The organism is Curtobacterium sp. HSID17257, from assembly GCF_003989515.1.
Taxonomy (GTDB): domain Bacteria; phylum Actinomycetota; class Actinomycetes; order Actinomycetales; family Microbacteriaceae; genus Curtobacterium.
Map to the genome: position 1 here is coordinate 1 of NZ_RBLU01000015.1, position 48,505 is coordinate 48,505.

Sequence of the window (48,505 nt, forward strand, 5' to 3'; positions counted from 1 at the left end):
TCCTCGGCGCGAGCGGGCGAGACCATCACCGTCGGCGTCGGCTCGGCGCTCGCCGGGCAGCGCGTCTCGGTGTGGCTGTACTCCGACCCGGTGCTCCTCGGCACGGCGGTCGTCGCCGCGGACGGCACCGTGCGCGTGACGATCCCGCCGAGCACGACGACGGGTCAGCACCGCCTCGCCGTCACGGCTGCCGACGGATCGCTCATCGGGTGGACCGACATCCGGATCGACCCGGCGACCGGCGAACTCGCGTTCACCGGCGCCGAGCTCACCGGCGGCCTCGTCGCCGCACTGCTCCTGCTCACGGCCGGTACCGGCCTGGTCGTGGCACGTCGTCGCCGGGCGGCGCGCACGGACTGACCGCGCCGGCACCCGATCCGCGACATCGCACCCGTCGACCGACGGGTGCGATGTCGCGTCCCGCGCGGTGATCCGGACCACGGACGGACCGGAGGCACATGGCGGTGCCGCCCCGCGCCTCCCGTCCGGCACGGCCCGCGTTCGACAAGGTGCGCCGCGTCGGGTAGGCTCTCACCTTGGTCTGTGCGCCCCGTGCGCCGGACAGTCAGATGAGCCCTCCACCGGGCAGTTCCACGAGCATCGCCCGCGGAACACCCACCGGAGCGGGATTCACGGACTCCTCACCTCGACACGAAAGCAGCACTCCTGTGACTCGTACGTTCTCCCCGAAGCCGGCAGACGTCCAGCACGACTGGATCGTCATCGACGCGACCGACGTCGTCCTCGGCCGTCTCGCCACCCACGCCGCGGCGCTCCTGCGCGGCAAGCACAAGGCCACCTTCGCCCAGCACATGGACATGGGTGACTACGTCATCATCATCAACGCGGACAAGGTCGCCCTCACCGGCTCCAAGCTCGCCAAGAAGGTCTACTACCGTCACTCGGGCTACCCGGGCGGCCTCACGGCGACCTCCTACCCGGAGATGCTCGAGAAGCACCCGACCCGCGCCGTCGAGAAGGCGATCCGCGGCATGCTGCCGAAGAACACCCTCGGCCGTGAGCAGCTCAAGAAGCTGAAGGTCTACGCCGGCGCGGAGCACCCGCACGCCGCGCAGCAGCCCAAGGCGTACACCTTCGACCAGGTCGCGCAGTAACGACGGCCACGACGACTTCAAGGACTGATAACACTCATGGCTCAGATCGCTGACTCCCTCGACCAGACCCCGGAGAGCTTCACCACCGAGAGCGCCCCGGCGTCCTCGGAGGCCGCTCCCCGCCAGATCCTCAACGTCTCGGGCGGTGCCGTCGGGCGCCGCAAGGAGGCCATCGCCCGCGTGCGCCTCGTCCCCGGTGGCGGCGCGTTCACGGTCAACGGCCGCACGCTCGAGGACTACTTCCCGAACAAGCTGCACCAGCAGCTGATCAACGACCCGTTCAAGGTGCTCGAGCTCCTCGGCGCCTACGACGTCGTCGCACGCATCACGGGCGGTGGCCCCTCGGGTCAGGCCGGTGCGCTCCGCCTCGCGATCGCCCGTGCGCTGAACGAGATCGACCGCGAGAACAACCGCGCCACCCTCAAGAAGGCCGGCTTCCTCACCCGTGACGCCCGCGTCATCGAGCGCAAGAAGGCCGGTCTCAAGAAGGCCCGCAAGGCGTCGCAGTTCTCGAAGCGCTAGTCGCTCGACGAACCCGATCGCAATGCCGCGTCTGTTCGGTACCGACGGTGTTCGTGGACTCGCCAACGGCGAGCTGACGGCCGCGCTGGCACTGGGTCTCGCCCAGGCCAGCGCGGCCGTGCTCACGCACGGACACCATGCGGACGCCCGCCGGGCGTCCGGTCGACCGCGCCCCCGCGCGGTCCTGGCGCGCGACCCGCGCGTATCCGGTGAGTTCCTGGGTGCCGCGGTCGCGGCCGGGCTCGCCTCCGCCGGCGTCGACGTGCTCGACGCCGGGGTCATCCCCACCCCCGCTGCGGCGTTCCTCGTGGCGGACATCGACGCCGACTTCGGCGTGATGATCTCCGCGTCGCACAACCCGGCGCCCGACAACGGGATCAAGTTCTTCGCCACCGGTGGTCGCAAGCTCCCCGACGAGGTCGAGGACCGCATCGAAGCGGCCATGCACGACCAGTCCGCGCCGACCCCGACCGGCGGTGACGTCGGCCGCATAACGCGCTTCGCCGACGCCGAGGACCGCTACGTCGTGCACCTGCTCGGCACGTTGCCGCACCGGCTCGACGGCCTGCACGTCGTGCTCGACTGTGCGAACGGTGCCGCCGCCGGTGTCTCACCCGAGGTGTTCGTCAACGCCGGCGCGAAGGTCACCCTGATCGGGGCCGACCCGGACGGCATGAACATCAACGACGGCGTGGGCTCGACCCACATCGACAACCTGGCCCGTGCCGTCCTCGAACACGGTGCCGACGTCGGCATCGCGCACGACGGCGACGCGGACCGCTGCCTCGCGGTGGACGCCGCGGGCAACGCGATCGACGGCGACCAGATCATGGCGATCCTCGCGCTGTCGCTGCAGGAACGCGGGCAGCTGGCCTCCGACACCCTGGTGGCCACCGTCATGTCGAACCTCGGCCTGAAGCGTGCCATGGCGGACGCGGGCATCACCGTGCTCGAGACCGGCGTGGGCGACCGCTACGTGCTCGAGAAGATGAACGAGGGCGGGTTCTCGCTCGGTGGCGAGCAGTCCGGCCACATCATCTTCAACGACTACGCGACCACGGGCGACGGGGTCCTGACGGGCCTCCACCTGGTGGCCGAGATGGCGCGCACGGGCAAGACCCTGCAGGAGCTCGCGTCGTGCATGACCGTCTTCCCGCAGGTGCTCCTCAACGTGCGTGGTGTCGACCGGCACGGGCTGTCCGACCAGGGCGTCCAGGACGCGATCGCCGCGGCGACCGAGGCGCTGGGCGACTCCGGCCGCGTGCTGCTGCGTCCGTCTGGCACCGAGCCGGTCGTCCGTGTCATGGTCGAGGCCGCCTCGCAGGAGGACGCCCAGCGCGTCGCCGAGGAGCTCGCCGACGTCGTGCGCGACCGGCTGGCGATCGACGCCGCCGCGTAGGGCACTCCAGGCCCCGCAAGACGCAACGAGGGCGGTTCCTCGCAGCGGAGTACCGCTGCGAGGAACCGCCCTCGTTGCGTTTCGCGGGCTGTCTCCTCGGCCGCGTCAGATCTTGCGGAGCAGCACCGAGTTCACCTTGTGGTTCGCGCCCTTCTTGAGCACGAGCGTGGCCCGGGAGCGCGTCGGCAGCACGTTCTCGAGCAGGTTCGGCTCGTTGATCGCCCGCCACACGTCGGTCGCGGTGCGGACCGCGTCCTCCCGGGACAGCGACGCGAACCGGTGGAAGAACGAGTCCGGGCTCGAGAACGCCTCCTCCTGCAGGGCCAGGAAGCGGTCGACGTACCAGGACTCGATGTCCTTCGTCTTCGCGTCGACGTAGATCGTGAAGTCGAACAGGTCGGACAGCGCGAGCCGCCCGTGCACCGGCGGCGCGAGCACGTTGAGGCCCTCGACGATGAGGACGTCCGGCTGCCGCACCACGATCTCGGCGTCCGGGACGATGTCGTAGACCAGGTGCGAGTAGTACGGCGCGCGGACCTCGGCCGCCCCGCTCTTCACCTGGCTGACGAACCGCAGCAGCGCGCGTCGGTCGTACGACTCCGGGAAGCCCTTGCGGTCCATGATCCCGCGGCGCTCGAGCTCCGCGTTCGGGTACAGGAACCCGTCGGTCGTCACGAGCTCCACCCGCGGGGTGTCCGGCCAGCGCTTCGTCAGCTCCCGCAGCAGGCGCGCGACGGTCGACTTGCCGACCGCCACCGACCCGGCGACACCGATCACGAAGGGCGTCCGGCCGGCCCGCTCGCCGAGGAACCGGCTCGTCTCGGCGTGCAGGTCCCTGGCGCCGGCCGCGTACAGCGTCAGCAGGCGGGAGAGGGGCAGGTAGACCTCCTGCACCTCCTGCATGTCGAGCCGGTCACCGAGACCGCGCAGCTGCACGATCTCGGTCTCGGTGAGCGACAGGTGCTCCTTCGGCGCGAGCTGGGACCACTCGTCGCGCGGGATCTCCACGAACGGGGTCGGGTGCGCGACGGCGGCTTCCGTGATCGGCATGGGCACGAGCGTACAGACGGGAGGCACGACCGACGTGGGCGGACCGGCCCGCCGGCACCGTGCCTCCCGTCCGGAGCCCGGTGCCTGTCCGCGCGACGCGACCGCCGGGCCGCGACTCCGCCGGTCAGGCGGGCAGGGCCGCCGGTCAGCCGGGCCGCTCCGCCGGTCAGGCGGGCAGGGCCGCCTCGATGGCGGCGACGACCTCGGGGGCGTCCGGCTTCGTGGTCGGACGGAAGCGCGTGACGGTGCCGTCGGGGGCGACGAGGAACTTCTCGAAGTTCCAGCTGACCCGACCGGCCTTGCCGGATGCGTCCGGCGTCTCCTTGAGGGCCTGGTAGAGCGGGTGGGCGCCCTTGCCGTTCACCTTGACCTTCTCGGACATCGGGAACGTGACGCCCCACGTGGTGGAGCAGTACTCGTCGATGGCCTCGGAGGAGCCGAGCTCCTGCAGGAACTGGTTGCTCGGGAACCCGAGGACCGTGAAGCCGCGGTCGCCGTAGGTCTTCTGCAGTGCCTCGAGCTGCTCGTACTGGGGCGCGAGCCCGCAGCGCGACGCGACGTTCACGACGAGGACGGCCCGGTCGGAGAACCGCCCGAAGGTGGTGTGCTCCCCGTGCAGCGTGGTGATCTCGATGTCGTCGAAGCGTCCCATGGCCCAAACGTTATCCCCACCCCCATCACGTCGCAGGGTCGACGGTCAGCCAGGCCGTAGGATCGAACGCATGTGTGGAATCGTGGGCTACGTCGGCAGCAAGAGCAGCCAGGAGGTCCTCCTCGGTGGGCTCCGTCGTCTCGAGTACCGCGGCTACGACTCGGCGGGCGTAGCGGTCGTCGACCGGCCGGGTGACCTCGTCTCGGCGAAGAAGGCGGGCAAGCTGCAGGCACTGATCGAGGAGCTCGAGTCGCACCCGATCGCGGACGGCGGCACCGGCATCGGGCACACCCGCTGGGCGACCCACGGCGGCCCGACCGACGGCAACGCCCACCCGCACCTGGCGGACGGCGGCAAGCTCGCGCTCATCCACAACGGCATCATCGAGAACTTCTCCGAGCTCAAGCGGGAGCTCCTCGCCGAGGGCGTCGAGTTCGCCAGCGAGACCGACTCCGAGGTCGCCGCGCACCTGGTCGGTCGTGCGTTCCGTGCCACCGGGGACCTCACCGCCGCGATGCAGCAGGTCGTGCAGCGGCTCGAGGGCGCGTTCACGCTCCTCGTCGTGCACGCCGACCAGCCGGGCGTCGTCGTCGGTGCCCGTCGCAACTCCCCGCTCGTGGTCGGCCTCGGTGACGGCGAGAACTTCATGGGCTCCGACGTCGCCGCGTTCGTCGCGTACACGCAGCGCGCCCTCGCGATCGGCCAGGACGAGATCGCCACGATCCGTCCCGACGGTGTCGAGGTCGTCCACTTCGACGGCTCCCCGGCGACCCCGGAGGAGTTCGAGGTCAGCTGGGACGCCTCCGCCGCCGACAAGGGTGGCTGGAGCTCCTTCATGGCCAAGGAGATCAGCGAGGAGCCCGAGGCCGTCGCCAAGACCATCCTCGGTCGCGTGCACGACGGTGCCGTGACGCTGACCGACCTCGACCCGATCGCCGACCGGCTGCAGCAGGTCGACCGTGTCATCGTCATCGCCTGCGGCACCGCTGCCTACGCCGGCATCCTCGGCAAGTACGCCATCGAGCAGTGGGCACGCGTCCCCGTCGAGGTCGAGCTCGCCCACGAGTTCCGCTACCGGGACCCGGTGCTGGACGACCGGACGCTGGTCGTCTCGATCAGCCAGTCCGGCGAGACCATGGACACGCTCATGGCCGTCAAGTACGCCCGCGAGCAGGGTGCGCAGGTGCTCTCCATCTGCAACACCCAGGGCGCGACGATCCCCCGCGAGTCCGACGCGGTGATCTACACGCACGCCGGTCCCGAGGTCGCGGTGGCGTCCACGAAGGCCTTCATCGCCCAGGGCGTCGCGCTGTACCTGCTCGGGCTCCACCTGGCGACGCTCAGGGGCACGCTGACCGCCGAGCAGATCGCCGAGCAGGTCGCCGAGCTCGAGGGCCTCGCGCCGAAGCTGCAGCAGACCATCGACGACGCGTCCGGCGTCGCCGAGCTCGCACGCTGGATGGCCGACACCCGGAGCGTGCTGTTCCTCGGTCGCCACGTCGGGTACCCGATCGCGCTCGAGGGTGCCCTCAAGCTCAAGGAGCTCGCGTACATCCACGCCGAGGGCTTCGCCGCCGGTGAGCTCAAGCACGGCCCGATCGCGCTCATCGAGCCGGGGCAGATCGTCTTCGTCATCGTGCCGTCGCCGCGTGACGCCCGGTCGCTGCACCCGAAGGTCGTCTCGAACATCCAGGAGATCCGCGCCCGCGGTGCCCGGGTGATCGCCATCGCCGAAGAGGGCGACGCCGCCGTGCTGCCCTTCGCGGACGAGGTCCTGCGGATCCCGCTCGCGACGCCGCTGTTCGAGCCGCTGCTGGCCGTCGCGCCGCTGCACATGTTCGGCATGGAGCTCGCCGCCGCCAAGGGCCTCGACGTCGACCAGCCGCGCAACCTGGCGAAGTCGGTCACCGTCGAGTAGCACCCGACGTGATCATCGGCATCGGGGTCGACGTCGTCGACACGGAGCGGTTCCGGGGTGTGCTCGAGCGCACCCCGGCGCTCCGCACGAGGCTGTTCACGCCGGCCGAGCAGCTGCGCGACGGTGCACCCCGGCCGGTGACGTCACTCGCGGCCCGGTTCGCTGCGAAGGAAGCGCTCATCAAGGCGTTCGGCTCGAGCGCCGGGCTGAGCTGGCAGGAGCTCGAGGTCGTCGCGGACGACCAGCGGAACCCGTCGCTCACCCTGCACGAGGGCGCTCGACGGGTGGCTGCGGACCGCGGTGTCACGAACGTCCACCTGTCGCTGTCGCACGACGGCGGCATCGCGACGGCGTTCGTCGTCATCGAAGGAGGGGGCGCATGAGCGCGTTCACGGGGATCACGGTCGACCGCGAGGCCCTCATCGCGAACTACGCGACGGTGTCCGAGCGCGTGGCACCGGCCGGCGTCATCGCGGTCGTCAAGGCGAACGCGTACGGCCACGGGGCGATCGACGCCGCACGGGCGTTCGTCGACGCCGGCGCCGAGTGGCTCGGGGTCGCCGATGTCGACGAGGGCATCGCGCTCCGCCGCGCCGGCATCGACGAGGGCGTCCGGATCCTCGCGTGGCTGCACGCCCCCGACGAGGACTTCCGCCGCGCCGCGCAGTACGACGTCACCCCGGCGGTGTCGAGCGTCTCGCAGCTCGCCGCCGCCGCCGACTCCGAGGTGCCCGCGGTGCACGTCTGCGTCGACACCGGGCTGAGCCGGAACGGCGCCGTCGAGTCCGAGTGGGCCGAACTCTTCGCGACCGCCGGACGGATCGCGCGCTCCGGCGGTCGCACACGCGTCGAGGGGCTCATGTCGCACCTGTCGAACGCGTCCCGCGCGGACGACCTCGACCAGGACGCGGCACTCCAGCGGGCGCTCGACGGCCTGGCGGCGAACGGCATCGTGCCCGACGTGGTGCACCTCGCCGCGAGTGCCGGCAGCATCGCCGTCCCGGAGACCCGGCACGACGCGGCACGGGTCGGTCTCGCGCTCTACGGCCTCAGCCCCTTCGCCGACCGCACCGCGGCCGACCTGGGTCTGCGCCCGGCGATGCGCGTCACCGCCGCGGTGCTCCGGACCGTCCCGGTCGCGGCGGGTGAGGGCGTCAGCTACGGCTACACCTGGCGCGCGACGACGGACACGCGGCTCGCGGTGATCGGGCTCGGGTACGCGGACGGCTTCGACCGCGACCTCGGCAACCGGGTGTCGGTGCGCATCGGCGACCGGATGTTCCCCGTCGTCGGCCGCGTCGCGATGAACGCGATGCACATCGACATCGGCGACGCCGACGTCCGGGTCGGTGACGAGGTCGTGCTCTGGGGCGACCCGGCGGACGGCGACCCCGCGGTCGAGGACTGGGCGGCGGCCATCGACACCATCAACTACGAGGTGGTCGCCAGGGTCGGCCGCAGCGTGGAACGGAGGACGACGTGAACGCGCCGCTGCGCCGGGCCCGGATCGACCTCGACGCCTACCGGTCGAACCTCGACCTCGTTCGGGAGTGGATGCACCCCGTCGAGGTCATGGCGATCATGAAGGCCGACGCCTACGGGCACGGCCTCGAGCCGATCGCGCTCGCCGCCGTCGACGCGGGGGTCCGCTGGATCGGTGTGCTGACCGTGCCCGCCGCGCTGCGCCTCCGGGCGATCGGGGTCGGCGAGGACGTCCACCTGTTCACCTGGCAGCACGACCCGGCGCTCGACTTCCGCGACGCGATCGACTCCGCGATCGACCTCGGCGTCTCGAACGTCGCCGAGCTGCAGCGCGTCGTCGACGCCGTCGACCAGCGTGCCGCACGCGTGCACCTCGGGGTGGACTCGGGGCTGCACCGCGACGGCGCCACCCCCGACGTCTGGCCCGAGCTGGTGTCGCTCGCGGTCGACGCCCAGCGCGCCGGACGCATCGAGGTCGTCGCGGCCTACACGCACCTCGCCGAGTCCTCCGACGACGACGACAGCGCCGCCGTCGCCGCGTTCGACAGAGCCGTCGAGACCGCGGAGGACCTCGGGCTCGACCTGCCGACGGAGCACGTCGCCGCGTCCCTCGCGGGTCTCGAGCGCAAGGAGTTCCGCAAGGACATGGTCCGCATGGGCGCGAACCTGTTCGGCATCCCGGGCGCCGACGGGGTCTCCGCCGCCGACCTCGGCCTCGAGCCGGTGATGACGCTCACCGCCTCGGTCGCGAAGACGAAGCGCGTGCCGGTCGACACCGGCGTCTCCTACGACTACACGTACCGCACCGCGTCGGAGACGACCCTCGCGCTCGTGCCCGTCGGGTACGCGGACGGGGTCCCGCGTCGTGCGCAGGGCCGCGTCGAGGTGACCATCGGTGGCAAGCGGTACCCGATCGCCGGCCGCGTCGCGATGGACCAGTTGCTGGTCGACGTCGGCGACGACGACGTCCGCGTCGGCGACCAGGTCGTCCTGTTCGGCACGGGGGAGCACGGCGAGATGACGGTGCTCGAGTGGGGCGAGGCGCTCGGCACCATCGGGGAAGAGGTGACGTGCCGGATCGGCGCCCGGGTGACGCGCGAGGTCGTCGGGCACCAGGTCGAGGGCCGGGTCGGCGACTACCTGCGGGAACAGCCGTGACCGACGCGCGGGTGCTGCTCGACACGTCGGTGTCGACGACCGACGAGATGGGCGCGCTCGGCGCCCGACTCGCGGCGGTCCTGCGCGCCGGGGACCTCGTCGTGCTGACCGGCCCGCTCGGCGCCGGCAAGACCACCCTCACCCGCGGCCTCGGCGCCGCACTCGGCGCACGGGGTCAGGTGTCGAGCCCGACGTTCGTCCTGGCCCGGACGCACCCGACCACGGCCGGACCGGACCTGGTGCACGTCGACGCCTACCGGCTGAGCGACCCGGTGGAGCTCGACGACCTCGACCTCGACTGGGACACCTCGATCGTGGTCGTCGAGTGGGGGCGCGGGTTCGTGGACGGCATCTCGGACGACGTGCTCGACGTCGAGATCGTCCGCGCGACCGGAGCCGGTGCGCCCGACTCCGGAGCCGACGAGCTCGATCCCGACGACGTGCCGGACGAGCCCCGACGGGTGGTCGTCACCGGCACCGGCGACCGCTGGGCCGGCGTCACCCTCTGACCGGGACCGCGGTCACCTGCTCGGCCGTCAGGCCAGCGGATCGATGAAGAAGTCGGCGCCGGCCGGGTCGTCGACGGGCAGCCGGTCCGTCGTCCCGTTCGCGCCTACGATGGACGGGTGCTCCTCGCCATCGACACGTCCGCCGGTACCTCCGTCGCCGTCGTCGACCCGGCCACCGGCCGCGCCGTCGCCGAGCGCAGCACCGACGACTCCCGCCGTCACGCAGAGGTGGTCGGCCCGTTCCTCGCCGACGTCCTCGCCGAGGCCGGGATCACCGGCACCGGCGTCACCGGGGTCGTCGCCGGCATGGGCCCCGGCCCCTTCACCGGTCTGCGCGTCGGCATCGCCGCCGCGCGCACCTTCGCCGCCGCACGCGGCGTCCCGTTCCTGCCGCTCGTCAGCCACGACGCCATCGCGGCCGACCAGGACCAGGACGAACCGTTCGTCGTCCTGACGGACGCGCGACGCCGTGAGGTCTACTGGAGCGCGTACGACGAGACCGGCACGCGCGTCGCCGGCCCGGGGCTCGCGAAGCCGGCCGACCTGGACGAGGCGATCCGTGCCTCCCGTCCGGATGCCGTCGACTGGCCCCGCGTGACCGTCGCGACCGTCCCGGCCGGGAGGCTCGGGGCGCTGGCCGCAGACCGGCTCGCCTCCGGCGCGCCCTTCGCCGACGACACCCCCCTGTACCTGCGCGACCCCGACGTCACCGTCCCGGGAGCACCGAAGCGGGTCGTCCGGTGACCGGACTGCCCGCACTCCCCGCGGGGCTGCGGCTGCGCCGCGCGGTGCCGCAGGACCTCGACGACGTCATGTTCCTGGAGCACGCGTCCTTCCCCACCGACGCGTGGTCCTCGTCGCAGATGGCGGGGGAGCTGTGGTCGCCGCACGGGTACTACGTCGTCGTGGAGACGACGGAGGACGGGGCGCCGACGGTCGTCGGCTACGCGGGACTGTCGTCGCTCGCGGGCAACCCCGTCGCCGACGTCCAGACGATCGCGGTCAGCGCGGAACAGCGGGGGAGGGGCATCGGGAAGGTGCTCTTCACGGAGCTCCTCGACGAGGCCCGACGCCGCGACGTGCACGAGGTGTTCCTCGAGGTGCGTGCGGACAACCCCGTGGCGCAGGCGATGTACACCGCGGCCGGGTTCGAACGGATCGCCGTGCGTCCCCGCTACTACCAGCCCGACGGTGTCGACGCGTGGGTGATGCGGGCGGAGCTCCCCGCCACGCCCTGTGCGTCGGGCGGCGTCGGACCGATCGGACAGGAGACCCTCGGTGAGCGCGACTGAACCCCTGGTGCTCGGCATCGAGACGAGCTGCGACGAGACCGGCGTGGGCATCGTCCGCGGGACCACGCTGCTGGCCAACGTCATCGCGTCGAGCATGGACGAGCACGCTCGGTACGGCGGCGTCGTGCCCGAGGTCGCCGCGCGGGCGCACCTCGAGGCCATGACCCCGACCCTGCACGAGGCACTCGAGCGCGCCGGCGTGACCCTCGACGAGCTGGACGCCGTCGCCGTCACCGCCGGCCCGGGGCTCGCCGGCGCCCTGATGGTCGGTGTGGGGGCGGCCAAGGCCCTGGCGGTCGCAACGGGCAAGCCGCTCTACGGGGTGAACCACCTGGTCGGGCACGTCGGCGCGGACGTGCTGCGGGCCGACGGCAGCGCGATCGAGCTGCCGACGGTGGCACTGCTCGTCTCCGGTGGGCACACGTCGCTGTTGCTCGTGCGGGACCTGGTCGGCGACGTCGAACTGCTCGGCGAGACGATCGACGACGCGGCGGGCGAGGCGTTCGACAAGGTCGCACGCCTGCTCGGTCTGCCGTACCCGGGCGGGCCGCAGATCGACCGGGCCGCGGCGGACGGCGACCCGACCGCGATCCGCTTCCCGCGGGGCCTGACGCTGCCGAAGGACATGGCGCAGCACCGGTACGACTTCTCGTTCTCCGGGCTGAAGACCGCGGTCGCACGGTGGGTCGAGAAGTGCCGCGACGAGGGTCGGGAGGTCCCGGTCGCCGACGTCGCGGCATCGTTCCGCGAGGCCGTCGTCGACGTGCTCCTCACGAAGGCGCTCGCCGCGTGCCGGGACACCGGTGTCGACCGGCTGCTGCTCGGCGGTGGGGTCGTCGCCAACGCTCGGCTGCGAGCCGTGGCCGAGGAACGCTGCGCGGACGCCGGCGTCGCGCTGCGGATCCCGCCGTTCGACCTCTGCACCGACAACGGCGCCATGATCGCCGCGGTCGGGGCACGCCTGGTGGCCGAGGGGCACGCGCCGAGCGACCTCGGCATCGCGGCGGACTCCACGCTGCCGGTGACGACCGTCCAGGTCTGAGACGCGCTCCCGGGCGGCGAGCGACTGCTGAACCCGCCTCCGGCCCGTGTGGGAGGATGCTCAGCAGGCACCGACCGACCGGGTGCCAGGAGGGGTGGACGGTGTCCGATCAGAACCAGTGGCCGAAGCCGGGCGAGTCGAACGCGAGCGACGACGGCCGGCCGCAGCAGGACGGCCAGCAGTCGGGAGCGTCGCAGCAGTCGGGTGCATCGCAGCAGTCGGGCGCGTCGCAGTCGACCGGCCAGCAGCCGGGCACCCCGTACGGTCAGCCGTCGCAGGGCAACCCCTACGCGCAGCCGGCGCCGGGCGCACCCTCGGGCCAGGGGCAGCAGTCCGCGAACCCGTACGCGCAGCCCCAGCAGTCGCAGCAGAACCCGTACGCGCAGTCCTCGCAGCCGGGCAGCCCGTACGGCCAGCAGCCGCAGCAGCAGAACCCGTACGCGCAGCCGGGCAACCCCTACGGGCAGCAGCAGCAGCCGCAGCAGGGCAACCCCTACGCGGCCTCGGGTCCCCAGCACAACCCCTACGCGCCGCAGCAGGGCAGCAACCCCTACGCGGCCCCGTACGCCACGACCGGGTACCAGCCGTACGCCCAGCGCCCGAAGACGAACACCCTCGCGATCCTGTCGATCGTCTTCAGCAGTGTCGCCGGTCTGTCCCTGCTGACCTTCGTCTTCGCGTTCTTCGCGGTGCTCGCGGGCCCCGCCGGTGCGATCCTCGGGCACGTGGCACTCGGCAAGACGAAGACGACGGGGGAGTCCGGGCGCGGCCTGGCGCTCGCCGGCATCATCGTCGGGTGGATCGCGACGGGCATCGCCCTGATCGGCGTCATCGTGTTCTTCGTGGTGCTCGCCAACTCCGGCGGCGGGTACTCCGACCCGTACGACTACGACTCGGGTGCCTTCATCCGCTGATGCGCGCTGACTCGCGCTGACCCGCACTGACCCGCTCTGTTCCGTTCCGCGGAAGCGACAGACCCCCGCCGATGTCCGGTGGGGGTCTGTCGCTTCCGCGGACCCGATCGCGACAGCGATGCGCGCCCAACGCGCGGGCGCCCGTGCAGCCCGGCGGGCCGCACCGCCCCGCCCCGCGGGCTAGCCGGCCGCGTCGGTGAGCCGCTCGCACAGGAGCGCGGTGTGCCGTCCCTCCAGACGGGTGAGCACGAGCGTGACCGACCGCCGCCCCCGCAGCCGCAGCCGCTTCCGGAACTGCGCGGGATCCACGTCGACCCCGCGCTTCTTGATCTCCACCGTGCCGACGTCGTCCGCCGCCAGGCGTGCCGCGAGCTGCTTCACGTCGAGCGGCATCGTGTCGAGCACCCGGAACCCCTGCGCGAACGGCGTCGTCACCGCGCGGTCCGACGTGACGTACGCGATGCCCTCGGACAGCATGCGCCCGTCGATCGAGCGCGCCAGGTCCCCGATCAGGCGCGCGCGGATCACGGCCCCGTCCGGCTCGTACAGGTAGGCACCGACGGGACCGACCTCGACGTCCTCGGCGTCGGCCGGACCGGTGAGTTCGGCGATCCCGTGCGCGCCGATGACCGTCGCCGCACGGCGCACACCGTCGCGGGCGAGGGGGCCGGACCACAGGACGAGCTCGACGACCTCGCGGTCGACGGACACCCACTGCGCCTCGAGCGTGTCCGGGATGAGGTCGCGGTCGATGCCGGGCCCGAGCTTCACCCCGGTCGGGGTCGTCGTCGCCGCGGCGAACACGGTGTCGAGCGACGGCGACCAGTCGTCCGGGTCGGCCAGGCGTCTCGTGTTCGCGTGCCCGGCGGTCCGTCGGGCGGGGTCCATCCACACGCCGTCCACCCGGGACAGGTCGAAGGACGCCGCGTCGCCGAGCTCGACCCGCGCGTTCGGCCAGAGCGCGAGGTTGTGCGTCGCGACCGCGGCGGTCACCTCGTCACGGTCGACCGCGGTGACGTCGAGGTCGAGCGCCGCCATCGCCATGGCATCGCCGCCGATGCCGCACCCGAGGTCCGCGACCCGGGTGATCCCCGCAGCGGCGAACCGGCCGGCGTGCTGCGCGGCGACCTGCAGCCGCGTGGCCTGCTCGAGCCCGGCCTCGGTGAAGAGCATCCGTCCGGCGAAGTCCCCGAACTTGGCGCGGGCCTTCTGCCGGAGCTTCGCCTGGGTCAGCACCGCGGCGACGAGGCCGGGATCGTGCCCCTCGCCGCGCAGCCGAGAGACCACGCGCACGATCTCGCCCCCGTCCGAGACACCGGGGGTACGGTCGAGCAGGGCCATCCCCTCGGGGGTCAACAGCTGGGCGAGGTCGGCGGCTTCCACCCGACGATCCTCCCAGGTCGCCGGGACGCCCGACACGTGCTGGCACTCGGATTGACCGAGTGCCAGACTGTCCCTAGAGTTGTCGTTGGCACTCTCCTGTGCGTAGTGCCAACCGGTTCCCATCTGTACCGAGTCAGTACCGAGAAAGAAGAGGTCACCGTGGCCGTCACCATCAAGCCGCTCGAGGATCGCATCGTCATCCGCCAGGTCGAGGCGGAGCAGACCACCGCTTCCGGTCTCGTCATCCCGGACACCGCGAAGGAGAAGCCCCAGGAGGGCGAGGTCGTCGCCGTGGGCCCGGGTCGCATCGACGACAACGGCAACCGCGTGCCGCTCGACGTCGCCGTCGGCGACAAGGTCATCTACTCGAAGTACGGCGGCACCGAGGTCAAGTACTCCGGTGAGGACCTGCTCGTCCTCTCGGCGCGCGACGTCCTCGCGGTCATCGAGCACTGAGACCAGCAGCTCTCGTCACGAACGCCCCGTCCGGCTCGCAGCCGGCGGGGCGTTCGTGCGTCCGGCGGCCGGGAGGCGCGGTGCCGCTCCGCAGCGTCCGACCAGCTTCCTAGGATGGTTCCGTGAGTGAAGCGACTCCGGCGCGTCCGGCACGCAGCGAGGCATCCGTCGGCGTCGTCCAGGCGATCGTCGCGTACGGGCTCTGGGGGCTCATGCCCCTGCTCTTCGCCGCGATGGCTCCCGCCGGCGCGTTCGAGATCGTCGCCTGGCGGATCGTCTTCGGCCTGGTGTTCTGCGCGGTGGCGATCGCCGTCACCCGGTCGTGGCTCCGCACCCGCTCCCTGCTCGCCCAGCGTCGGGTGATGCTCGTGATGGGGCTCGCGGCCGTCCTCATCCTGGTGAACTGGACCGTGTACGTCGCCGCGACGACGACGGGCCACACGGTCGAGGCCGCGCTCGGCTACTTCATCAACCCGCTCGTCACGATCGCCCTCGGGGTGGTCGTCCTCCGCGAGCGCTTGCGTGCGGCGCAGTGGGCGGCGGTCGGCATCAGCGTCGTCGCGGTCGTCGTCATCGCGGTCGGCTACGGGCAGGTGCCGTGGATCTCGCTCGCCCTGGCGTTCTCGTTCGGCCTCTACGGCCTGGTGAAGAAGCGGGTGGGTGGCACCGTCGACGCGCTGAGCGGGCTGACGCTCGAGACCGTGTGGCTGCTGCCGATCGCCGTCGGGGCGCTCGTGGTGCTCGGGGTGACGGGCCTCGGCGGCGGGGTGACCTTCACGAGCGAGGGGTGGCCGCACGCGCTCGTCACGGTGCTGACCGGCCCGGCGACCGCGGTGCCGCTGCTGCTCTTCGCGTCCTCCGCGCGGCGGGTGTCGCTGTCGACGCTCGGGCTGACGCAGTACCTCGCGCCCGTGATGCAGCTGCTGGTCGGGGTGGTCGTGCAGCACGAGGCCATGCCGCCCGCGCGGTGGATCGGCTTCGGCATCGTGTGGGTCGCGCTCGTGGTCCTGACGGTCGACAGCTTCGTGGCGGCCCGGGCAGCGCGGCGCCGGACGCTCGCACCCGCGGCGGCCGAGCCGGCCTGACGGGCGCGATCCGCGCCTCCCGTCCGGCCGCCGCGGGTCGCACGGAGCCGACCCGGGTCTCGCGTTGCGCGACACGTCTCGCGCTCCCGACCCCGAGGAACGACGCTGGGCCCGAGTCTCGGCTCCGCGGAGGCGAGACTCGGGCCCAGTCGGCCGTGCTGGGTGTTACTTCGAGACCGAGCCCTGGATGGCGCTCTGGTACACGGGCTTGTTGTCGCCGTCGAACTTGTAGATGCCGATGTAGGCGCTCGACGGGTCGTTCTTGCTGTCGAACGGACCGATGCCGGACGGGCCGGTGTACTGGATGTCCTCACCCTTGTCGAGCAGGTCCTTGCAGGCCTTGAACGTCTCGCACTTGGTCCCGCCGTCCGCGCCGGACACCGCAGCCATGTTGGCCTGGATGGTGCCCGAGTCGGTGCCCTTGCCCTTCACCGCGGCCAGCGCGGCGAGGGTCGTGGCGTCGTACGACTCAGCGGCGTACGAGTAGTCGGCGAGCTCCTTGCCGGAGGACTGCTTGTAGAAGTCGGACAGGCGCTGCTTGAGCTCGTCCTTCGGGCTGGCACCCGGGATGGTGCCCTGCGCACCCTCGAGGGTGCCCGGGTCGAAGTCCTTCGAGTAGTCCGCGGTGTTGCCGTCGGACATGTAGATCTTCGCCATGTCGGCGTTCTGCGACTTGAGCTCCGGGATGATCGACTTCGTCTCGTCGAAGGCGAGCACCACGATGGCGTCCGGCTTCGCCGCGAGGGCGGCCGTCACCTCGGACGAGAACGTCGTCTGTCCGGGCGGGAACTCCTGACCCTTGCCCTTGCCGCCGTAGACGACCTGGCCGCCCGAGTCCTCGATCGCCTTCTGCACGGTGTCGCGGAGACCCGTACCGTAGGTGTCGTTGAAGACCAGGAAGGCGACCTTGGCGTTGCCGTCACCCGTGATGAGCTGGCCGAGGGCCGAGCCCTGCACCGAGTCCGGCGGAGCCGTGCGGTAGTAGTGCGACGAGTAGCCGGACAGGTCGGTCGCCGTGTTCGCCGGCGAGATCTGCACGATGCAGTTGCTCGTCAGCTGGTCGATGACGTTCAGCGTGACGCTGGACGACTCGGCGCCGATGACGACCGGCACCTTCGCGTTGACGAGCTTCGTCGCGGCCGAGCTCGACACGGTCATGTCGTTGCTGTCGCCCGAGTCGGTGGCGGGGTCGATGCTGACGTCCTTGTCGAGCACGCCACCGGCCGAGTTGATGTCCTCGACCGCGAGGCCGACGCCGGACTCGGCGGGCGGGTTGAGGTACGACAGGGTGCCCGTCAGCGGGAGGATCGTGCCGATCTTCAGCGCATCGGTACCCGGGGTGTCGGGGGCCTTGCAGCTCGCCGCCGGGTCCTTCTTCGCGCCGCCGGCAGAGGCGGAGGAGGTGGATTCGGCGCTGCCGCTGGTGGAACACGCGGCGAGGAGGAGCGCTGCCGCTCCCGCCACTGCCAGTGCCGTGGTGGCACGGGTGGTTCTGGTCATCCGTGGAGCCCTTTCTCTGCGCGGAGGCCCAACCGCATCGGGTCGAGCGCGGTCTCCTCCACGTGGGTTGCCGAGAAAACTAGGGCCGAAGTGTTTCGCGTGTGTGTCCGAGATCATCACCTGGACGTTTCGTTACACACCCGTGACGAAACTGAGCAGGCGCACGGGAACCCCTGATGAGGAGTCCGTCCGGACGGTGCCCTGTGCAGGAGGCGCGGTTCCGGGAGGTCGCAGCGGCGGTCGCGCGTACGGTCCGGCCCATGAGCGATGCAGCTTCCACGACCACCTTCCGTCCCGTGCGTGCGATCGTCACCGGTGCCGAGTCCGGCATCGGGAAGGCCACCGCGGTGGCGCTCGCCGCAGCCGGCATGGACGTCGGCATCACGTACCTGTCCGAGCCCGAGCGTGCCGAGGAGACCGCCGCCGAGATCCGGCAGGCCGGGCGACAGGCCTTCGTCGAGCAGATCGACGTGACGCAGCTCGACCGTGCGGGTGCCGTGATCGATCGGCTCGTGGCACAGCTCGGTGGCGTCGACGTCGTCGTGGCGGATGCCGGGACCGGTGACAACGCGCCGTTCCTCGACATCACGCTCGAGCAGTGGCGGCACACGGTCGCGACCGACCTCGACGGGGCGTTCGTCACGATCCAGGCAGCTGCACGGCACATGGTGCGACAGGGCACCGGCGGGCGGATCATCGGCATCACGAGCGTCCACGAGCACCAGCCCCGCTACGGGTCGAGCGCGTACGACGCGGCGAAGCACGGCCTCGGCGGGCTCCTCAAGACCATCGCGATCGAGCTCGCCGAGCACGGCATCACCGCGAACGCCGTTGCACCGGGGGAGATCGCGACCCGGATGACGGGTGCCGAGGACGAGGACCCGCACACCATCGATCGTCCCGGTGTCCCCCTCGGACGGCCGGGGAACGCGTGGGAGATCGCTGCCGCAGTGGCGTTCCTGGCGTCACCGGCGTCGTCGTACATCACCGGGGTGTCCCTGCCCGTCGACGGCGGCATGCTGCAGATGGGCCCGCACGGCGGCAGCCACATCACGTCCGACGACTGGCGCAGCGCCTAGAGCGGCGGGGCTGCCGTTCCCGTCGCGGGTCCGCACGCCGTCGTCGGGCCGAGACACCGGCGTCGGGTCGAGACGCCGTCTTCGGGCCGAGACGCCCGCGCATCCGACGGTGTGTCGGCAGTTCGGCGGCGTCTCGGGCGGACACCGGCGGCTCGAGGAGCTCTGGTGCCCTCCAGACGCCGGCGTCTCGGCGATGTGATGGGCAAGGAGTTCGATCACCGCGACCGCTCGGCCCAGCCGCGCCCGAGTGGGAGACCCGCGGCGAGCAGCACGGGCGCCAGGAGTGCCGGCTCGAGCGCCTCGCGCATGCCCCACCGCGCGAAGCCCCTGACCTCGGGCAGCCGTCGCAGCGCATCCTCGCGGCGCTTCTCGGCCCAGAGCGCCGCACGGTCGTCGTACTTGACCCGGCCGTCGAACTCGCCGACGATGCCCGCAGCTGGCCACCAGAAGTCGACCCGGAAGCATCCGGCGTCGGTGGTGAACTCCTGCTGCAGCACCGGTGGGACGACCCCGAGCTCCCGCATCGTCACGCGGCTGAGCGATTCGCCTGCGGACTCCGCGGCGCCGTCCGCGACCTCGAGCGCCGTCCGGGCCACACGCGAGCCGCGTGCGCCCGCGCGGGCGGCGAGTGCGCGCTCGAGGTCCGGGAACGCCGCGGTGTCCTCGTGCAGGACGTGATCGAGCACGAGGACCGCGTGTGCCAGTGGTACGGCGTGCACGATGTCGACCACCGTCCGCAGGAGGGACGTCACCGCGACCCCGAGAGCGTCGGTGAGCTCGCCCTCCGACAGGTCGCCCGTGTGCCGCACGACACCTCGGCCGAGGTGCGTCTTCGTCAGCGCCGGGTCGATCACGTGCAGTCGCCAGTCCCAGCGCCCGAGTTCGGGGAGTCCCCACAGTGCTCCGGCGGACCGGTGCGAGACCACCGCTGGGCGGTGCAGCGCCGCGACGCGGGCACGCACCACGAGCCGCCGCCGCCCACGTTCGTCGAGAGCGTCCCACGCCGCTCGTTCGACCCCCACCCCGTGGAACAAGCGGACCGGATCGAGGAGGCCCGCCGGACGACCGGCGAGGACGGGAGACGGCGTGACTGACATGCGCGGCAGTCTCGCGTGACCACGTGGCTGAGGAGAGGCGACGGCCGCCAGTTGTGGAGAGACTCCCGGCCGACGTCGTCCGTGCAGGAGCTCGCGAAACGCCCCCGTCGACGTGAAACGCCCCCGAACCGCCGAGACGCCGTCGGAATCGACGGCGTCTCGGCGCAACGGGGGCGTCTCGCACACAAGCGAGGGGGAGGAGACCGGGGTCAGCCTCGGTAGTTCGGGGCCTCGACGACCATCTTGATGTCGTGCGGGTGCGACTCCTTGAGCCCGGCCGCGGTGATGCGGACGAACTTGCCGCGGGCCTTGAGCTCCGGCACCGTGCGGCCACCGACGTAGAACATCGACTGCCGCAGGCCGCCGACGAGCTGGTAGACGGCGTTCGCGACCGAGCCGCGGTAGGGGACCTGGCCCTCGATGCCCTCGGGGATGAGCTTCTCGTCCGAGGGGACGTCCGCCTGGAAGTAGCGGTCCTTCGAGTACGAGGTCTTCTCGCCGCGGGTCTGCAGTGCGCCGAGGGAGCCCATCCCGCGGTACGCCTTGTACTGCTTGCCGCCGACGAAGACGAGCTCGCCCGGGCTCTCGTCGGTGCCCGCCAGGAGCGAGCCGAGCATCACGGTGTCCGCGCCGGCGACCAGGGCCTTCGCGATGTCGCCCGAGTACTGCAGCCCGCCGTCGGCGATGACCGGCACGCCGGCCTCACGCGCGGCGAGCGACGCCTCGTACACGGCGGTGACCTGCGGGACGCCGACCCCGGCGACCACGCGCGTGGTGCAGATCGAGCCCGGACCGACGCCGACCTTGACGGCGTCCACACCGGCGTCGATGAGCGCCTGCGCGCCCTGTCGGGTCGCGACGTTCCCGCCGATGACGTCGATGCCGGCGAAGGACGGGTCGGCCTTGAGGCGGCGGACCATGTCGAGGACGCCCTCGCTCTCGCCGTTGGCGGTGTCGACGACGAGCACGTCGACGCCCGCGTCGCGCAGGGCCTCGGCGCGCTGCCAGGCGTCACCGAAGAAGCCGATCGCAGCGCCGACGCGCAGGCGGCCCTCGGCGTCCTTGGTGGCGTCCGGGTACTTCTCGCTCTTGTCGAAGTCCTTGACGGTGATGAGGCCGCGGAGCTTGCCGTCGGCGTCGACCAGCGGGAGCTTCTCGATCTTGTGCTGCGCGAAGATCGCGACGGCGTCCTCGGGGTCGATGCCCTCGGCCGCGGTGATGAGCGGCGCCTTCGTCATGACGTCGCGGACGAGGGTCGTCGCCATCTCGAACGGGGCGACGAAGCGCATGTCCCGGTTCGTGATGATGCCGACGAGCGTGCCGTCCGACTCGACGACGGGCAGGCCCGAGACGCGGAACTGCCCGCACACGGCGTCGACCTCGGCCACGGTGGCGTCCGGGCTCGTGGTCACGGGGTTCGTGATCATGCCCGACTCGGACCGCTTGACCTTGTCGACGTACGCGGCCTGGTCCTCGATCGACATGTTGCGGTGCAGGATGCCGATGCCACCCTGGCGCGCCATCGCGATCGCCATGCGGGCCTCGGTCACGGTGTCCATCGCCGCCGACAGCAGCGGGACGTGCACGTCGATGCGCTTGGTGAGCCGGGACGTCGTGGACGCCTCGCTCGGGATGACGTCGGTGTGCCCGGGGAGGAGCATGACGTCGTCGTACGTGAGTCCGATGAATCCGAACGGATCCGGCTGGTCCATGGGTCCCCTTCGTGGGCGAGGTGAAGTGGTGGCACCGGGGCGCGTCGTCGGGTTCCCGATGGGCCATGGTAACGCGCGCGGTACTCGCGCCATTCCGCTGTCCCCCGGTCGCCGGAGCACGGCAGACGCCGCGCGCGGGCCGAGACCGGTCCACGGACTCGTTCCTGAGAGTCCTGTACCGGCCGGACGGGCGGATTCATGCGGATCCACGGGGTGTCGGTCACGAATGCAGCACGATTTGTGCAGGAGACGTGCTGGAAACACGGGGGACACAAAAAATCCCTATGGTCCTCGACTATCCGAACGAGAGGCTCATCCGTGGGTTCCATCACTCCGCCGGGGTCAGCGCTCATGCGCCGGCTCCGCCGTGGGGCACCAGACCGCCGCAAGCGTCTGGTCCTCGCCGCAGTACTCTTCCTCGCTTTCCTCGCCACCTTCGCGGTCGACTGGGCAGTGTCGCCCGCGGCCGACGCGGCGACGAGCAGTCCCGCCGCCAGCAGCCGCCCGAGCACCGGCAGCAGCGCGTCGACGTCCGACGGCCCCTGCACCGTCAGTCCGACGAACGGCTGCATCCGGGGCACCATCCTCGACTCCGAGCGGAAGCCCGCGACCGGGGTCGACGTCGACGTCGCGGGACCCGGCGGGTTCGCCCAGACCGCGACCACCGACGACTCCGGCCGCTGGTCCGTCTCGGTCACGACGGCGGGGCAGTACACCGTCAGCGTCGACCAGGGCTCGCTGCCGAAGGGGCAGTACCTGACCAACGCCGCCGACGCCGAGCGCAAGGTGAACGCGACGCTGAACGCCAACGTCGGGCAGATCTTCCAGCTGTCCGACCAGCAGGGCGCCACCACCAGCGACGACACGAGCAGCGTCAGCGCCGCGCGAGCCTGGCAGCAGCTCGCATCGGGCATCCGACTCGGGCTCCTCATCGCCCTGGCCTCGGTCGGCCTCTCGCTCATCTACGGCACGACGGGCCTGTCGAGCTTCTCGCACGGTGAGCAGGTGACGCTCGGCGGTCTCCTCGCCTACGTCTTCGCGAACCAGCTCGGGTGGAACATCTGGGTCACCGGCATCGTCGTCACGCTGTTGTGCGCGGCCACCGGGTACCTGCAGGACGCCGCGATCTGGAGGCCGCTGCGCCGCCGCCGGATCAGCCTCACCCAGCTCATGATCGTGACGATCGGCCTGTCGATCGCCGCGCAGTACGCGTTCCAGTACTTCTTCGGTGCCTCGACCGTCCGCATCCAGCAGGGCAACCCCGAGACGGTGACCTTCGCCGGCCTCACGCTGACGGTGCAGTCCTACGTCGCGATGGGCATCGCGCTCGTCGTGCTCGTCGGTACCGGCCTGTTCCTCGCCAAGACCCGCTTCGGCCGTGCCACCCGCGCGGTGTCGGACAACCCGGCGCTCGCCGCGGCGTCCGGCATCGACGTCGACCGGGTCATCCGCTTCGTGTGGACGCTCGCCGCCGGCCTCGCGGGCCTGTCCGGCGTGATGCTCGGCCTGGTCCTCAACGGCGTGAACTGGCAGACCGGCCTCCAGCTGCTGCTGCTCATGTTCGCGTCCGTCACGCTCGGCGGTCTCGGCACCGCGTACGGCGCCCTCGTCGGCTCGATGATCATCGGCATCGTCGTCGAGCTCACGAACCTCGTGCTGCCGGGCGACTTCAAGTACGCCACGGCCCTCGTGATCCTCATCCTCATCCTGCTGTTCCGGCCGCAGGGCATCTTCGGTCGCGCCGAGCGCATCGGCTAAGGGAGCACCGACATGGACTACATCCTGAACCTGCTGTCGTCGCTGACGCAGGAGGCGCTCGCCCCCACCACGGCGGCGTTCGCCCTGGCCGCGATCGGCCTCAACGTGCACTTCGGCCTCACCGGTCTGATCAACATGGGCCAGGCGGCGTTCCTGCTGCTCGGTGCCTACGGCTTCGCGATCTCGATCACGAACGGGCTGCCCTTCGTCATGGCGGTGCTCGTCGCCCTGGCGGTCGCGATCGTCTTCGCGGTCATCCTCGGCATCCCGACCCTGCGGTTGCGTGGGGACTACCTGGCGATCGTGACGATCTCCGGTGCCGAGATCATCCGCATGGTCGGACGCTCCAGCCTGCTGACGGACACCACGGGAGGCTCGAACGGCATCGCCGGCTCGGCGTACCGCGACCCGTTCAACGCGCTCAGCCCGCTGCCCGACGGCACCACGAGCATCCTGTGGTTCACCTACTCGAACAACGGGGTCAACGGCTGGTGGATCCGCATCGCGGCCTGGGGCCTCGTGGCGCTCTTCACCCTCGTGCTCTTCCTGCTCATGCGCAGCCCGTGGGGTCGCGTCGTGAAGGCGATCCGCGAGGACGAGGACGCCGTCCGCTCCCTCGGCAAGAACGTCTACTCGTACAAGATGCAGGCGCTCGTCTTCGGTGGTGCGCTCGGTGCGCTCGCCGGGGTCATCTACGTGCTGCCGAGCTCCGTGCAGCCCGACGCCATGGGCCGCTCGATGACGTTCTTCATCTGGACCGCGCTGATCCTCGGCGGCGCCGCGACGGTGTTCGGCCCGGTGCTCGGGGCGATCCTGTTCTTCGTCGTGCGGCTCTTCGTCCGCACCCTCGCCGGGGACTTCATCCCCGACTCGATCATGAACGCACAGCAGGCGGAGCAGTTCTCCTACGTGCTCGTCGGCATCGCGCTCATGCTCCTCATCGTGTTCCGGCCACAGGGACTCCTGGGCAACAAGAAGGAGCTGTCGTTCAGTGTCTGAGACCTACACCCACACGAAGTCCGACCCGATCCTGACCGTCGACGGCGTCACCCGGCACTTCGGCGGCATGACCGCGGTCGACGTCGACCACCTCGAGGTGCAGCGCGGCACCATCACCGCGCTCATCGGTCCGAACGGCGCCGGCAAGACGACGTTCTTCAACCTGCTCACCGGCTTCGACAAGCCGAGCCCCGGTGCGACGACCCGCTTCAACGGCGACACGCTGCAGAAGACGAGTGCGACGCACATCGCGAACAAGGGCATGGTCCGCACGTTCCAGCTCACGAAGGCCCTGAGCCGGCTCACCGTGATGCAGAACATGCTGCTCGGTGCCCGCGACCAGCCGGGCGAGAACTTCTTCGTCGGCCTGGTCCCGGCGCTCTGGCGGAAGCGCGAGCGCGAGATCACGGCGAAGGCCGAGGACCTGCTCGCCCGCTTCAAGCTCCTCGAGAAGCAGGACGACTACGCCGGGTCGCTGTCCGGCGGCCAGCGCAAGCTCCTCGAGATGGCCCGTGCGCTCATGTCCGACCCGGCGATGATCATGCTCGACGAGCCGATGGCCGGCGTGAACCCGGCGCTGACGCAGTCGCTGCTCGGGCACATCCAGTCCCTGCGCGACGACGGCATGACCGTGCTCTTCGTCGAGCACGACATGCACATGGTCCGGCACATCTCGGACTGGGTCGTCGTGATGGCCGAGGGCAAGGTCGTCGCCGAGGGGCCGGCCGACACCGTGATGGACGACCGCGCCGTCATCGACGCGTACCTCGGTGCGCACCACGACACCGACCTGGGCGACGACTCGCTCCTCACCGAGGAGACCTACGAGGAGCTGGCCGAAGAGGTGGCCGAAGAGGAAGCAGCGGACGACCGCCCGAAGGCGGACGACCGCAAGCAGGACGAGCAGGAGGCGACCCGATGACCGACGCACCGAACGCAGCGGACGCGAGCCGCGCCTCCAGTCCGACCGCCACCGTCGAACCCGTCCTCACCGCGAAGAACCTGGTCGCCGGGTACCTGCCGGGCGTCAACATCCTCAACGGCTGCGACCTCGACTGCTACCCGGGCGAGCTGATCGGCATCATCGGCCCGAACGGCGCGGGCAAGTCGACGCTCCTCAAGGCGCTGTTCGGCCTGGTCTCCATCCGCGAGGGCTCGGTGTCCCTGCAGGGCGAGGACATCACGAACCTCAAGGCGAACAAGCTCGTGCAGGCCGGCGTCGGCTTCGTGCCGCAGACGAACAACGTGTTCCCCTCGCTCTCGATCGAGGAGAACCTGCAGATGGGCCTGTACCTGCGTCCGAAGAAGTTCGCCGAGCGGCTCGAGGTCATCTACGACCTGTTCCCGGTCCTCGGCCAGCGGCGCACCCAGCGGGCGGGCTCCCTGTCCGGTGGTGAGCGGCAGTCGGTCGCGATGGCCCGGGCGCTGATGATGGACCCGAAGGTGCTGCTGCTCGACGAGCCCTCCGCGGGTCTGTCGCCGGTGCGCCAGGACGAGACCTTCATCCGCACGCGCCGGATCAACAAGGCCGGGGTGTCGATCATCATGGTCGAGCAGAACGCACGGCGTTGTCTGCAGATCTGCGATCGTGGGTACGTGCTCGACCAGGGGAGGAACGCGTACTCGGGCACCGGGCGTGAGCTCGCCGACGATCCGAAGGTCATCGAGCTCTACCTGGGGACGCTCGCCAAGGACGTCGACTCCGCTCGCTGAGCGGGGTCGACCCGCGGGTACTGCTGTGGGGGTGGTACCCGCACCCCGACGGGGCCGCGCTGGCTGCTGATGCGCCGCGCGGCCCCGTCCTCGTGCCGACGCCGAGGCCGAGGCCGAGGCCGGCGTCTCGCGTCGCACGCGCATCCACATCCGGCCGGGAGGCACGCCCCGCCCCCGCCCCGCCGCACCCGTCCCGACACCCCGGCTCCCCGCCCGTCGGCTACCGTGACGCAGGTGCGCACCTCCGGCCCCCTCGTGCTCGACGCCCTCGTCTGGGTCGTCTTCGCCGTGCTCTTCGTCGGCGCCGCACTGCTGGTGAAGGTCGCAGCAGCCCTGCTCGCGGTCCTCGTCGTGCTCGCGCTCCTGCTCGGCCTGGTCCTGCGGGCGCTGCGGAAGCGACGGGCACGACCCCGACGCTGACCGAGGCCGCTGCGCCGTGCACCGAATGCACCGTCCACCCGTCCCACTCCGGGACCCCGCCCGCTAGGCTTGCCCGGTGACTGAAGTCGAGATCGGTGCAGGCAAGCGCGGCCGTCGGGCCTACGCGTTCGACGACATCGCGGTGGTCCCCTCGCGGCGCACCCGCGACCCGCACGACGTGAGCGTGCAGTGGTCGATCGACGCGTTCACCTTCGCGTCGCCGATCCTCTCGGCGCCGATGGACTCGGTGTCCTCGCCGGCGACGGTCATCCAGATGGGCGAGCTCGGGATCCTGGGCGTGCTCGACCTCGAGGGCCTGTGGACCCGGTACGAGGACCCGACGCCGTACTACGAGGAGATCAAGACCCTCACGGACGGCAACGTCACGAAGCGCATGCAGGAGATCTACTCCGAGCCGGTCAAGGCCGAGCTGATCACCGCGCGCCTGGCCGAGATCCGTGCCGCCGGGGTGCCGGTCGCCGGGTCGCTCAGCCCGCAGCGCACGCAGGAGTTCTCGCAGACGGTCGTCGACGCCGGTGTCGACCTGTTCGTCATCCGCGGCACGACGGTCTCGGCGGAGCACGTCTCCCAGAACCAGGAGCCGCTCAACCTCAAGAAGTTCATCTACGAGCTCGACGTCCCGGTCATCGTGGGCGGTGCCTCGACGTACACGTCGGCGCTGCACCTCATGCGCACCGGTGCTGCGGGCGTGCTCGTCGGCTTCGGTGGCGGTGCGGCCTCGACGACCCGCGCCGCCCTGGGCATCCACGCGCCGATGGCGACCGCGGTGGCCGACGTCGCCGGCGCCCGACGCGACTACATGGACGAGTCCGGCGGCCGCTACGTGCACGTCATCGCGGACGGCGGGCTCGACACCGCCGGCGACATCGTCAAGGCGATCGCCGTCGGTGCCGACGCGGTCATGCTCGGCACCGCGCTGGCCCGCGCGACCGAGGCCCCGGGCGGTGGCTTCCACTGGGGTGCCGAAGCGCACCACTCCGAGCTGCCCCGCGGCCGTCGTGTCGAGGTCGGCCAGATCGCCCCGCTCGAGAACGTGCTGAACGGCCCGACCCCGTCGTGGGACGGCCGCGCGAACCTGGTCGGTGCGCTCCGTCGGTCGATGGCCACCACCGGATACTCCGACGTCAAGGAGTTCCAGCGAGTAGAAGTGGTCGTGGCGCCGTACCACCAGCAGTGACGGTGGCACCCGTGCTCCCGCACGGGTGACGCCTCGGCGCTCCCGTGCGCGGAGGCCGGCTCCGTGCGCGCAACCCGCACGGAGGCGACGATGGCCAAGCCAGCCAGCAGCACCACGCAGACCAGCACGGACGCGACGACCGCAGGTGCCGAGAGCACCGTCGAGGGCGCCCAGCGTGCCGCGGCACCCAGCGCGAGCGTCGGCTTCGACCCGTCCACGAAGCTCGGACCCGAGGAACGTGCCGCGACGATCGAGGCGCTGAAGACCAAGGAGCTCGACGTCCTGGTCGTCGGCGGCGGCATCGTCGGCGGCGGCAGTGCGCTCGACGCGGTCACCCGCGGCCTGAGCGTCGGCATCGTCGAGGCCCGCGACTGGGGTTCGGGCACGTCGAGCCGCTCGTCGAAGCTCGTGCACGGTGGCATCCGCTACCTCGAGCAGCTGAACTTCGCACTCGTCCGCGAAGCCCTGATCGAACGCGGTCTGCTGCTGCAGCGGATCGCCCCGCACCTGGTGAAGCCCGTGCGCTTCCTCTACCCGCTCAACCACCGCGTGTGGGAGCGCTTCTACATCGGCATCGGCATGGCGATGTACGACGTCTTCAGCTGGTCCGGTGGTCGTCCGCCCGGGGTCCCGCACCACCGGCACCTCAGCCGCAAGCAGGTCCTGAAGAACATGCCGGGCCTGAAGAAGGACGCCTTCGTCGGCGGCATGACGTACTACGACGCCCAGGTCGACGACGCCCGCTACGTCGCCTCGCTCGTCCGCACGGCCGCGTCGTACGGCGCGCACGCGGCGAGCCGGGTCCGCATCGAGGGGTTCATCAAGGTCGGGGAGCGGGTCGTCGGGGCGCACGCGCACGACATCCAGACGGGCGAGAAGTTCGACATCCGGGCGAAGCAGGTCGTGAACGCGACCGGCGTCTGGACCGACGACACCCAGGCGATGGTCGGCACCCGTGGGCAGTTCAAGGTGCGGGCGTCGAAGGGCGTGCACCTCGTCATCCCCCGCGACCGCTTCCAGTCGAACACCGGCATGATCCTCCGCACCGAGAAGAGCGTGCTCTTCGTCATCCCGTGGGGCCGGCACTGGCTCGTCGGCACGACGGACACCGACTGGAACCTCGACAAGGCCCACCCGGCGGCGACCGCGGCGGACATCGACTACATCCTCGAGCACGTCAACAAGGTGCTCGCCGTGCCGCTCACCCGCGAGGACGTCGAGGGCGTCTACGCCGGTCTCCGACCGCTGCTCGCGGGTGAGTCCGACCAGACGTCGCAGCTCAGCCGTGAGCACGTCGTCGCGCACACCGCCCCGGGACTCGTCGTGGTCGCGGGCGGCAAGTGGACGACCTACCGCGTGATGGGCAAGGACGCCATCGACGAGGCCGTCGCCGCGATGGACGGCAAGATCCCGGCGTCGACGACCGAGGACATCCCGCTGGTCGGCGCCGAGGGCTACCCGGCTGCGTGGAACCGTCGGGCCCGCACCGCGCGGCAGTTCGGCGTGCACAAGGTGCGGATCGAGCACCTGCTGAACCGGTACGGCACGCAGGCCACCGAGGTGCTGCAGCTCGTCGAGCAGGACCCGTCGCTCGCCGAGCCCCTGCCGCAGGCCGACGACTACATCGGCGCCGAGGTCGTCTACGCGGCCTCGCACGAGGGTGCCCTGCACCTGGAGGACGTCCTCGCGCGCCGCACCCGCATCTCGATCGAGGCGTGGGACCGCGGTGAGGAGGCGGCTCCGGTCGCCGCGAAGCTCATGGCGGGTGTGCTCGGGTGGGACCAGGAGACGACCGAGCACGAGGTGTCGAACTACCTGAAGCGCGTCGCCGCCGAGCGCGAGTCGCAGCTGCAGCCCGACGACGAGTCGGCCGACCGGGTGCGTCTCGAGGCGCCGGACATCGCGTTCGGCTTCGACGAGGACGACGTCGTCGTCGGCGGTGGCCGCTCGAGCGGCGCCGAGGGCGCGAAGGCGACCGACGAGCAGGTCGAGGGCGAGAAGACGAGCGAACCGCGGTAGGCCACCGGACGGGAGGCGCTTGGCGGCCCCGCCCCGCGCCTCCCGTCCGTCACGTCCCGCTCTTCCCGCAAGACGCAACCTCGGCGGTTCCTCGCAGCGCTACTCCGCTGCGAGCTGTCGCTGACGTTGCGTGTTGCGGGTCCGGACGGCCGTGACGGCGAGGACGACCGGGATCGCGACGAACGCCGCGAGGCTCGTCAGGTACAGCACGCCTGCCCAGATCGTGTGCGCGCCCCCGCCCGTCGGGAACGTGTCGGCGACGTCCATGCCGAGCCAGAAGCCCGACTGGAAGGTCGCGAGCGCACCCGCCGCGAGGACGCCGAGGTGCATCACCGCGACCACCGTCGCGGGCAGTCGCGCCGCGAGTCCGACGACCGCCGCGACGATCGCCAGGACCACCCCGATCGACGCCACGACCACGACGCCACGGACGTCGCCGGCGACGGACATCCCCGCAGCCTCGATGCGCTCGTGGATCTGCGGCAGGGTCGCCCCGGGCACCGCCGCGAGCGGATCGAGCACGAGCGCGTTGACGGCCAGCAGCGCCGCGTACGCCGCGACGACCACCACCCCGACGACGGCGACGACGATGCGGACGGCCCCCCGTGTGTTCCCCATCGCACGACCGTAGCGTGCGGAATGGCCCGGGCGCCCCGGTGGTTATCATCGGGGTACTCACCAAGGGAGCCATCATGGTCGACGTCCATCGCGTCAAACTCCCCGGAGTCGGCGTGCTGCACAGCTTCTACACCGACGACGGTGGCAAGTGCGGTGTCATCACGCACCGGTCGGGGCACTCCGACCTCATCTCGTTCGCGGACGTCTCGGACGGCGCGGACAAGTCCGAGAAGGTCTCGCTGCGTCTCAGCGAGGACGAGGCGCACACGCTCGCCGAACTGCTCGGCGGCACCCGGATCACCGAGGGCCTCGACAAGCTCGACGAGATCCCCGGCCTGTCGATCGACTGGTTCAGCGTCGACTACGAGGACGCCATCGCCGGCAAGCCCCTCGGCGACCTGCACGACTCGGGCTTCATCGGCCTGACCGTCGTCGCGGTCGTCCGTGGCGACAGCGCGAACCCCGCACCCTCGCCGGACTTCGTCGTGTTCCCCGGTGACACCATCGTCGTCGCCGGCGCTCCCGAGAAGGTCTCGAAGGCGTTCTCCTTCTACCGCAGCGGTCAGCTCGCGGCCGCGGCCGCCGAGGCGCCGCCCGGGAGCTAGCGGATGCACCTGGGTGGTGAGCTGCTGACCATCGGCGGCCTGTTCATCATCGCCTACGTCCTCGGACGCCTGGGCAAGACCATCGGCCTGCCCGCCATCCCGATCTACATGGTGGTCGGGCTCATCGCGAGCCCGCACACCCCGTGGATCGGCCTGAACGTCGAATCGCACACGATCGAGCTGATCGCGACGTTCGGACTCATCCTGCTGCTCTTCAACCTCGGGTTGGAGTTCGACCAGGAGGAGTTCTACGGCAACGCCGGGAAGCTCCTGGTCTCCGGCGGCACGTACGTCGCGATCAACATGGGCGTCGGCTTCGCCTTCGGGTTCTCGCTCGGCTGGGGCACCCGTGAAGCCCTGATCATCGCGGGCATGACGGCGACGTCGTCGAGTGCGATCGTGACGAAGCTGCTCATCGAGCTGCGACGTCTGGCGAACGACGAGACACCGATGATCCTCGGTGTCACCGTCATCGAGGACGTCTTCATCGCCATCTACCTGGCGATCGTCTCCGTCGTGCTCTCCGGTGACACGAACCTGTGGGCCGTGGTCGGCAAGCTCGGGCTCGCGTTCGGGTTCCTCGTGGTGATGTTCACGCTCGCCCGGTTCGCCGGCAAGTGGGTGTCGAAGATCTTCGCGACCCGCGACGACGAGCTGTTCACGGTCCTGTTCTTCGGCCTCGCCGTGATGTTCGGCGGCATCGGCGACCTGCTCGGCGTGACCGACGCGATCGGTGCGTTCGTGATCGGCCTGCTCTGCGGTGCGACCCGCTACCGGGACCGCATCGAGCAGCTCGCCCTCCCGATGCGTGACGTGTTCGCCGCGTTCTTCTTCGTGAACTTCGGCCTCGGGCTCGACCTGTCGACCTTCGGTGAGGTGCTCTGGCCCGTCCTCGGCGCGATCGGCATGACGGTCGTGTTGAACGCCGTCGCGGGGCAGCTCGTGGCCCGCATGAACGGGTTCAACGTCCAGCAGGGCATCAACACCGCGGTCATCCTGGTGAACCGGGGCGAGTTCGCGCTCATCCTCGCGACGCTGTCGGCTGCCGCCGGCCTGGAGGCGCGGATCACCGCCTTCGCGGGCCTCTACGTCCTCGTGATGGCCGTCCTGGGTCCGCTGCTCGCCGTGAACTCGGACCGGATCGGCCGCCTCGTGGTGCGACCGGCCCGGGTGGCGCGGCTGCGCCAGCGCCTGCGCGCGCGGCTCGGTCGTCGCCCGGGTCGTCCGGGTGCGGCTGGTGCTGCCGGCGCTGCCGGCCCTGTCGGCGCTGCAGGTGTCGGGATCCCGGCCGGACCGGCCCTCGACGAGGCGATCGACACCGCCGCCGAGGCCGCCGTCGCCGACCAGGACGCCGCGGCTGCGGCTCGACGGGCCGAGCGCGACCGGCAGTTCGCCGAGGAGTTCGCCCTCGTGGAGGCTGCGGGCAGGGAAGAGCGCGAGAATGGGTCACCGGAGCCGACGACGAGCGAACCCGTGACGTCGCCGGTCGACGTCCCTGCCGAGCGCCCGAAGCGCCCGGTCCGCCAGCGCGATCCGGAGTACTGATACAGATGTGGGCCGTAGCCCGACGACCGAGGTGGATCGCACTGCTCCTGCTGGCGCTCGTGCTCGCGGGGGTCTTCGCAGGCCTCGGCAAGTGGCAGCTCGAGCGGAGCATCGCGAACGGCAAGCCCCTGCCGGCCACGACCGAGACCCGCAAGGCACTCGACGACGTCACCGAGCCCGGGCGCGCGGCGTCCGAGAACATCGCCGGGCAGCGGATCACCGTGACCGGGACGTTCGTCGCGGGTGACACGACGATCCTGACCGGGCGGTCCGGCGGCGGCACCTACCAGGCGATCGGGCACCTCGTCGACACCGGTACCGGCGCGAGCCTGCCGGTGGTCATCGGCTGGTCGGACGAGCGGCGACAGGCCGAAGCGGGGGGCGAGCGCCTGACCGACGGCCAGGAGCTCACGGTGCAGGGCCGCTACTACCCGGCGGAGTCCCCGGACCAGGACGCCTACAGCACGGGCGAGTACTCGGCGGTGGCGCCGGCCCGGTTCGTGAACACCTGGAAGGCCTTCGACGACCGGATGTACATCGGGTACGTCGTCGCCGACGGCACCACGGCGAAGGCCGCCGACCTCGGCACCATCGCCGACCGTGCCCCGACGCGCGAGGTCCGCTTCGACTGGCTCAACCTCTTCTACGCGATCGAGTGGGTCGTCTTCGCCGGGTTCGCCGTGTTCCTCTGGTACCGGTTCGTGAAGGACGCCTGGGAGCGCGAGCAGGAGGACGCCCGCGAGGCTGCCGCCGCCACGGACACCGACGCAGCCGGGGGCACGGGGGAGCCCGCCGAGCCCGCTCCGGCGCGACGGTAGGATCGACTGCATGGCCCTGACCGTCCGCACGCGTGACATCCCGAAGATCCCGGGCGCGGTGAAGTGGTACCGCGTCTCCGCGTACATCACCGGCGTGCTGCTGCTCGCGCTGGTGATCGAGGTCATCATCAAGTACACGCCGCTGCAGCTCGAGATGCAGCTCGGCAACGGCCCGTTCTTCGTGCCGAACGGCACCGCGGGCGAAGCACCCGGCACGTTCAACCTGTCGATCGCGATCCTCATCGCGCACGGCTGGCTCTACGTGCTGTACCTGTTCACGGACTTCCGCCTGTGGAGCATCATGCGCTGGAGGCCGTCGCGCTTCCTGCTCATCGCCCTCGGCGGCATCATCCCGTTCATGTCCTTCGTGGTCGAGCACCGCATGCAGCAGAAGGCCATGGACACCTACCACGAGCTGACCGCTGCCCAGCAGCGTGAGAAGGAGGCCGCTCGGTGAGCGAGACCGAACAGCGCCCCGTCCTGGTCGTCGACTTCGGCGCCCAGTACGCCCAGCTGATCGCACGGCGTGTGCGTGAGGCGAACGTCTACAGCGAGATCGTCCCGCACTCGATCACGGCGGACGAGGTCCGCGAGAAGGACCCGGCGGCGATCGTGCTGTCCGGTGGCCCGTCGTCCGTGTACGAGGACGGTGCCCCGTCGCTCGACGGCGAGATCCTCGACCTCGGTGTCCCCGTGCTCGGCATCTGCTACGGCTTCCAGGCCATGGCGAAGTCGCTCGGCGGCGAGGTCGCGCACACCGGTCTCCGCGAGTACGGCGCCACCGACGTGACCGTCTCCGGCACCGACAGCGTGCTGCTCGGCGACCAGCCGGAGTCCCAGGTCACCTGGATGTCGCACGGCGACTCCGTGGCGAAGGCCCCCGAGGGCTTCGAGGTCCTCGCGTCGAGCGCCTCGACCCCGGTCGCCGCGTTCGCCTCCGACGAGCGCAAGCTCTACGGCGTGCAGTGGCACCCCGAGGTGAAGCACTCGGCCTACGGCCAGGCCGTGCTCGAGAACTTCCTGCACCGCGCCGCGGGGCTCCCCGGCGACTGGAACTCCGCGAACGTCATCGAGGAGCAGGTCGAGCGGATCCGCGCACAGGTGGGCTCCGCACGGGTCATCGCCGGACTCTCCGGCGGTGTCGACTCCGCCGTCGCCGCAGCCCTGGTGCACAAGGCCGTCGGCGACCAGCTGACGTGCGTCTTCGTCGACCACGGGCTCCTGCGCGCCGACGAGCGCAAGCAGGTCGAGGAGGACTACGTCGCCTCGACCGGTGTCCGCCTGATCACGGTCGACGCGGAGCAGCAGTTCCTCGACGCCCTCGCCGGTGTCAGCGACCCCGAGCAGAAGCGCAAGATCATCGGGCGCGAGTTCATCCGCACGTTCGAGGCGGCGGCCGAGGCCCTCGTGCTCGAGGCCCGCGCGGACGCAGCGGCCTCGGACTCGGACGCGGGTGAGGTCAAGTTCCTCGTCCAGGGCACGCTGTACCCGGACGTCGTCGAGTCCGGCGGTGGTTCCGGCACGGCGAACATCAAGTCGCACCACAACGTCGGCGGTCTGCCCGAGGACATGACGTTCGAGCTCGTCGAGCCGCTGCGCACCCTGTTCAAGGACGAGGTCCGTGCCGTCGGTCGCGAGCTCGGGCTGCCCGAGGTCATCGTCGGTCGCCAGCCGTTCCCCGGCCCGGGCCTCGGCATCCGCATCGTCGGCGAGGTCACGAAGGACCGCCTCGAGCTGCTCCGTGCGGCGGACAAGATCGCACGCGAGGAACTCACCGCGGCCGGCCTCGACGAGGAGATCTGGCAGTGCCCGGTCGTCCTGCTCGCCGACGTCCGCTCCGTGGGCGTCCAGGGCGACGGCCGCACCTACGGCCACCCGATCGTGCTCCGTCCGGTCTCCTCCGAGGACGCCATGACGGCCGACTGGACGCGCCTGCCGTACGACACCCTGGCGAAGATCTCGAACCGCATCACGAACGAGGTCCCCGACGTGAACCGCGTCGTGCTCGACGTCACGAGCAAGCCGCCGGGGACGATCGAGTGGGAGTAGTCACTCCCTGACGCCCGAGGGCCCGGTACGCACTGCGTGCCGGGCCCTCGTCGCGTCCGTGCCTTCCCCGACCCGGGCGGCGCCGTCGAGCGTGCAGGACATGCCGCGTGCGGTTCGTCGAGCGGGCGGTTCCCGTCGCCGAGTCGCGTCGAGCGTGACAGATCTGGCCCGCTCGTCCGGTCGGGCGGCCGCCGTACTCGAGCGTGCAGGACATGCCGCGTGCGGTCCGTCGAGCGGGCGTGTTCCGTCGCCGGAGCGTGCCGAGCGTGACAGATCTGGCCCGCTCAGGGCCGGCGGGCAGGGCCGGCAGGGCCCAGTTGTCCCGGGACGACGAAGGGCCCCGGCGTGTGCCGGGGCCCTTCGGGTCGATCAGGTGGGGACTAGTCGCGGCTGCTCGCCAGGATCGCCAGGATGCGCAGGATCTCGATGTACAGCCACACCAGGGTGACGATGAGACCGAACGCTGCGGTCCAGGCGTAGATGCGCGGAGCACCGCGCTGGACGCCGGTCTTGATCTGGTCGAAGTCGAGGACCAGCGAGTACGCCGCCATGATCACGACGAAGATGCCGATCAGGACACCCCACGGGATGCCGAACAGGAAGCTCGGCTCGCTGCGGAGACCGAACGAGCCCGAGGTCACGCCGGTGAACTGCAGGACGATGTTCACGAGCGAGAAGACCAGGTACCCGACCATCGCGATGAGGAAGAACCGGGTCGCCTTCGGCGTCGCACGGACCTTGCCGCTCGAGAAGAGCAGCAGCGTGACGGCGAAGACACCGAGCGTGCCGAACACCGCCTGCGCGACGATGCCGTCCGAGACGGTGTTGAACGCCGCCGAGATGCCGCCGACGAACAGGCCCTCGAAGAACGCGTACGCCAGCACGAGACCCGGCGACGGCTTCTTCTTGAACGTGTTGACGAGCGCGAGCACGAAGCCGACGATCGCGCCGACGATCCAGACGATCGGCGGCAGGTTCCAGCCGGCGACGGCGCCGACGAGGAGCACGCCGAACGCGAGGAGCGTCTTGACGATGGTGTCCTCGTACGACATGCGGTCGGTGTCGACCGGGCTCGCCGTCGGGCGGTCGTACATGTACTGCAGCTGCTCGGGCGTCATGCCGCCCTGCTGCGGGTACTGCCCCTGCTGTGGGGTGCGTCCCCAGCCCGCCTGCTGCTGACCAGCGCCGGCGCCCCAGGCGTTGCGGCCCTGGTCGTTGAAGGCGGGGGACTGGTCGAAACCGGGCTTGAAGGCCATGGTGTCCTCTTCCTTGGAGATTCGAGTCCTCTCAGCCTAGGGGCGCTTCGTCGCGGAAGGCTGAGGATTCGCGGCGAGCGGAAGCGAGCCCGACGGGCCCGACAGCTGAACACTATGGGGGTGGTCTGCGTGCGCGCCCCGAGGTCGTCGTGAACCAGCCGACCGCCGGACGGCCGCCGGCGGGGCGGCGGTGGGTCGTGCCTCCAGGCCGGGTCGATCCCGAGCGGTCGGGTCGGCAGGAGCCGACCGCACCTGCGGGTACAGCCACGCGACGAGCGCGACCGAGATCACCATGAGGAGCAGCCAGGCCACGATCTTGGTGGGGGCGACCGGCTCCCAGCCCGCCGCCTGGTCCGGGTAGGCCCACGCCCCGGCCCACGTCGCGACGTCCTCCGCGAGCCAGATGAACACCGCGACCAGGGCCATCGCCAGCAGGACGGGCATCCGCAGCGTCGCGCGGTGCACCCGGACGTGCATCGTCGTCCGTGCGAAGAGCACCACGACCAGGGCGAGCAGCACGTACCGCGCGTCCCACACGAAGTGGTGGCCGAAGAAGTTCGCGTAGATGCCGGCGGCGACGACGACCAGGAGCCACTGCCGCGGCCACCGGTCGAAGTGCAGGTCGAAGAGCCGGACGACCCGGACCATGTACGACCCAACGGCGCCGTACATGAACCCCGAGAAGAGCGGGACGCCGGCGACCACGAGCCAGCCGTCGCTGCCGTACTGCCACGAGCCGACGTGGGTCTTGAAGACCTCCATGACGGTGCCGACCACGTGGAAGACCAGAACCACCCGGAGCTCCCGCACGGTCTCGAGGCCGAACACGAGCATGCCGACCTGGATCGCCGCGGCGGCCACCGTCAGCACGTCGTTCCGGGCGCCGGGCGGCACGGTCAGGTGCACGACCACCATCGTCGCGAGCAGCAGGGCTCCGAACGTGCACGCCCACGCCTGCTTCGCCCCGAACACCAGGAACTCGGTGACGGCGAGACGCACCGGGCGGTGTGGCTGGTGCCCGGCGTCGAGCAGGCGGCGGGCCGCGCGGTCGATGCGTGCCTCGACGGCGGTGGACAGGTGTCGGACGGTCACGGAGCGACCCTCCGTGGGCCGGCTGGGAACGGAGGGCTCGGGCTGAACGGATGTGTCCACAGGCACACCAGCGGGACACCTGCCGGCAGGGCGGAGCGGCTACGGTTCGGCGCATGACCCGTGTGATCGCCCACCGAGGAGCCTCCGGCCACCGTCCCGAGCACTCCCGGAGCGCCTACGAACTCGCCGTTGAGCTCGGTGCCGACGCGATCGAGCCCGACCTCGTCCCGTCGAAGGACGGCGTGCTCGTGCTGCGCCACGAGAACGAGGTGTCCGGCACCACCGACGTCGCCGACCACCCCGAGTTCGCACACCTCCGGACGACGAAGACGGTCGACGGGCAGAGCGTCACGGGCTGGTTCACCGAGGACTTCACGTGGGCCGAGCTCCGGACGCTCCGGGTCCGGGAACGCCTGCCCCAGCTGCGTCCGGCGTCGGCGGCGCACGACGGCGAGGAGGGGGTGCTGCGGCTCGAGGACCTGCTCGGCATCCTCGACGCGGCTCCACGCCCGGTCGGGCTCGTCGCCGAGGTCAAGCACGCGCACTTCTTCGAGCAGGCCGGGTTCCCGATGGCGCAGCTGCTCGACGACGCGCTCGGGGACGCCGGGTGGCGCGGCGACGACCGGCTGACGATCGAGTCGTTCGAGAAGACGGTGCTCCGTCAGCTCGGCTCGCTCGGCACGGGTGGTCGCCTCGTGTACCTCCAGGAGGCCCGTGGCAGCGCCGCGGACGAGGTCGCCGCCCACGGGTCGGCGGCTCCCTCGTGGGCCTCCGAGCGGACGGACGTCGCGCTGGCCGGGTTCGCCGAGGAGTTCCACGGCATCAGCGTCGACCTGAAGACCCTGATGGCCGGGGTCGACAGCGTCGCCGTCGACGACCCGCGGCCGGTCCGGAGCGTCGTCGTGGAGCGCGCGCACGCCGCCGGGCTCGCCGTCTACACGTGGACGCTCCGCCCGGAGAACCGGTTCCTGCCGGCGCCGCTCCGGCGCGGGGGCGACGTGGCGGCGCACGGCGACTGGGAGCGGTGGTTCACCTCGGTCGTGCGGACCGGGGTGGACGGGGTGTTCGCGGACCACCCGGACCTGGCGGTGCGGGCGCGGTCACTCGTCGGGGGTTGACGTCGCTCGGCCCCGGACCTCGTCGACCGAGACCACCGTCCGGTCGTCGTCGCCCACCACCCTGTGGTCGGCGGGCGCCCCGGATCGCAGCGCGGCCACCCGGATCGGCGCGGTGAACCGTGCCGTCCCGATCGCGGCGGCGAGCCCTGCCGGCACCGACACGAGCAGCGTCCAGCTCGGGGGCGGTGTCCACGAGCCGCTCCACAGTGCGACCACGACCTGCATGCCGAGCGCTGCCAGTACGCCGGCGAGCACCGCGTGGGCGACGATCGCCGTCGGCCGGTGGGCCCGACCGTGCACGAGCACTCGACCCAGCACGAAGGTGAACGGCACGGCCAGGACCGCTCCGGCGAGTGACACGACCCCGGTGGGGACCGAGACGAGCAGCACCGTGAGCGCGGCCGAACCCACGTCCGGAGGGCTGGACGCAGCCGCGAGCCACGCCGCGCCGAGCAGGGTCGTTGCCGGCGTCGTCACGAACGCCATCCAGAGCCAGCTCCGGAGCGCGAGCCCCACGGCGACACCTGCGGTCCACGTCCTCATGTCCGACAGCCTGTCCGCCGTCCGACCCGACCCCGGTCCTGGTGGCTCGCAGTGTGTCCGGCGGCCCACGGATCGCAGCCGCTGCGCCTGTCGGAGGGCGCGCCTAGACTGACCCGGTCATGACGATCGTGCTCGACCCCTTCGACCAGTCCCCCGAGCCGGGCGCGGGCAACCGCCCCGGCGGGTACGACGACCCGTTCACCGCGGGCCTCAACCCCCAGCAGAAGGAAGCCGTCGAGTACCGCGGCGAGTCCCTGCTCATCGTGGCCGGTGCCGGATCGGGCAAGACGAGCGTGCTCACCCGGCGCATCGCCCTGCTGCTCGCGAACCGCGAGGCCTGGCCGTCGCAGATCCTCGCGATCACGTTCACGAACAAGGCCGCCGCCGAGATGCGCGAGCGCGTGCAGGCCCTGGTCGGCCAGGCCGCCGAGGGCATGTGGATCTCGACGTTCCACTCGGCGTGCGTGCGGATCCTCCGGCGCGAGGCCGAGCGCTTCGGGTTCCCGCAGTCGTTCACGATCTACGACTCGGCGGACTCGCGCGCGCTCCTCAAGCGGATCATCAAGGAGCTCGAAGCGGACTCCCTCGGGCTCACCGTCGGGGCCGCGTCGTCGAAGATCTCGAAGCTCAAGAACGAGCTGCAGGACGTCGACACCTACGCGCGGAACATCAACGCGAACGACCCGCAGGAGGTCATGTTCACCGAGGTGTTCCGCCGCTACACGAACGAGCTGCGCCGGGCCAACGCCTTCGACTTCGACGACCTGATCGGGCAGACGGTCTTCCTGTTCCGTGCCTTCCCCGAGGTCGCCGCGCTCTACCAGCGCCGCTTCCGGTTCGTCCTGGTCGACGAGTACCAGGACACCAACCACGCGCAGTACGCCCTGATCCGCGAACTCACCCGCCCGGTGCCCGTGGAGCAGGTCGACAAGCTCGAGGACTCCGGGCAGCACGTCGCCCGCATGCGTGAGGCCGACGGGTCGATCGCCCCGGCGTCGCTCACGGTGGTCGGCGACTCCGACCAGTCGATCTACGCCTTCCGTGGCGCGGACATCCGCAACATCGTCGAGTTCGAGCGGGACTTCCCGAACTCGAAGGTGATCCTGCTCGAGCAGAACTACCGCTCGACGCAGACGATCCTCGACGCCGCGAACGCCGTCATCGCGAACAACTTCGACCGCCAGGCGAAGAACCTGTTCACCGACGTCGGCGCCGGTGACAAGATCGTCGGCTTCACCGGGTACACCGGCCACGACGAGGCGCAGTTCGTCGCCGACGAGATCCAGCGGCTGCACGACGAGGGCACCTCGTACCGGGACATGGCCGTGTTCTACCGGACGAACTCGCAGACGCGCGCGCTCGAGGAGATCTTCATCCGCTCGGCGATCCCGTACCGGGTGCTCGGCGGCACGAAGTTCTACGAGCGTGCCGAGATCAAGGACGCCATGGCGTACCTGATCACCGTCGCCAACCCGGCCGACCCGCTGTCCCTCCGTCGCATCCTCAACGTGCCGAAGCGCGGCATCGGTGCCGTCACGGAGACCGCGCTGCAGCGCTACGCCGACGAGCACGAGACCTCGATGCGCGATGCCCTGCGGCACGCCGACGAGCTCGGCTTCGGCCCGAAGGTGCGGAACGCCATCACCTCGTTCGCCGGACTGCTCGACGACGTCGCGTCACGCGCCGCCACCCAACCGGTCGTGGACACCCTGACGCAGCTGCTCGACGGCTCGGGGCTGCTCGAGAACCTGCGGAAGTCGCCCGACGCGCAGGACGCAGCACGCGCCGACAACATCGACGAGCTCGTCGCGGTGACGCGGGAGTTCCAGAAGAACAACCCCGAGGGCACCCTGTCCGACTTCCTGACCGAGGTCTCGCTCGTCGCTGCGGCGGACGAGCTCGACGACTCCTCGGGCACGGTGTCGCTCATGACGCTGCACACGGCGAAGGGCCTGGAGTACGACGCGGTGTTCCTCACCGGTGTCGAAGAAGACCTGCTGCCGCACCGGATGTCCGCGAACGAGCCGGGCGGCCCGGCCGAGGAACGGCGGCTCTTCTACGTCGGCATCACCCGCGCGAAGAAGTCGCTCTTCCTGTCGCTCGCGATGACCCGCGCGCAGTTCGGCGACGTCAACGTGGCGATGCCGTCCCGGTTCCTGCAGGAGATCCCCGAGGGCCTGGTCGAGTGGAAGCAGTCGCCGGGCATGGCGAACAGCCGCGGCGGCACCGAGCCGCGCGCGCTGAACGCCCGTCGCGGTGGCGGTCCGGGTGGCTTCAGCGGCGGTGGCGGCGGTGGGTACCGCGGCGGCGGCGGGTTCTCCGGCGGTTCCTACGACCGTGCGGCCGCGGCGGCGAAGACCCGTCCGAAGACGGAGTGGGCGAACCGGGTGTCCGGGCAGGTCCGCGACAACGGCGACATGGAGCTCGTCGCCGGCGACCGCATCAAGCACGTCGACTTCGGCGAGGGCACGGTGTCGGCGGTGACCGGGCAGGGCGCGAAGCGCATCGCCGAGATCGCGTTCGATGCTGCGGGTCGCAAGAAGCTCCTCATCAAGATCGCCCCGATCGAGAAGCTCTGACGGCAGCGAGCGAACCGGTGCTCAGCGCACCATCCGGACCGCGTCGAGCCCGTGCGGCCCGATCGGTTCGTGCTTGACGGTGCCGTCCCGCTCGAAGCCGTTCCGGCGGTAGAAGGCCTCGGCGCGCGGGTTGCCGTCGGCGACCCAGAGGAACGCAGGCGCCGTACCGATCGCGGCGTCGAGCAACGCTTGTCCTACGCCCGACCCGTGGTGCTCGGCGAGCACGTAGATGCCCTCGAGCTCGCGGTCGCGCGGGCGCTCGCCGCGTCCGGGCCCCGCCGACGCCCACCCGGCCACCGTGTCGTCGACGGTGGCGACGAGCACGTCGACGTCGGGCTCGGCGATGATCCCGCGCCAGCGTGCTGCGCGGGCGTCGACGTCGAGGGCTGCGAGGAACTCCGCCGGCAGGAGGTGGGCGTAGGCCTCGCGCCACGCCTGCACGTGCACGGCCGCGATCGCGTCGGCGTCCCGCACGTCGGCCGGTCGGACGGTGAGCGCGTGCGTGGTCCCCATCCGCCGACGCTACCGCGAGGCCAGCGCCCGGCGTCGAACCACGTTCCCGACGTCGAACCAGCACGGCCGCCTGGTTCGACGTCGAACCCGTGGTTCGACGTGCCGCGGCACGGCACGGAGCACGGAGGCCGCGCCGCGCCGCGCTACGGCTGCAGCCGCGCCACGTCCCAGCCGTCGCCGACGCGGACGTACTGCAGCCGCCGGTGCATCCGGTCGCGACTGCCCTGCCAGAACTCCACCACGTCGGGCTCGAGCCGCCACGCCACCCACCCCTCCGGCCGCGGGACGTCGTCGTCGCTCTCGTCGAGCAGCACGTTCGCGTCGTCGATCAGGTCCTGCAGCGTGCGCGGTTCGAGCACGTCCGACTGGTCGGCGATCGCGGTGGCGGCGCGGGACTTCGGCGAGCGGTCGGCGAACAGCGCGTCGGACTCCTCGTCGGACAGCTGCACGGCCCGACCCTCGAAGCGCAGCTGCTGCATGCTCTCGCGCCAGTACACCTGCAGCGCCGCGTGGGGGTTCTCGGCGAGCTGTCGGCCCTTCGGGCTGAGCGTCGAGGTGCCGAACACGAGCCCGTGGTCGTCGAGCCGCTTCACGTCGACGGTGCGGGCCGACACCCGGCCGTCGGCGCCGGCGGTCGCGAGGGTCATCGACATCGGCTCGGAGACCTCGCGGTCCGATGCGCCGTCGAGCCAGGCGCGGGCGACGTCGAACGGCGACGCGGGCGGCGCGTCGAACTCGGGCAGGTGCAGGGAGTCGTCACCGGAGAGCGAACTGGACATGCCTCCACCCAACCGCGCTCAGTCGGTCCACGTCCAGGTCGCCGGGGGACGCCCGCCCCGCCCGGTCGCCGTCGGCGCGGCGTCGGTGCGGGCGAGCGCGGGGTTCGTCCGGAGCGCACGGTTCAGGTTGCCGGCGTCCGGGGCGGACCCGTGGAGCGCAGCGTGCAGGGCTGCTGCCGCGCTGGTCGGGAACACGTCACCGAGCAGCGCGCGCGTCATCGGGACGTCCCGCCACAGCCGGGTGCGCACCTGGTCGAGGGCGGCGCCCACGATCGCGTCGTGGTCGAACGGGAGGCCCAGGTCGCCCCCGCCGAGCGGGTGCCACACCGCGGACCCTCCGCCCGGGGCCGCCGCCGCTCCCGCAGCCGGACTCGCCGTGTCCGGGGCCACGACGGCCGTGAACGCGATGCTGATCGCGGTCTCCCGTGGATCGCGGGACGGCGCGTCGAACGCCCCGACCTGCGTCAGGTGCCGCACCGCCCCGGTACCGATCCCGGCCTTCGTGCGCAGGGCGCGCCGTGCACCGTCGGCGAGGCGTTCCGCAGCGTCCAGGAGGACACCGGGCAGTGCCTCCCGGCCGGCGTACGGGTCGTACGCCCGACGCGCGGTGGCGACCCGCAGGCCCTCCGCCACCGTGAACGACACCGGGACGACGTCGATCGCGATGAGCGGCTGGTCGCGGGCCGCCGAGGGAGCGTCGGTCACGCCGACGCCCGACGGGCGGCGCGGGCCGCACGCTCGGCGCGGAGCGTCTCGCGCACGTCGGCGAAGGACTGGTGCACCCGGAAGCGGCCGTCGACCCAGACGGGCTGGAGGAGGCTGGTCGCCTCGTCGTCGGGCGTTGCCTGGTCGGTCTGCCGGATCTCGCCGGTCTCGTCGCGGTGCAGGGCGATGCGGCCCTTCGCGCTCTTCTTGCCGCTGCCGGTCTTCGGGTCCTTCTGGATGTCGACCGGTTCGCCGTCCACCAGGGCCCACGTCGCCTTCACGGCGCTGCCGAGGTTGTCGCGGGTCATGTACTGGTACGTGTACGAGCCGATGCCGAGCACGACGTTGTCGCTCGCGTAGCCCTTCGCGGCGAGGCGCTCGTAGATGCGCCGGGCCCGGTCGAGGGTGATGCTGTCGCCGTAGATGACGCCGATGTGCTGGTCGAGGACCTTGAAACCGCGCTCGTTGACCGTGTGGCCGAACAGCTCGTCGAGGAGCTCGACGACGCCCTTCTCCTCGTGGCTGCGCGACGGGTCGGTCAGCGCCGCCTGGTCGACGCCGTGCACGGTGCCGGTCACGATGTCCACCGGGTCGCCGGAGTCCGGGCGGATGACGAGCTTGCCGTCGCGGGCCGTGATGCGGTCCTTGAGCTGCGGGAGCGTCTCGGCGATGACCTTGAACAGGTCGAAGCCGTCGCTCACCGCCGAGACGATGCCAGACGGGTACACGTCGAGGATCTGCGCGAACGTCTCGAGCTCGCCGTCGGCGCCGCGGACGCACATCACGCTGTGCTCGGTCGCCGGGACGCTCGCCGCCACCCAGCCGTTGTCGCCCGGGTAGTAGCGGTCGATGAAGTCGAGCGACGGCATCGAGTCGGTGCCGAGGAACGACAGCAGGTGGCCCGCGCCGCCGGCGGCCGCGGACTCGATGCTCGTCTGCCCGCGGAACGAGAAGTCGTGCGCGGCGAAGTCGATGCTCGCCGGGTCGGCGCCGGTGCGCTCGGCCCACTCCTCCATGAGGTCGCGGTACTCGAGCGCCTTCGTGGCGACGGTCGACGGGTGCCAGATCGACGCCGACAGGGCGGTCTCGATGTAGTTCGGCAGCCAGAAGAAGTCGTCGAGGGTGTTCTCGACCGTCAGCGTCGCGACGCCGATCGGGGCGAGGGTGCCCTCGGGGAGCGCCCGGATCTCCAGCGGCAGGTAGCCGAGGCGGTGCAGCGCGCGGACGTGGTCGACGCCGATGTGGTTCGGGCCGAAGTAGCCCTGCAGCGCCTGCTCGAACAGCCGTGCGACCTCGTCCTCGTCGGCGGCGAAGAACGGCGCCCACGCCTCGACCAGGTACCGCTGCACGAACGCCTGCAGCCCGAAGACCACCGCGTGCGTCGACTCGGGCATGTGCGCGTTCGAGCGGTTCGTCCAGTTGATCAGGATCCGGGTCGTGCCCTCCGGGTAGACCTGCCGGTGCGAGTGCTTGTAGCCGTCGACCGCGAGCAGCGGGGCGATCGGGCTCGCGGTGGTGGTGCGGGGCTCCAGGCCCGTCGTGGTGGTCATCGGATCTCCTTCGTGAGGTACGGGCTGAGCGGGACGGTGCGCAGGCCCGGGACGTCCTGCTGCGCGGGGTAGCTGTCGGTGGTGACGATCTCGCCGAAGTGGTCGGCGAGCTGCGGGGCCCGGCCGGAGAAGACGCCGTGCGAGACCCAGAGGCCCAGGCGTTCCTTCGGCAGACCGGTCGCGCCGGCGAGTCCCGTGAAGGTGCCGCCGCCGTCGCAGATGTCGTCGACGACGAGCAGTCGACCGGTCTCGGGGAGGGGCTCGCACGAGAACCCGTCGAGCTTGCCGGTGTCCGGGTTGCGGTGCTTCTCGGCGCGGAACAGGGGGAGTACGGCGGCCTCGGCGACGAGCGACGCCCGGGTGACCGCGCCCTTGTCGGGGGCGATGATGCCGCTGTAGTCGGACCCGGCGAGGACCGCGTCGTGCACGACCTGCTCGCTCGGCACCACCGTGAGGCGTTCGACCAGCCCGACGATCACGGGCGAGTGCGGGTCGAAGGCGATCACCTGGTCGATGGCGAAGCCGTTCAGGACGTCCGCGTAGACCTTCGCGCCGAAGGGGAGGCCGCGGTCCTGCCGCGCTCCGGGCAGGTAGGGGACTCGGGCGGCCTCTCGCTGAAGCCCGCCGCGTCGATGCTCGGCATGAAGACCGACATGACCGGCGCCGCGACCGTGCTCGCCGCGACGATCGCCGCCGCGCGCCTCGGGCTCGACACGAAGATCACCGCGTGGCTCTGCCTCGCCGAGAACATGCCGTCCGGTTCCGCGACGCGCCCCGGCGACGTGCTCACGCTGAAGAACGGCAAGACCGTCGAGGTCACGAACACCGACGCCGAGGGCCGACTCGTCCTCGGCGACGGCATGGCGGCGGCATCGCTCGAGCAGCCCGACGCGATCGTCGACGTCGCCACGCTCACCGGTGCGCAGGTCGTCGCCCTCGGGGACCGGACGACCGGCCTGATGGGCAGCGACGACCTCGTCGCCCGTGTCCGCGCGGTCGCCGACGCCGTGTCCGAGCCGATCTGGCCGATGCCGCTGCCCGAGGAGCTCGACGCGCGCCTGGCCAGCGACGTGGCCGACATGGTCAACGCGACGGTCGGCAACCCGGCCGGCGGCATGCTCCTCGCGGGGAAGTTCCTCGAGCGCTTCGTCGGCGAGGGCATCGAGTGGGCGCACCTCGACATCGCCGGCCCCTCGGAGCACAAGGGCGGCGGGTACGGCTGGCTCGGCAAGGGCGCGACCGGAGTCATGGTCCGGACGCTCGTCGGGCTCGCAGAAGAGCTCCAGTCCAGGTAGTAGGTTGGTGTCCGGCGGGCTGCGCACCGACGCGCGTCCGCCGGAACCAGCGGGACGGGACCGGAACCATGCGGTCCGACCGTCGGACGCCGCCGCCGCGGTGTCCAGTGGGGTCCGACCGGGATCCCGACACGCACGAGGGAGTTGCACCAGGTGACGGAACAGACTTACGACGTCGTGGTCCTCGGTGGCGGCAGTGGTGGCTACGCCGCTGCGCTCCGGGCCGCTGAGCTCGGCATGAGCGTCGCGCTCATCGAGGGAGACAAGCTCGGAGGGACCTGCCTGCACCGCGGCTGCATCCCGACCAAGGCGCTGCTCCACGCGGCCGAGGTCGCCGACGCCACCCGCGACGCGGAGAAGTACGGCGTGATCGCCGAGTTCGCCGGGGTGGAGGTGCCGAAGGTCATCGACTACCAGCAGGGTGTCATCAACTCGAAGTACAAGGGCCTGCAGGGGCTCGTCAAGGCCCGCGGCATCACCGTCGTCGAGGGCTGGGGCCGCCTGACCTCGCAGAACACGGTGCAGGTCGGCGACCAGACCGTCACCGGCAAGAACGTCGTGCTCGCCACCGGTTCGTACTCGAAGTCGCTGCCGGGCCTCGAGATCGGCGGCCGCGTGATCACGTCCGAGACCGCGCTGAAGATGGACTACGTGCCGAACAAGGTCGTCATCCTCGGTGGCGGCGTCATCGGCGTCGAGTTCGCCAGCGTCTGGAAGTCCTTCGGCGCCGAGGTCACCATCGTCGAGGGCCTGCCCCACCTCATCCCCGCCGAGGACGAGTCGATGTCGAAGCAGCTCGAGCGCGCGTTCCGCAAGCGCGGCATCGAGTTCTCGCTCGGCGTCCGGTTCGACCACGTCGACCAGCACGAGAACGGCGTCGTCGTGACGCTCGAGGACGGCAAGACGTACGAGGGCGACGTGCTCCTCGTGGCGGTCGGCCGTGGCCCGCTCACGCAGAACATGGGCTTCGACGAGGTCGGCGTCGCGATGGACCGCGGCTTCGTCACCACGAACGAGCGCCTGGCCACCAACCTGCCGAACGTGTACGCCGTCGGCGACATCGTCCCCGGCCTGCAGCTCGCGCACCGCGGCTTCCAGCAGGGCATCTTCGTCGCCGAGGAGATCGCGGGGCTGAACCCGGTCGTCATCTCGGACACGAACATCCCGAAGGTCACCTACTCCGACCCCGAGGTCGCCTCGGTCGGTCTCTCCCAGGCCAAGGCGGAGGAGGAGTACGGCAAGGACAAGGTCGACTTCTACGAGTACAACCTCGCGGGCAACGGCCGCAGCCACATCATCGGCACCTCGGGTGCCGTCAAGGTCGTCCGTGTCGTCGACGGCCCGGTCGTCGGCGTCTCGATGATCGGCGCGCGCGTCGGTGAGCTCATCGGTGAAGCCCAGCTCGCGGTGAACTGGGAGGCGCACCCGGAGGACGTCGCACCGCTCGTCCACGCGCACCCGACGCAGAACGAGGCACTGGGCGAGGCCTTCCTCCACCTCGCGGGCAAGCCGCTGCACGCGCTGTGACGACCACGTCCACCGTGCGCACCGAGACAATGACAACCACCACCACAGCAACCCGCGAACAGGAGCCCACCCGATGAGCGAATCCGTCAACCTCCCGGCGCTCGGCGAGAGCGTCACCGAGGGCACGGTCACCCGATGGCTGAAGAACGTCGGTGACCGGGTCGAGGTCGACGAGCCGCTGCTCGAGGTCTCGACCGACAAGGTCGACACCGAGATCCCGTCGCCGATCGCCGGCGTCGTCGAGGAGATCCTCGTCCAGGAGGACGAGACCGTCGAGGTCGGCACCGCGCTGGTCAAGATCGGCGACGGCTCCGGCTCGGACTCCGGCTCGTCGGACGACAACGGCGCGGACCAGGACGCTGCCGCAGCCGAGCAGAGCGAGCCCGAGACGGCTCCGAGCACCGAGCAGGGCGAAGAGCAGAAGGCTCCCGAGCCGCAGCA

Annotated in this window: 46 protein-coding genes and 2 pseudogenes; 33 read left to right on the forward strand and 15 right to left on the reverse strand. The window is 71.1% G+C overall.

Features of this window, described 5'->3' with window-relative positions:
* The 4 genes and pseudogenes from D8M35_RS16530 to glmM all read left to right on the forward strand — a co-directional run.
* Positions 1-360, forward strand: a pseudogene (locus D8M35_RS16530) (hypothetical protein); the annotation flags it as partial.
* Positions 361-668: 308 nt separating this feature from the next.
* Entirely contained in the window at positions 669-1,115 is a 447-nt protein-coding gene (gene rplM, locus D8M35_RS04340; protein ID WP_022904636.1) for a 50S ribosomal protein L13, read from the forward strand.
* Positions 1,116-1,151: 36 nt separating this feature from the next.
* Positions 1,152-1,637, forward strand: coding sequence for a 30S ribosomal protein S9 (gene rpsI / locus D8M35_RS04345; RefSeq protein ID WP_126890744.1), 486 nt, complete (start codon positions 1,152-1,154; stop codon positions 1,635-1,637).
* Positions 1,638-1,659: 22 nt separating this feature from the next.
* Entirely contained in the window at positions 1,660-3,036 is a 1,377-nt protein-coding gene (gene glmM, locus D8M35_RS04350; protein WP_126890745.1) for a phosphoglucosamine mutase, read from the forward strand.
* A gap of 105 nt (positions 3,037-3,141) precedes the next feature.
* On the opposite strand, the gene coaA is transcribed toward glmM, so the two are convergent.
* Positions 3,142-4,086, reverse strand: a complete 945-nt coding sequence (gene coaA, locus D8M35_RS04355) for a type I pantothenate kinase (protein WP_126890746.1) — start codon at positions 4,084-4,086, stop codon at positions 3,142-3,144.
* A gap of 166 nt (positions 4,087-4,252) precedes the next feature.
* Positions 4,253-4,738: a glutathione peroxidase gene (locus tag D8M35_RS04360; protein ID WP_126890747.1), complete on the reverse strand. Its 486-nt coding sequence runs from the start codon at positions 4,736-4,738 to the stop codon at positions 4,253-4,255.
* 70 nt (positions 4,739-4,808) lie between these two features.
* On the opposite strand from D8M35_RS04360, the gene glmS reads away from it, so the two are divergent.
* From glmS to D8M35_RS17180, 9 genes are all read left to right on the forward strand, one after another.
* Complete coding sequence (glmS, locus tag D8M35_RS04365) at positions 4,809-6,656, forward strand: glutamine--fructose-6-phosphate transaminase (isomerizing) (RefSeq protein ID WP_126890748.1); 1,848 nt, start codon at positions 4,809-4,811, stop codon at positions 6,654-6,656.
* Positions 6,657-6,664: 8 nt separating this feature from the next.
* On the forward strand, positions 6,665-7,039 hold the full coding sequence (locus D8M35_RS04370) for a holo-ACP synthase (protein WP_126890749.1): 375 nt from the start codon (positions 6,665-6,667) through the stop codon (positions 7,037-7,039).
* A complete protein-coding gene (alr, locus tag D8M35_RS04375) occupies positions 7,036-8,139 on the forward strand; it encodes an alanine racemase (RefSeq protein ID WP_126890750.1) in 1,104 nt (367 codons plus the stop codon). Before D8M35_RS04370 ends, alr (D8M35_RS04375) begins: the two co-directional genes overlap by 4 nt.
* Entirely contained in the window at positions 8,136-9,296 is a 1,161-nt protein-coding gene (alr, locus tag D8M35_RS04380; protein WP_161972599.1) for an alanine racemase, read from the forward strand. The genes alr (D8M35_RS04375) and alr (D8M35_RS04380) overlap by 4 nt, the downstream gene beginning before the upstream one ends.
* Complete coding sequence (gene tsaE, locus D8M35_RS04385; RefSeq protein ID WP_126890752.1) at positions 9,293-9,805, forward strand: tRNA (adenosine(37)-N6)-threonylcarbamoyltransferase complex ATPase subunit type 1 TsaE; 513 nt, start codon at positions 9,293-9,295, stop codon at positions 9,803-9,805. The genes alr (D8M35_RS04380) and tsaE overlap by 4 nt, the downstream gene beginning before the upstream one ends.
* A 117-nt stretch (positions 9,806-9,922) precedes the next feature.
* A complete protein-coding gene (gene tsaB, locus D8M35_RS04390) occupies positions 9,923-10,549 on the forward strand; it encodes a tRNA (adenosine(37)-N6)-threonylcarbamoyltransferase complex dimerization subunit type 1 TsaB (RefSeq protein ID WP_126890753.1) in 627 nt (208 codons plus the stop codon).
* Positions 10,546-11,097, forward strand: a complete 552-nt coding sequence (rimI, locus tag D8M35_RS04395) for a ribosomal protein S18-alanine N-acetyltransferase (protein ID WP_238638091.1) — start codon at positions 10,546-10,548, stop codon at positions 11,095-11,097. Before tsaB ends, rimI begins: the two co-directional genes overlap by 4 nt.
* Positions 11,084-12,139, forward strand: a complete 1,056-nt coding sequence (gene tsaD, locus D8M35_RS04400; RefSeq protein ID WP_126890754.1) for a tRNA (adenosine(37)-N6)-threonylcarbamoyltransferase complex transferase subunit TsaD — start codon at positions 11,084-11,086, stop codon at positions 12,137-12,139. The genes rimI and tsaD overlap by 14 nt, the downstream gene beginning before the upstream one ends.
* A gap of 101 nt (positions 12,140-12,240) precedes the next feature.
* A complete protein-coding gene (locus D8M35_RS17180) occupies positions 12,241-13,053 on the forward strand; it encodes a DUF4190 domain-containing protein (RefSeq protein ID WP_161972600.1) in 813 nt (270 codons plus the stop codon).
* A gap of 180 nt (positions 13,054-13,233) precedes the next feature.
* Here the strand turns inward: D8M35_RS17180 and D8M35_RS04410 are convergent, their stop codons facing one another.
* Entirely contained in the window at positions 13,234-14,436 is a 1,203-nt protein-coding gene (locus tag D8M35_RS04410; RefSeq protein ID WP_126890756.1) for a class I SAM-dependent methyltransferase, read from the reverse strand.
* Between the two features lie 159 nt (positions 14,437-14,595).
* Between D8M35_RS04410 and groES the strand changes: the two genes are divergently transcribed.
* Together groES and rarD are read left to right on the forward strand one after the other, a co-directional pair.
* A complete protein-coding gene (gene groES / locus D8M35_RS04415) occupies positions 14,596-14,892 on the forward strand; it encodes a co-chaperone GroES (RefSeq protein WP_056121496.1) in 297 nt (98 codons plus the stop codon).
* A 122-nt stretch (positions 14,893-15,014) separates the two neighbouring features.
* Positions 15,015-15,977 carry an EamA family transporter RarD gene (rarD, locus tag D8M35_RS04420; RefSeq protein ID WP_126890757.1) on the forward strand — a complete coding sequence of 321 codons (963 nt, stop codon included), beginning with the start codon at positions 15,015-15,017 and terminating at the stop codon, positions 15,975-15,977.
* Positions 15,978-16,142: 165 nt separating this feature from the next.
* On the opposite strand, the gene D8M35_RS04425 is transcribed toward rarD, so the two are convergent.
* Positions 16,143-17,477, reverse strand: a complete 1,335-nt coding sequence (locus tag D8M35_RS04425) for an ABC transporter substrate-binding protein (RefSeq protein ID WP_126890758.1) — start codon at positions 17,475-17,477, stop codon at positions 16,143-16,145.
* A gap of 260 nt (positions 17,478-17,737) precedes the next feature.
* Between D8M35_RS04425 and D8M35_RS04430 the strand changes: the two genes are divergently transcribed.
* A complete protein-coding gene (locus D8M35_RS04430) occupies positions 17,738-18,556 on the forward strand; it encodes an SDR family oxidoreductase (RefSeq protein WP_126890759.1) in 819 nt (272 codons plus the stop codon).
* A gap of 215 nt (positions 18,557-18,771) precedes the next feature.
* Here D8M35_RS04430 and D8M35_RS04435 read toward each other — a convergent pair whose 3' ends face one another.
* Positions 18,772-19,653 carry a hypothetical protein gene (locus tag D8M35_RS04435; protein WP_126890760.1) on the reverse strand — a complete coding sequence of 294 codons (882 nt, stop codon included), beginning with the start codon at positions 19,651-19,653 and terminating at the stop codon, positions 18,772-18,774.
* Positions 19,654-19,862: 209 nt separating this feature from the next.
* Complete coding sequence (guaB, locus tag D8M35_RS04440) at positions 19,863-21,365, reverse strand: IMP dehydrogenase (protein ID WP_126890761.1); 1,503 nt, start codon at positions 21,363-21,365, stop codon at positions 19,863-19,865.
* Between the two features lie 318 nt (positions 21,366-21,683).
* Here guaB and D8M35_RS04445 point away from each other — a divergent pair, with 318 nt between their 5' ends.
* The 7 genes from D8M35_RS04445 to D8M35_RS04475 all read left to right on the forward strand — a co-directional run bounded on the left by D8M35_RS04445 (position 21,684) and on the right by D8M35_RS04475 (position 29,472).
* Positions 21,684-23,123 (forward strand): branched-chain amino acid ABC transporter permease, encoded by a 1,440-nt coding sequence (locus D8M35_RS04445; protein WP_238638092.1) that lies wholly within the window; start codon positions 21,684-21,686, stop codon positions 23,121-23,123.
* A gap of 12 nt (positions 23,124-23,135) precedes the next feature.
* Positions 23,136-24,122 carry a branched-chain amino acid ABC transporter permease gene (locus tag D8M35_RS04450; protein WP_126890762.1) on the forward strand — a complete coding sequence of 329 codons (987 nt, stop codon included), beginning with the start codon at positions 23,136-23,138 and terminating at the stop codon, positions 24,120-24,122.
* Positions 24,115-25,044: an ABC transporter ATP-binding protein gene (locus D8M35_RS04455; protein WP_126890763.1), complete on the forward strand. Its 930-nt coding sequence runs from the start codon at positions 24,115-24,117 to the stop codon at positions 25,042-25,044. Before D8M35_RS04450 ends, D8M35_RS04455 begins: the two co-directional genes overlap by 8 nt.
* Positions 25,041-25,835: an ABC transporter ATP-binding protein gene (locus D8M35_RS04460; RefSeq protein ID WP_126890764.1), complete on the forward strand. Its 795-nt coding sequence runs from the start codon at positions 25,041-25,043 to the stop codon at positions 25,833-25,835. Before D8M35_RS04455 ends, D8M35_RS04460 begins: the two co-directional genes overlap by 4 nt.
* A 234-nt stretch (positions 25,836-26,069) precedes the next feature.
* A complete protein-coding gene (locus tag D8M35_RS04465; protein ID WP_126890765.1) occupies positions 26,070-26,255 on the forward strand; it encodes a hypothetical protein in 186 nt (61 codons plus the stop codon).
* A 76-nt stretch (positions 26,256-26,331) separates the two neighbouring features.
* Positions 26,332-27,453: a GuaB3 family IMP dehydrogenase-related protein gene (locus tag D8M35_RS04470; protein WP_126890766.1), complete on the forward strand. Its 1,122-nt coding sequence runs from the start codon at positions 26,332-26,334 to the stop codon at positions 27,451-27,453.
* A 90-nt stretch (positions 27,454-27,543) separates the two neighbouring features.
* On the forward strand, positions 27,544-29,472 hold the full coding sequence (locus tag D8M35_RS04475; RefSeq protein WP_126890767.1) for a glycerol-3-phosphate dehydrogenase/oxidase: 1,929 nt from the start codon (positions 27,544-27,546) through the stop codon (positions 29,470-29,472).
* Positions 29,473-29,571: 99 nt separating this feature from the next.
* Here the strand turns inward: D8M35_RS04475 and D8M35_RS04480 are convergent, their stop codons facing one another.
* Positions 29,572-30,090: a hypothetical protein gene (locus D8M35_RS04480; protein ID WP_126890768.1), complete on the reverse strand. Its 519-nt coding sequence runs from the start codon at positions 30,088-30,090 to the stop codon at positions 29,572-29,574.
* A 74-nt stretch (positions 30,091-30,164) separates the two neighbouring features.
* Between D8M35_RS04480 and D8M35_RS04485 the strand changes: the two genes are divergently transcribed.
* From D8M35_RS04485 to guaA, 5 genes are read left to right on the forward strand one after another with little or no spacing between them, the layout of a single operon-like run.
* Positions 30,165-30,695: a cation:proton antiporter regulatory subunit gene (locus tag D8M35_RS04485; protein ID WP_126890769.1), complete on the forward strand. Its 531-nt coding sequence runs from the start codon at positions 30,165-30,167 to the stop codon at positions 30,693-30,695.
* Between the two features lie 3 nt (positions 30,696-30,698).
* Positions 30,699-32,240: a cation:proton antiporter gene (locus tag D8M35_RS04490; protein ID WP_126890770.1), complete on the forward strand. Its 1,542-nt coding sequence runs from the start codon at positions 30,699-30,701 to the stop codon at positions 32,238-32,240.
* A gap of 5 nt (positions 32,241-32,245) precedes the next feature.
* Entirely contained in the window at positions 32,246-33,058 is an 813-nt protein-coding gene (locus D8M35_RS04495; RefSeq protein WP_126890771.1) for an SURF1 family cytochrome oxidase biogenesis protein, read from the forward strand.
* 10 nt (positions 33,059-33,068) lie between these two features.
* Positions 33,069-33,515: a DUF3817 domain-containing protein gene (locus D8M35_RS04500; RefSeq protein ID WP_071292490.1), complete on the forward strand. Its 447-nt coding sequence runs from the start codon at positions 33,069-33,071 to the stop codon at positions 33,513-33,515.
* Entirely contained in the window at positions 33,512-35,107 is a 1,596-nt protein-coding gene (gene guaA / locus D8M35_RS04505; protein WP_126890772.1) for a glutamine-hydrolyzing GMP synthase, read from the forward strand. Before D8M35_RS04500 ends, guaA begins: the two co-directional genes overlap by 4 nt.
* Before the next feature lie 380 nt (positions 35,108-35,487).
* Here guaA and D8M35_RS04510 read toward each other — a convergent pair whose 3' ends face one another.
* Positions 35,488-36,363 carry a Bax inhibitor-1/YccA family protein gene (locus D8M35_RS04510; protein WP_126890773.1) on the reverse strand — a complete coding sequence of 292 codons (876 nt, stop codon included), beginning with the start codon at positions 36,361-36,363 and terminating at the stop codon, positions 35,488-35,490.
* 36 nt (positions 36,364-36,399) lie between these two features.
* Positions 36,400-37,455, reverse strand: coding sequence for a DUF817 domain-containing protein (locus D8M35_RS04515; RefSeq protein ID WP_126890774.1), 1,056 nt, complete (start codon positions 37,453-37,455; stop codon positions 36,400-36,402).
* Positions 37,456-37,568: 113 nt separating this feature from the next.
* On the opposite strand from D8M35_RS04515, the gene D8M35_RS04520 reads away from it, so the two are divergent.
* On the forward strand, positions 37,569-38,573 hold the full coding sequence (locus tag D8M35_RS04520; protein ID WP_126890775.1) for a glycerophosphodiester phosphodiesterase family protein: 1,005 nt from the start codon (positions 37,569-37,571) through the stop codon (positions 38,571-38,573).
* Here D8M35_RS04520 and D8M35_RS04525 read toward each other — a convergent pair.
* Positions 38,556-39,116: a hypothetical protein gene (locus D8M35_RS04525; protein ID WP_126890776.1), complete on the reverse strand. Its 561-nt coding sequence runs from the start codon at positions 39,114-39,116 to the stop codon at positions 38,556-38,558. The genes D8M35_RS04520 and D8M35_RS04525 overlap by 18 nt on opposite strands.
* Before the next feature lie 119 nt (positions 39,117-39,235).
* Between D8M35_RS04525 and D8M35_RS04530 the strand changes: the two genes are divergently transcribed.
* Entirely contained in the window at positions 39,236-41,695 is a 2,460-nt protein-coding gene (locus tag D8M35_RS04530; RefSeq protein ID WP_126890777.1) for an ATP-dependent helicase, read from the forward strand.
* 21 nt (positions 41,696-41,716) lie between these two features.
* Here the strand turns inward: D8M35_RS04530 and D8M35_RS04535 are convergent, their stop codons facing one another.
* The 5 genes from D8M35_RS04535 to D8M35_RS04555 all read right to left on the reverse strand — a co-directional run bounded on the left by D8M35_RS04535 (position 41,717) and on the right by D8M35_RS04555 (position 45,748).
* A complete protein-coding gene (locus D8M35_RS04535; RefSeq protein WP_126890778.1) occupies positions 41,717-42,208 on the reverse strand; it encodes a GNAT family N-acetyltransferase in 492 nt (163 codons plus the stop codon).
* Between the two features lie 143 nt (positions 42,209-42,351).
* Entirely contained in the window at positions 42,352-42,987 is a 636-nt protein-coding gene (locus D8M35_RS04540; protein WP_126890779.1) for a pyridoxal 5'-phosphate synthase, read from the reverse strand.
* Between the two features lie 18 nt (positions 42,988-43,005).
* A complete protein-coding gene (locus tag D8M35_RS04545) occupies positions 43,006-43,692 on the reverse strand; it encodes an NUDIX hydrolase (RefSeq protein WP_126890780.1) in 687 nt (228 codons plus the stop codon).
* Complete coding sequence (locus tag D8M35_RS04550) at positions 43,689-45,242, reverse strand: nicotinate phosphoribosyltransferase (protein WP_126890781.1); 1,554 nt, start codon at positions 45,240-45,242, stop codon at positions 43,689-43,691. Before D8M35_RS04550 ends, D8M35_RS04545 begins: the two co-directional genes overlap by 4 nt.
* Positions 45,239-45,748: a phosphoribosyltransferase family protein gene (locus tag D8M35_RS04555; RefSeq protein ID WP_194074861.1), complete on the reverse strand. Its 510-nt coding sequence runs from the start codon at positions 45,746-45,748 to the stop codon at positions 45,239-45,241. The genes D8M35_RS04550 and D8M35_RS04555 overlap by 4 nt, the downstream gene beginning before the upstream one ends.
* Positions 45,749-45,838: 90 nt before the next feature.
* Here D8M35_RS04555 and D8M35_RS04560 point away from each other — a divergent pair.
* The 3 genes and pseudogenes from D8M35_RS04560 to D8M35_RS04570 all read left to right on the forward strand — a co-directional run.
* Positions 45,839-46,537: pseudogene (locus tag D8M35_RS04560) on the forward strand (M17 family metallopeptidase); the annotation flags it as partial.
* A gap of 153 nt (positions 46,538-46,690) precedes the next feature.
* On the forward strand, positions 46,691-48,064 hold the full coding sequence (lpdA, locus tag D8M35_RS04565; RefSeq protein ID WP_126890782.1) for a dihydrolipoyl dehydrogenase: 1,374 nt from the start codon (positions 46,691-46,693) through the stop codon (positions 48,062-48,064).
* A gap of 73 nt (positions 48,065-48,137) precedes the next feature.
* A partial coding sequence (locus D8M35_RS04570) for a biotin/lipoyl-containing protein (RefSeq protein WP_342342908.1) occupies positions 48,138-48,505 on the forward strand: 368 nt, incomplete at its 3' end.

Excerpts from the sequence above, each read along its gene's own strand:
- rpsI (WP_126890744.1), top strand. The coding sequence starts at position 1,152 with ATGGCTCAGATCGCTGACTCCCTCGACCAGACCCCGGAGAGCTTCACC.
- glmM (WP_126890745.1), top strand. The coding sequence starts at position 1,660 with ATGCCGCGTCTGTTCGGTACCGACGGTGTTCGTGGACTCGCCAACGGC.
- coaA (WP_126890746.1), bottom strand. The coding sequence starts at position 4,086 with ATGCCGATCACGGAAGCCGCCGTCGCGCACCCGACCCCGTTCGTGGAG.
- D8M35_RS04360 (WP_126890747.1), bottom strand. The coding sequence starts at position 4,738 with ATGGGACGCTTCGACGACATCGAGATCACCACGCTGCACGGGGAGCAC.
- glmS (WP_126890748.1), top strand. The coding sequence starts at position 4,809 with ATGTGTGGAATCGTGGGCTACGTCGGCAGCAAGAGCAGCCAGGAGGTC.
- alr (WP_126890750.1), top strand. The coding sequence starts at position 7,036 with ATGAGCGCGTTCACGGGGATCACGGTCGACCGCGAGGCCCTCATCGCG.
- D8M35_RS04425 (WP_126890758.1), bottom strand. The coding sequence starts at position 17,477 with ATGACCAGAACCACCCGTGCCACCACGGCACTGGCAGTGGCGGGAGCG.
- D8M35_RS04430 (WP_126890759.1), top strand. The coding sequence starts at position 17,738 with ATGAGCGATGCAGCTTCCACGACCACCTTCCGTCCCGTGCGTGCGATC.
- D8M35_RS04435 (WP_126890760.1), bottom strand. The coding sequence starts at position 19,653 with ATGTCAGTCACGCCGTCTCCCGTCCTCGCCGGTCGTCCGGCGGGCCTC.
- guaB (WP_126890761.1), bottom strand. The coding sequence starts at position 21,365 with ATGGACCAGCCGGATCCGTTCGGATTCATCGGACTCACGTACGACGAC.
- D8M35_RS04450 (WP_126890762.1), top strand. The coding sequence starts at position 23,136 with ATGGACTACATCCTGAACCTGCTGTCGTCGCTGACGCAGGAGGCGCTC.
- D8M35_RS04460 (WP_126890764.1), top strand. The coding sequence starts at position 25,041 with ATGACCGACGCACCGAACGCAGCGGACGCGAGCCGCGCCTCCAGTCCG.
- D8M35_RS04475 (WP_126890767.1), top strand. The coding sequence starts at position 27,544 with ATGGCCAAGCCAGCCAGCAGCACCACGCAGACCAGCACGGACGCGACG.
- D8M35_RS04480 (WP_126890768.1), bottom strand. The coding sequence starts at position 30,090 with ATGGGGAACACACGGGGGGCCGTCCGCATCGTCGTCGCCGTCGTCGGG.
- D8M35_RS04485 (WP_126890769.1), top strand. The coding sequence starts at position 30,165 with ATGGTCGACGTCCATCGCGTCAAACTCCCCGGAGTCGGCGTGCTGCAC.
- D8M35_RS04490 (WP_126890770.1), top strand. The coding sequence starts at position 30,699 with ATGCACCTGGGTGGTGAGCTGCTGACCATCGGCGGCCTGTTCATCATC.
- D8M35_RS04495 (WP_126890771.1), top strand. The coding sequence starts at position 32,246 with ATGTGGGCCGTAGCCCGACGACCGAGGTGGATCGCACTGCTCCTGCTG.
- D8M35_RS04500 (WP_071292490.1), top strand. The coding sequence starts at position 33,069 with ATGGCCCTGACCGTCCGCACGCGTGACATCCCGAAGATCCCGGGCGCG.
- D8M35_RS04510 (WP_126890773.1), bottom strand. The coding sequence starts at position 36,363 with ATGGCCTTCAAGCCCGGTTTCGACCAGTCCCCCGCCTTCAACGACCAG.
- D8M35_RS04520 (WP_126890775.1), top strand. The coding sequence starts at position 37,569 with ATGACCCGTGTGATCGCCCACCGAGGAGCCTCCGGCCACCGTCCCGAG.
- D8M35_RS04525 (WP_126890776.1), bottom strand. The coding sequence starts at position 39,116 with ATGAGGACGTGGACCGCAGGTGTCGCCGTGGGGCTCGCGCTCCGGAGC.
- D8M35_RS04530 (WP_126890777.1), top strand. The coding sequence starts at position 39,236 with ATGACGATCGTGCTCGACCCCTTCGACCAGTCCCCCGAGCCGGGCGCG.
- D8M35_RS04535 (WP_126890778.1), bottom strand. The coding sequence starts at position 42,208 with ATGGGGACCACGCACGCGCTCACCGTCCGACCGGCCGACGTGCGGGAC.
- D8M35_RS04540 (WP_126890779.1), bottom strand. The coding sequence starts at position 42,987 with ATGTCCAGTTCGCTCTCCGGTGACGACTCCCTGCACCTGCCCGAGTTC.
- D8M35_RS04550 (WP_126890781.1), bottom strand. The coding sequence starts at position 45,242 with ATGACCACCACGACGGGCCTGGAGCCCCGCACCACCACCGCGAGCCCG.